The sequence below is a fragment of the Mesorhizobium sp. M0159 genome, assembly GCF_040322295.1.
Lineage (GTDB): Bacteria > Pseudomonadota > Alphaproteobacteria > Rhizobiales > Rhizobiaceae > Mesorhizobium.
Genome location: NZ_JAMYTF010000011.1, coordinates 1 through 56,057 on the forward strand (window position 1 = coordinate 1; position 56,057 = coordinate 56,057).

Consider the following 56,057-nt stretch of genomic DNA (forward strand, 5'->3'; position numbering starts at 1 on the left):
CGGGTTCCTTCCCTGGAGGCTTCCGGACGCCGGCCTCGAGCCACGCCATCTCAGTAGACGGCCGGCATCCGAAACCCATCACAAACTCGGTCGCTCGAGGTAATTGGGTTTTGACCTCAGCGATACTCGAAGATCGACCGGAAAATCCCGGGCGCTATCACCGATAGCGGATTGACCTCCAGGTTCGGCTTGTTGGCGTTGCCCTTGAGCCTGTAGGTGACGCCGATCAGGCCGCGGTCGCGGCCGTTGCCGAGCAGTGCGCCGATCAGCGGCAGTTCGCCGAAGATGCGGTTTACGCCGTAGGCCGGCATGAACGTGCCGGTCATGTCCATATTGTTGTTCTGGTCGTAGAGCGTGCCCTGGAAGGTGGTGCCGATGCGCGAGCCGCGCAGCACGCCGTTGCGCAGCTTCAGATAGCCGCTGCCCTTGTCGATTTCGCTGAAACCGCGCTCGAACTTCACCCTCGACGTGTCGAGATTGCCTTTGACCGCTTCGTTGAGGCTGCGGTTGTCGCCGGCCGGCGTCGTCGACACGATCGAGGCGAGCTTCGGCTCATTGACGATAAAGAAGTTCTTGGCGTCGACCTGGCCTTTCATCGGCCCGTCGCCGGCCCCGGTCAGCGCCAGCGTTATCGAGCCGCCTTCCATATGCTCGTAGATATTGAGGAAGCGCAGTATGGCGCCGGCGTCGGCCGACTTCATGTTGAGCGTGCGCAGGCCGCCGCCGGTCGTGTTGCTGATGGTGATGGCGGCTCCCGAACTTGCCGTGGCGCTCACCTTGAGCCCGTTCACCCGGGAGCCGGCGGCGCTGTAGTCGAGTTTCAGATTCGACAGCACCTCGTCGTGAAAGCCGGTCAGGGAACTGACGTCGGCGCTGACCGAGATCGCATCGACGCCGGTGGTCTTGGTGGCGGTATCGACATCGGACGTGAATTGCTTGATCAGCGAGCGTGCGTCCAGCGCGCTGCCGCTGACCTCGACCGCATAGGCCTTGCCCGACCGCTTCACCGAGACGGCGACGTCGTCGCCCCTGTTCAACGTGACCTTGCTGAACCGGGCCGAGGACAAGGCGCCGTTGACCAGCACGGCGCTGCCGTCGATGGAGAAGGTCTTGCCGTCGAGTTCGAAATTGGACAGCGTCGTGGTGTCGCCGGTCTTCGCCATGGCGAAGACGACCTTGGCGGGAATGCCGGGGCCCTTGCTCCAGCCGGCCCAGGGAATGTCCAGCCTGGCGTTGGTCAGGTCGGCCGACACGTTCTGGTTGCCGGTGCCACTCTTGTCGATCGCCACCTTGATGGTTCCGGAAAGCAGCGTCGACAGGCCAGGCATGGCGGTGGCGCGCGTCTTGTCGTCGAGCACCAGCGCCACTTTACGACTGCGCGGCGGGCCGCCATCCCTGAGCGGCTCGATCAGGTCGAGCTCGGCCGGAATGCCGTTGAGCAGCGCCTTCGCCGAGATCACCGCCCGGTCGGGCGCGACCGTGATCGAGCCGTCGGCATGGCTGACCGTCTGGCCCTCGAACGGCTTGCCCAGCGACAGGTCCTTGTAGTCGAGCGCCACCAGCCAATCGAGTTTGGAAGAGTCGACACCGGACTGCAGCGGAATATCGGCCTTGACGTGGCCGGTCACCGTGCCGGACAGGTCGTCCGGCAGCAGGCCGACATGGCGCATGGCGTTGATCGGGTCAAACGATGCCAGCTCGGCGATTGCCGGCGCCTCGCCGGCGACATCGATGTCGAGCGCGCCGATCACCGGCGGATGGTTCGCCGCCTTGACGGTGAGCGTGCCGTTGCTCGCCGCCACCGTGCGGCCGCTCGGCATATAGACGCTGCCCGACGACAGCGCGACGTCGACGTCATTGCCGTGGAACCCGACGACGCCAACGGCATCGCGGATCGGCGGAATGCGGCCGGCCGTGTCGAAGCGCGATCCTTCGACCTGGAATCGGCCGAACACTTCATCGGCGGAAAGCGGCACGCCGTTGCCGAGCCGTCCGGGCACGACCTGGAACTGCAGGCTGCCATCGACGACGCGGCCGCCGAACAGGTTCTTAAGCACCCACAGCCTGGCATTGCGCGCCGAAAACCATGGCCATAATTGCTTGACGTGCGAGACCGGCATGTCGTGGACATTGAGCGCCACCGATATGCCCGGCGCCTGGTTGGCGACGAATGAAACCGAAGCCGTGCCCAGCACTTCGCTGCCCGGTCCGGACCGGACGCCGATCTGCTCGGCGACCAGCTTTTGGCTCGTCGGCTGGTAGATGCCGGCGATACGGGCAATGAAGCTGAGTGCCGGCTCCGGCGAATCCGAAGGCGCCAGGGTCGAACCGTCGCTGGTCAGGTCGTAACGATAGGATGGTTCCTCGCCCGCTGTGCCGGTAGCCGGCTTCGGCCCGATCGAACCGGCGAAATCGAAGGTCGAGCGGCCGGTTTTCACCAGCAAACTGTCGACCTGGATCTTGTTCGACCCGGCGACGAGTGTTGCATCGAGATCGATGTCGGCCGGAAGCAGGCCGCGCGAACCGAGATCGAGCACCGATCCGGTCAGTGACAGGGCAGCGGTCAGCCGCGAACCGTTGTCGCCGGTCCCTTCCGACCCCGCCAGCTTCAAGGCGATCGCACCCAATTTGCCACCTGCCGCAGTGTCGGCGTCCGCTGCCTGGATGCTGGCGTCCAGCGTGGTGATGCGTCGCGTCGCCGGATCGCGGGTGGCGGAAGCGGCGATGGTAAGCGCCCTGCCGTCGACATCCGCGTCGGATGAAAACTCCATGCTTCCCGGTCCCGACTGCGAGACGGAGGCGTCGGCGATGGTGACTGACTTGACCGATCCGGTCTCGGGCAGTGCCAGCTCGACGTTGCGCAGATCGATCTGGCGCATCGAATCCTCGCGCACCGCATCGAGCGCGCGGTTGAGGTTGGCGAAGACGGCGGCGGAAAGTTTTTCCGGATCGATGAGGCCGTCCTGGTTGCGCAGCTCGGCCGTCCAGTCGCCGCCGGACGGCATTGCCGCCATGACGATGTGCGCGTCGGAAATCCGGGCGCTGGTCAGCCGTACCTCGCCCGAAAGCAACGGGATCAGCCGGATGCCGAAGCGGACCCGGCCTGCATCGGCCATTGGTTTTCCGTCGGCGGTCTTGAGGCTGACGTCGCTGACCTGCAGCGCAATGAAGCTCGACCCGTCAAGCGTCAGCCGTGCCGGCCCGACGGCAACGTCGACATCGAAGCCGGCCAATTTCTCGATTGCCGTTTCGGCTTCCGCGCGAAGCCGCTCCGAGCCGAAGCCGGACACGCCGATCGCATAGACGCCGGCGGCAGCCAGCAGCACAAGGGCGACAAGGCCGGCAAACAGCCGCGCCATCAAACGGACGCCGCGACCGATCGACGCCTGGCCGAGCGGCGGGACGCGGCACGCGGACGGAAAGGTTCCCAGGTCGGTGATCTCGTCACGCCTGAACCTGATCTTCTCGTGCTGCGGTAGCTCCTGATCCACGCAATCTTCCGTTGAAACGAATTCGATCGTGGACGAATCCCCGCTCGACATTATATCGATGCAGCCTGGCGCGTAACTTCAAACAAGGGCATCGGTATGGCTGACCTCGACGTGGGCGATGTTGCGCCGCAATTCGATCTTCCGCGCGACGGCGGCGGTTCACTCAGCCTCGCCGCATTGCTGGGAAAACCCATCGTACTCTATTTCTACCCCCAGGACGACACCACAGGCTGCACCAACGAGGCGATCGGCTTTTCGCAGTTGAAGCCGGAGTTCGAAAAGGCCGGCGCTGTCGTCATCGGGCTCTCGCCGGACAGCGTCAAGAAACACGACAAATTCAAGGCGAAATACGATCTGAGCGTCGACCTTGTCGCCGACGAAGAGCGCAAAGTGATCGAGGCTTATCGTTTGTGGGTGGAAAAGAAGCTCTACGGCCGCACCTATATGGGCGTCGAGCGGGCGACGTTCCTGATCGGCCGCGACGGACGCATCGCCAGGATCTGGCGCAACGTCCGCGTCAAGGGGCACGCCGAAGAAGTGCTGGAGGCGGTTCACGCCCTTTGAGAGCTGCGCCAGGCCGCTGCAATTCGATACCCGTTTTGCGCGAAGACCTTTGCCTGTCGTTCGATCCGGCAAAACTTTGTTAACCCTAATAATGTGTAATCAGGCTCGTCGTTGGTGTCGTAACGAAAGCTTGGTCCCGTGAACGTAGCCAGTCAGTCAGCGGTCTTCGGCAGACGCAAAGAGCCCCACACGGTCATCATCGCCCGGGGCGACCAGATAAGGCATTTCACCATACGCCCGTGGCTTGCGGCATTTTGCGGCTCGGCGCTGGCGGCGATCGTCATTGGCTACCTGCTGGCGACCTCCTATCTGGTGCTGCGCGACGATCTGATCGGTGCCACGACGGCGCGGCAGGCGCGCATGCAGCAGGCCTACGAAGACCGCATCTCGGCGCTGCGCAGCCAGGTCGACCGCATCACCAGCCGCCAGCTACTCGATCAGCAACTGATGGAAACCAAGGTCAGCGAGCTGCTGGAACGGCAGAGCCAGCTCAGCCTGCGTCACGGCCGCCTCGGCCCGATCCTCGAACGAGCCGAAAACGAGGTCGCAACGCCGCCCGTGCCGGCGGCAAAGCCGGACGAACATGCCGAGGCGACCGGGAGTATCCAGCCGACGGCGTATACTGTCGCCAGCCTTGCCGCTCCTGTGGGCGTTGACGACACCAGGCCGTTCTCGCTGTGGTCGACCCGCGCCGATCCGCTGCCGAGCGAAAGCGCGGCCGACCGGGCAGACAAGCTCTTCGTTTCGATCAACAACTCGCTGAAGGCCATCGAGAGCCAGCAGCTCACCCGCATCGCTACACTTGCCGACAATGCCTACAAAAGCGCCGACGCGATCTCGCAGGCGCTCGAGGCCGCCGGCCTGCCCGTCGATAGCGAATTCGAAAAGAGCGACGTTGGCGGCCCGCTGATACCACTCGACAGCTCGTTGGTCTTCGACAGCAAGGTCAAGGAGTTGGACGAGGCTCTTGACGCGCTGGATCATCTTAAAAAGGAAGCGCGCCGGCTGCCGCTCGCCAACCCCGCCCCCGGCCGCAGCGTTACCAGCCCGTTCGGCGTGCGCACCGACCCCATCCTCGGCACGGCCGCCTTGCATTCCGGCATGGATTTCAGGGCGCCGATCGGTATGCCAGCCAAGGTCACGGCAGCCGGCTTGGTCGTCAAGGCCGGCTGGAACGGCGGCTACGGCCGCATGATCGAGGTCGACCACGGCAACGGTTTTGTGACGCGTTACGGGCATCTCAGCGAAATCGACGTCGCCGTCGGCCAGAAGCTCGATGCCGGAGACATCATCGGCAAGACCGGCAACAGCGGCCGCTCAACCGGCCCGCATCTGCATTACGAGGTCCGCCACAACGGCGAGGCGATCGATCCGCTGCGGTTTTTGACCGTCGGCAAGAAGGTCGAGCGGTATCTGTAGAGCCGGCGATTCATTCGGCGTGAAGCCTGGCGCGCGGCCAACCGCCCGCCAGGCGATATCAAAGATAGATCGCTTTCAGCCCTCAGCAGCAGCCATGAACGCGCCGAGCCGCCGGTTGAACGGCTCACCGGTCTGCTGAACGCTGTGCCCCGCGCCGGCGATCACGGCACGATCGGCACCAAGCACGTTTTCGAGCACGTCGCAGACGGCGTCGAATGCTGCGCTGTGCCCGCCGGATACCACCAGTTTCGGGAACGGCGCATCGGCAAGTTGCCGAAGCGGAATTTCGGCCTCCCATGGCCCGCGTTCGACGACGAGCATGGCCGCGCCTTGCGCGAGCGGGGGCGGCAGCGGGTCTGGCAATTGTATCGCCGAGCCGACCAGATGGAGGAACTGGCGCAAGAAAAGCGCGGGATCGTCGCGGGGTCCGCTTTGCCAGTGGGTCTTCAGGCGCGTCACGAGTTCATTCACGGCAACATCCCCGCGCGCAAGGTCAAAGGCCGGCGGCTCGATCACCGTGAGCGAACGGATTGCTCGCGGGCGCATCGCTGCTGCAAGAAGAGAGATGACGCCGCCATAGGAATGCCCGACCAGATGGACGCGGCTTTCGTCCCAGAGGTCATGCGTCCGATCGAGGAATCCGGCGACCAGTCTGGCGTCGACGACGAAATCCTCGCGTTCGGCAGGGGAACTTGATCCGTATCCGGGCCGGTCGACCACAACCAGCTTCCAGCGCTCCGCAAGCGGTTGCTGGGCGGACCATGTCATCATGCCGTTCGTGACGCTGCCGTGGACGAACAGAACCGGCGGCCCGTCGCCCCGCACCTCATAGCCGAGATCAATCCCGTCGAGGGTCAGCTTCGGCATCGCATCTCCTCCCGCAGACCGGCGAGAGGAAGTATGCTCCCTGCAACGGAAAGGCGCAACGAACTCCGATCCCTGGCCGGCTCACAGCCGGGTTCCGAAATGGGCTTCAGGGCGCTGATCGGATTGCCGGCCAAGGTCATGCCTGGCTCCCGTCCAGCCGGTGGCGCTTCATACTGGAAAATTGCCAGAGTTGGCCCATCCGCCGGCGGGCGCGAATTCGCCGGCGTTAGAAGGACCTTGGCCACAGGCGAATTATTTTTGAATTCCATTTGACTGAATAAATCTTCAGTGCCAGTCTGGCCTCTCTCGAGGGCACAAGGCATGGCACTGCGGGGAACCAATCAGGAGTTCGGGCGGCCGTATAACCGGCGCATCGTGCTCGAATCCATCCGCCTTCACGGACCGATCGCCCGCGGCGAAATTGCCAGGCGGGTCGGGCTCACCGTGCAGACGGTGTCTACCATCGTTCGCGAGCTGGAAGAGCACGGTTACGTGTTGTCGCTGCGCGAAGAGCCCAAGGGACGCGGCCTGCCACCGGCAACGCTGCGCATCAATCCGGAAGGCGGCTATGCCGTCGGCATCCACGTCACCCCGCTGGGCATCAATGCCGCCCTGATCAACCTAAGCGGCGATGTTATCGAGAGCACCTACCGCGAAGCCCCAAATGCAACGCCCGACCACGCTTTCGAGCTGATCGGCGCCATGGTGCTCGAATTGACGGCATTGCGGCCCGGTGGCCGCGTTCTCGGCATTGGCATGGCGCTGCCCGGACCGTTCGGCGTGGAGTCCATGAGCTTTGTCGGGCCGACCACCATGACCGGCTGGAAGGATGTGGCGCTGCGCGAGCGGCTGGCCGCCTCGACCGGACTGCCGGCCTTTTTCGAAACCGATATGGCGGCGGCTGCTATCGGCGAGCGCCTCTACGGCCTCGGAACGGCATATTCCGAGTATTACTATCTTTATTTCGGCGTCGGTCTCGGCGGCGTCATGGTGCATGACGGGGCGGCATTGCGCGGCGCCTGGGGAAACGCCGGTGAAATCGGCCACATTCCCGCAGTGCCGGGCGGCGAGCCCTGCCCGTGCGGCAATCGTGGCTGCCTCGAACGGTATCTCTCGCTCGAAGCGCTGCGGCGCCGCAACATCGCCGACGCCGAGTGGGTGAGCGAGATTGCGCCGATCTTCCGCAACGCCGTCACCATCATCGAAAACCTGTTCGATCCCGAAACCATCATCCTCGGCGGGCTGGCGTCCACCGAGCTGCTCGAAAGGCTTGCCGGCGCGGCCGCGCACCTGCCCAATTCGGTCTCGGCGCGAAGCGACCGCGCGACCCCCCGCGTCCGCGTCGCGCGCGGCGGCCAGCATGCGGTGTTGCGCGGCGCCGCCGCGCTTGCCGTCTCAGGAGTGCTTTCGCCGCGCTTCGGCCAGATCTTCACCGCCGAGCGCGAACGCGGTCGGGATCTCTTGCATAACAAGGGGATCGCAGCATGAGCGAACCGCTGCTGGTGCTCGACAACGTAGCCAAGAATTACGGCGCCATCGAAGCGCTGAAAGGCATCAGCTTTTCGATCGACAAGGGCGAAGTGGTGGCGCTTCTGGGCGACAACGGCGCCGGCAAATCGACGCTGGTCAAGATCATTGCCGGCGGCCTGGAGCCGTCCTCCGGCCGCATGCTGTTCGAAGGCAAGGAATTCCTCGCCAAATCCCCCGCCGAGGCCAAGGCCGCGGGGATCGAGACGGTCTACCAGGACCTGTCGCTTTGCACCAATGTCGACGTGGTCGCCAATTTCTTCATGGGCCGTGAGATCACCAGGAAGGTTCTCGGCATTCCAGTGCTCGACGAGCGCGCCATGGAGCAGGTGGTGCAAAAAGCCTTGGCAAGCGCGGGCACCCGCATTCCCTCGCTTCGCACCAATGTCGAGCACCTCTCGGGCGGTCAGCGACAGGCCATCGAGCTCAACCGGTTCGTGCATTTCGGCGGCAAGCTGGTGCTTCTCGACGAGCCGTTCGCAGCGCTTGGCGTCGAGCAGACGCGGCGCGGCCTCGACATGATCCGCCAGGTGGCGAGCCAGGGCATCGGCGTCGTCATAATCACTCATATCATGCAACAGGCCTTCCAGGTCGCCGATCGGATCGTGGTGATCCGGCAAGGCGTCGTGGCGGGCGACGTCGCACGCAACAAAACAAGTCCCGACGCGGTGATCAACATGATCACCGGAGAGACGCTCGCCGGTGCCGGACCGACGAACTGAGGGACAAACGAGGGGTCCGGCGCAAGAGGAGCGAACGACATGAAGAAAATACTTCTTTCCGTCTTCGGTATCCTGGCACTGGCCTTTGCCACGCTCACGCCGGCATTCGCCCAGTCCAAGGGCACCGTCTACTACATGGTGCCGACATTGCTCGATGAGTTCCAGACCGGCTCGGTGAGCGCGCTGGAATTGTTCCTGAAGCAGGTCGGCTACGAGATGAAGACGCTGAACGCCGACAACAAGACCGACGCTCAGCAATCGCAGATGAACGACGTCATCGCGCTGAAGCCGTCGGCGATCATTCTTGCCGCCGTCGATTTCAATGCGCTGAAACCGTCGATCGAGGCCGCCCGCGCCGCCGGCATCCCGGTCGTCGAGTTCGACCGCCAGATCACCTCGACCCCGTCCGACTTCACCTCGGTGGCCGGAACCGTCGAGATCGGCTACGTCGCCGCCGACCAGGCGCAAAAGCTCCTGACCGCGAAAAACGGCTCGGTGAAGGGCAAGATCCTGCAGGTGCTCGGCGATCCGGGCGACCCCTACACGCTCGATATCCAGAAGGGTTTCGAGGAGAAGATGAAGGCGTTCCCGGACGTCAAGATCATCTCGCTGCCGGCCATGCAATGGGCGGCGGATGCAGCCGGGACCATCGTGAACGACCAGCTGCTCGCCAACCCCGACATCGACCTGATCTTCAGCCATGCAGCGCATCTTTCGGTCGCTGCCGTCGCCTCGCTCGAGGCCGCCGGCAAGAAACCGGGCGACGTCATGCTGATGAGCTCGAACGGCGCTCCGGTCGGCCTCGACCTGATCCGCAAGGGCTGGCTCAACGTCGAAGTCGAGCAGCCGCTCTATGCCCAGGCCGCGGCGGTCGCCATGTTCATGGACAAGGTGGTCAACAAGCAGGAGATCAAGCCCGGCGAATATGATGTGCTTGGCCTGAAATCGACCCTGACCAAAGAAGCGTGGGGGCCGAACATCAAGATCCCCGGCGCTGCGATCACCAAGGAAAATGTCGATAACCCTGCCTTCTGGGGCAACATGAAGCCGCCGACCGAAACCATAAAGCCGGTCGAATAGCAAACTCGCCAGAAGCTCCGGGCCATTGCCGGCCCGGAGCCCAGCCCTGCAGCCCCGGTGCGTTCAAACGGACGCGCACGGGGATGCTGCAGCAATTTTCAACCGCGCCTGATCTTTCCGAAGAACGAATGGTTTTCGGGGTCATGCGCCAACCGGATCCGCAGATGAACCCCCGCACGCGCCAAACCCTCGAGTTCATCCTCGACAATCTTGTCTGGTTCATGCTGGTCTTCGTGCTGGTGGTCTTTTCCATCCTCATCCCGAACTATTTTCAGCTCGGCATTTTTGCCAACATCATCGAGGCGTCGAGCGTGCTCGGCGTCATGTCGATCGGCTTGGCGCTGGTCATCATCGCCGGCCATATGGACCTGTCGGTCGAATCGGTGGCGGCGCTCAGCGCCATGGCGGTCGGCATCCTGTTCTGCTCATCGGGCATCGGCCTCGGCATCCAGTTGCAGCCGCAATGGCTGATGGTTCCAGTTTCGCTGCTCATCGCGCTTGCGGTCGGCGGCCTCATCGGCGCCTTCAACGGCTACCTGGTGGTCAGGGTCAAGATGAGCGCCTTCATCATCACCCTGGCGTCTTACATCTGGGTGCGCGGCCTGGTGCTGGTCATCTCCGGCGGCCGCTCGGCGCAGGACCTTGCGCCGGCGATCCGCTGGTTCGGCATCCAGCGCCTGGGTGGCCTGCCGCTGACAGCCTGGATCGCCATTGCGTGTTTCGTGGTGTTCTCGCTGATCATGGCCAAGACGCCCTTCGGCCGGCACCTGGTCATGATCGGCGGCAACGAGACGGCGACCTTCCGCGCCGGCATCCGCGTCAACCGCAACCTTGTCATAGCCTTTGTCCTTGCCGGCGCCATTGCCGGCCTTGCCGGCTGGGTGCTGGCGATCCGCACCTCCGGCGCGACAGCTAATCTCGGCGTCGGCCTGTTGTTCAATGCCTTCGCCGCGGTCGTCATCGGCGGCGTCAGCCTGAAGGGCGGCGTCGGCACCTTGCCCGGCGTCTATGCCGGCGTGCTGCTGCTCTCGGCCATCAACACGGCGATCAATTTGATGGGCCTGCCGGCCAACTTCACCCAGGTGATCCACGGCCTGCTGGTGCTCGCCGCCGTGCTGCTCGACGCGTTCAAGCAGACCATTCGCCAGAGGCTGGCATGACCGGCCGTCTGGAAGACAAAGTCGCGCTGATCGTCGGCAGCGCACGTGGCATCGGCAAGGGCATCGCACAGCGTTTTGCCGAAGAGGGCGCGAAGCTGGTCCTGGCCGACACCGAGGCCGAGGCGGGGCAAGCGACCGCGAACGAACTCGGCGCCGCCTTCATCCGCACCGACATCTCGCAGATGGCTGATGCCGAGGCTGCTGTTGCACTGGCGCTCGACCGTCACGGCCGGCTCGACATCATGGTGCAGAATGCCGGAATCTATCCCTGGCAATTGCTGGAAAACACCAGTCCCGACGATTGGGACCGGGTCATGGCGGTAAACTTGCGCGGCAGCTTCATCGCTGCTCGCGCCGCACTGGTGCCAATGAAGGCACAGCATTTTGGCCGCATGCTGTTCACCTCCTCGATCACCGGCCCGCATGTCACCAGCCCCGGCCACGGCCATTATTCAGCGACCAAGGCCGGCATCAATGGACTGATCCGTTCGGCTGCGCTCGAATTCTCGGGCTACGGCATTACAGTCAACGGCGTCGAGCCCGGCAACATCCTCACTGAAGGCATAGAGCAGCATCGCGGTGCGGCCTTCATCAAGAACATGGAAGACGCCATCCCGCTCGGCCGTCTCGGCAGCCCTCGCGATGTGGCCAATGCCTTCCTGTTCCTGGCCTCTGACGATGCCAGCTACATCACGGGCACGACCATCATCGTCGACGGCGGGCAGCTTTTGCCCGAGGGCAAGGATTTCCGGCTGCTGCCGCCATGATCCTCGATTTCGGCGGCGGTTTCTTCCTGCGCCGGGCGACCACCGCCGATCATGCAGCGCTTGCGATGATCTGTCTCAAGACCGGCGATGCCGGCAAGGACGCCAGCGGCCGCGAGGACGACCCGGAACTGCTCGGCCTCCTCTACACTATTCCCTACCAGGTGCTCGAACCCGAGCTGGCCTTCATTATCGATAGTCCCGCAGGTGCGGCGGGCTACCTGCTTGGCGCGGCCGATACGGGCGCTTTCAATGCCAGCCTGGCATCAGACTGGTATCCCGACCTTCAGCGGCGCGTGGCAGACCCGGGACCCGACAGCTCTCGCTGGCGCGGCAGCGACTGGGCGCGGCATCGGGTCCATCATCCCGATTTCGCTGTTCCGCCTGCGCTGACCGCCTATCCGTCGCATGGCCATATCGACCTGTTGCCGCAAGCGCGCGGGAAAGGCATCGGCAGGCGCGCGATGGCCTTCCTCGAGCAGGGGCTTGCCGCGAGCGGCTCTACCGGCATCCACCTCGAAGTCATGCCGGAGAACGATGGTGCGCTAAGGTTCTACAAGGCGATTGGATTTGAGGTGGTGCAGGACGCTGATTCATCGAAGCGTTGTGTTTATGTGGCGAAACGGATTGCTCACGCTCCGGCGATTGCAGGCTGATCTGCGACAAGCCAATCGCCCAAGTTGCAAAGAACCGGGAGGCCTATGGAAGTACAATGCTGCCGTTCTGCAGCAGCCAGTTGCCCGCGTGAACACCTTTGCCGCGGGAACGAAACCTTCGTCGCGTGCTCCACCGCAGACACGAAAGTCACCAGCATCAACACGGTGCGGGGCTAATTCAAGTGTTGGCGGAGCGTCTACTAGTTCAGTATGGGCGGCAGGGGAACATCCGCGACCGTTCCCCCGGCCACAATCGAGAGCACATAAAGCAGATAAATGGCTAATACCAACAGGGCGAGGAATGAACCGCTGGCAAAGACTCCTGCAACCGCGGCGTCGGGATAAGCTTCGACTTGTTCTTTCTTGAAGGTGTCTTCTTCGTTACGGGTTGTCTTCACAACCCGTTCGCCTGGAAGCCGGTTTTTTTCAGCTTCCTTCGATATCTTATCCGCGAGATCTCCTGCGATCACGGGATCGTCCGGAAGATGACTCGTAAGCCATCCAGGAATATTTTCGCGCCCGCCCATGCCCATACGCAATTGAGATACTGCAAGTTGTAGCTTTCGGCAATCGTTTCCCTCATGAGAGGCAAGCAGATCAGACTTAAGTCCCTGCGGAAAGACAGTTCGAATCAGACCAAAGTCCGAGTAGCACAGTGATCGGATGCGTCTCACCTGGGCGATCAGCTTGAGCGGTGTAGCCCAAACTGAACACATCGAGGAAAATGGTGGGCGATGACGGGCTCGAACCGCCGACATCTTCGGTGTAAACGAAGCGCTCTACCAACTGAGCTAATCGCCCGCTCCGGGCCGGACCTTTAAGCAGTTAGGACCGGCTTCGCAAGGCCAAATGAGCGGCGAGCGGCTTGGCCGGGAGCCGGTTTCGGCAACAAAGTTCGGCTTGTCAAAAAACCTTCTGCTGTTTGCCGTTATGCTGTCCGGGTCCGCTTGACACCCGGTGGCTTACCCCTTATCCACCGCCCCAACGACGAACACGGCTGACACGTGCTCGTCCATGCGCGGGTGTAGCTCAGTTGGTTAGAGTGCCGGCCTGTCACGCCGGAGGTCGCGGGTTCGAGCCCCGTCACTCGCGCCATTTCTCCTTCGGGCCACGGCCCCTGGTGTCGGAGAAATGTCGACGTTGATTTGTCAAAAACCGTCTTCGTTCATGATGTAATCCATACGGTCTCACCCCTCGGCGAGCAGCGCCTCGACCTCCTGCAGCGTCGGCATGGACGGCGCGGTGCCCGGGCGCGTCACCGAAATGCCTGCGACGGCGCAAGCGAAGCGCACCGCCTGCAGGGGTTCCATCCCCCTCGACAGCGCCGCAGCCAGGCCGCCATTGAAGGCGTCGCCCGCACCCGTGGTCTCGATGACCGGGCCGGCGGCGACCGCTGCGACATGCTCGGAACGGTCGGCCGTGTGCAGCAGCGCGCCCTTTTCGCCGAGCGTCACGATTACAGCGCCCACGCCCTTCTCGAGCAGGCTGTCGGCGGCACGGCGGGCATCGTCGATGGAGGATACCTTGATGCCGGTCAGTTCCTCGGCCTCAGTCTCGTTCGGCGTGACATAGTCGCAAAGCGTGTAGATACGGTCCGGAAGCCTGGCCGCCGGCGCCGGGTTGAGGATGGTGGTCACCCCTGCCCCGCGCGCGATCTCCAGCGCCCCCAGCGCCGCCTCGATCGGCTGTTCGAGCTGGGTGACGAAAACGCCGGCCGCGCGGATCAGGCCGGCATTTGCCTCGATATCGGCGGGCGAGATCAGCATCGCCGCACCAGGGCTGACGATGATCGCGTTGTTGCCGCTCGTCTCCTCGATGAAGATATAGGCGGCACCGGTGTAGCTTTCCGGCGTGTCGATGACGGCGCTCTTCACGCCGGCGTGCGACCAGGTCTGTCTCGCCATATCGGCAAAGGGATCGACGCCGAGGCGGGTAAGGAAGGTGATATCGGCGCCGAGCCGGCCGGCTGCCACCGCCTGGTTCGAGCCCTTGCCGCCGGGGCCGAGCGTGAAGGACGTGCCCAGGATCGTCTCGCCCATGCGCGGCTGGCGGGCGGCGCGGTAGGCCGTATCGGCGACGAAGACGCCCAATATGACAACCGGCTTCATGACGATCGGTTTCGCCGGCATGCCGCTACTCCGCATCCGGTGGCACGACGCCCTTGCGGAACGCAAAACAGCCATAGAAGCGGCGCTCGCCGGTCTGGATGACGCAATAGGCCTTCTTGGCGCGTTCGTAGAAGGCGTAGCGCTCGACCGAGATCATCGGCCAGGCCTTGCCCTCGGCGGCATCGATCTCTTTTTGCACTTCCTGCTGCACGGCGGGAATGTCGTCCGGCTTGCCGACGATCTCCATGCGCGCGGCCGCGTCGTCGACGAAGGTGTCCAGCGGATAGAGCGACAGTACCGCCTTGACCACGTCGGCCGCCGACGCATCGATGCGCAGCAGCCGGCCAAGCACGGTCTGGCGCGCCACCGAATCGGACGGGAAATTGGTGTCGGCGATAATCAGATCGTCACCGTGGCCCATCGCCCGCAGCGCCTGCAGCACATCGGCATTGAGCAGCGGATCGATTCCTTTGAGCATGGTATTCCTCGCGAAGTTTGCTGGGGCGAAATCAGAGACGCTTGCCGGTCTCTGCGTCGAAGAGATGCACCTGGTCGAGCCGCGGTTTCAGGTGCAGTGTGTCGCCCGGCTTGAAGTCGTGGCGCTCACGGAACAGCGCCACCATCTCGCCCTCGCCGAAGCGCAGGAACACCAAAGTCTCGGAACCGGTCGGCTCGACCACCGAAATCTTCGCCGGAACACCATCGGGATGGATTTCGAGATGCTCGGGCCGCACGCCGTAGACGACATTACGGCCATCCTCGACGGCACTGGTTGCCGCAATCGGGAACGGCGTCCCGGCGATCTCGACGACGGGCTTGTCGCCCTTGCGCACGACGCCCTTGAGCAGGTTCATCGAGGGCGAGCCGATGAAGCCGGCGACGAACAGGTTGGCCGGCCGGTCGAATAATTCCAGCGGCGCGCCGACCTGTTCGATGCGACCGTCGCGCATCACCACGATCTTGTCGGCCATGGTCATGGCCTCGATCTGGTCGTGGGTGACGTAGATGGTGGTGGTCTTCAGCCGCTGGTGCAGTTCCTTGATCTCGGTGCGCATCTGGACACGCAGCTTGGCGTCGAGATTGGAGAGCGGCTCGTCGAAGAGGAACACCTGCGGGTTGCGCACGATGGCGCGGCCCATGGCGACGCGCTGGCGCTGGCCGCCAGAGAGCTGGCGCGGATAGCGCTTGAGGTAGGGATTGAGGTCGAGGATGTCGGCGGCGCGCTTGACCCGCTCAGTGACCACCGCCGGGTCGGTTTTGCGCAGCTTGAGAGCAAAGGCCATGTTCTGCTCGACCGTCTTGTGCGGATAGAGCGCGTAGTTCTGGAACACCATGGCGATGTCGCGCTTGGCCGGCGGCAGATGGTTGACGACGCGCTCGCCGATGGCGATGGTGCCGCCGGAGACCGTTTCCAGCCCGGCCACCATCCTCAGCAGCGTGGACTTGCCGCAGCCGGAAGGCCCGACCAGCACCACGAACTGCCCGTCGGCGATGTCGACGCTGACATCGTGCAGAACCTTGACGGTTCCGAACGCCTTGGCCACATTGCGGATCGCGACTTGAGCCATCATTCCCCCTTCAGTTGCCGTGAAGCTAAACAACGCAAACGGCGAGGGCAAGTCAGTCTCTTATAGATAAAAAACCCATTCACGTTGACACCGCACTTCGTTGTGCGAATAGTGACAGTGTCCGGCTTATGACCCTGTTCCGGGCGCACCGGTACGCTTGTCCGGCACTGAATGCCAAGCGTCGCGGGAGGGAGAATTCGGGCCGCTATTTACGGGAGTCGCTGTCGTTGGGGAACATAATCGGCGCTCCACCATCTGAACCAATTCACAATTGACCTTCTGGGAGGAACGAAATGAAAGTCAGCCTTTATAACCAACTTGTCCGCGCCGGGGCCACCCGCCGCGACGTGCTGAAGGGAGCGGCCAGCATGGCCGCCCTCGCGGCGGCCTCAAGCGCCGGACTTGGTGCGCTGACGCGCACGGCTGCGGCCGCCGACGACCTGCGTGCGCAGATCCTGCAGATCCCGGGTGTCGGCAAGGGTCAGCCGACCGATGCCGACTTCCAGCAGGTCGGCGAGCTTTGCCTTGGCGCCACCAAGGCCAATGTCAAGGAAGGCGAATTCGCCGGTGTCGAACTCACCTTCATGGGCCTCAACAACCAGAACCTGCACAATGTGCTGTTTCGCGGCTTCCTGAAGCCGTGGGAGACCTATACCGGCGCCAAGATCAACTGGATCGACCTGGCGCAGGCTGACTACAACGCCCGCCTGCAGCAGTCGATCGCGACCGGCACCGTCGATTTCGACATCATCGAAATGGGGGCACCGTTCGAAGGCGACGTCTGCGGCAAGGGTCTCACCTCCGAGATGCCGGACTGGGTCAAGGACCAGATCGACATGAAGGATGTCGTGGCCTATCTGCAGCCGCCGGTGGGCACATGGGACGGCAAGCAATATCGCGTGACCGTTGACGGCGACGCGCATAACTTCAACTACCGCACCGACGTGTTTGCCGATGCCGACCTCGCCAAGGCCTGGAAGGACGGCGGCGGAGAAGGCGAATGGGGCGTGCCGAAGACCTGGCAGCAGGTGCAGGCGGTGACGAAATTCCTCAAGGGCAAGCAGGTGAAGGGCCAGGATGTCTTTGGCTATCTCGATGCGCCCAAGCCCTGGGGCGGTTTCGGCTTTTATTTCCTCGGCAGCCGCGCCAGCGCCTACGCCAAGCATCCCGACGACAAGGCCTGGCTGTTCGATGCCGACACGATGAAGCCGCGCGTCAACAATCCGGCATGGGTGCGGGCGATCCAGGACGTCATCGATGCCCTGCCCTCCGAACCTGCCGACCAGATCAACGCCGACCCGAACACCACCGCCTTCCAGCAATTCTTGGCAGGCACCGGTTCGATGGTTACCTGGTGGGGCGACGTCGGTTCGAACGTCAAGACCAACGATTCCTCGGTCGTCGGCGACATCACCGGCTTCTCGATCCTGCCGGGCTCGGACGATGTCTACAACTCCAAGACCGGCCAGTGGGACAAGCTCGCCAGCGGCCCGAACCATGCACCGAACTGCGCCTATCTCGGCTGGGGCGTTTATGTCATGGCCCGCGTCGACAGCGACGAAAAGAAGAAGAAGGCGGCATGGTCTGCCGCTGCCCATCTCGGCGGCAAGGACCTGTCGCTCTGGTGCGCGGCCTATCCGTCGGGTTTCCAGCCCTATCGCAACTCGCATTTCAACATTCCGGAATGGGTGGCGGCGGGCTACGACGAGGCGTTCATCACCTCGTATCTGAAGTCGGAAGCCGACAGCTACAACCATCCGAACGCGGCGATCGAGCCGCGCATCCCCGGCATCTTCCAGTACTACAGCGCCGCCGAGGACATTTTGGCCAACACCTTTGCCGGCAAGATGAAGGCGCAGGAAGGCGCCGACGCCATCGCAGCCGCCTGGGAGAAGCTGACCGACCAGATCGGCCGCGACAAACAGGTCAAGCTCTACAAGGCCTCGCTCGGCATGTAGGCTGAGATAGTGAAACTGGTTCGGCGGCGCACAGCCGCCGGACCTCACCTTGACCGACTTGGCCTCGACCGGCTCGGCCGGTCATCGAGCCTCCTGTGAACGGGCAAGAACGCGTGGCTGACCGGACCCTGGCTGACCAGACTTTGTCGACAAGTGAATGGCCGGCAGGCGCCGTGCCATCCGACCTGATACCGCGGAGCCGCAAACGGCTTGGCTGGGCTCTGATGGCTGCTGCGACGCTCGGCCTTCTGGCGGTGATCGCACTGCAAATCCTCTACAAGAGCGAGGTCGACACTATCGGCTTCGAGACCTGGCGGCCGGTGGTCTACGCCTACGTGCTGTGGGGTGTCGCGCTCGGCATCGGCCAGGTACTGACGCGCGGCGAGGACGGCCAGCGCGCGATGTTCCTGCTGCCGGCGCTGCTGTTTACCATTGCCATGGTGATCTTCCCGACGCTGTTCGGCTTCTATATCGCGCTGACCGACTGGAACCTCAGTTCCTTCAGCGGACGGCAGTTCAACGGGCTCGACAATTTCTGGCAGATGCTGAACGACGCCTATTATCGCAACGCGCTGTTCAACATGGTGCTCTACGTGCTGGCGGTGTTCGTCGAATATGTCATCGCCTTTGGCCTGGCGCTGCTGCTCAACGCGCAGATCCGGGCGCGAAAATTCTTCCGCGTCGTCTTTCTCATGCCCCTGATGCTGTCACCGGTGGCGGTGTCGTGGATGATCGGCAAGTCGCTGATGGAATACCGCTTCGGGCCGGCCGCGACACTGGCGCGCCATCTCGGCTGGGAAAACCCGGCCTTCTTCTCCAACCCGATCACCGCCCGCATCTCGATCATGGTGCTCGACGCGTGGACGTTCATCCCGTTCATGATGATCATGCTGCTCGCCGGCCTGCAGGCGATGTCGCGCGAGGTGCTCGAGGCAGCGCGTGTCGATGGCGCGACTGCCTGGCAGACCTTCTGGCAGGTCACCTTCCCGCTGATGCTGCCGGTGTCGGTGACAGCGGTCATCCTGCGCATCATCTTCAAGCTGAAGCTCGCCGACATCATCATCACCGTCACCTCCGGCGGGCCGGGCGGCGCGACCGATTCGGTGTCCAGTTTCATCTACCGCGAATATCGCGACCGCTCGAACGTCGGCTACGGCACGATGCTGGCGATGGCCTATTTGATCATCATCATCGTGTTCGTGACCTGGCTGCTGAAGTTCGCCAGCCGCTTCGTGCGCAACGTCAACTGATCGGGCCGGCAAGATGAGCGTTCAAACCACCGACTTTGCCGCCTCCGAAATCCGCTCGCCGGCGGCGTTCTTCGCCAACCGCGTCTTCATCTACGGCGCCCTCATCTTCTGGGCTTTCATCTGCCTGTTCCCGATCTATTGGACGATAACCACCTCGTTCAAGACCGCGGTCGACGTCACCCAGGGCCATCTGATCCCGTTTGTCGACTTCAAACCCGACTGGAAGGGCTGGCGTTCGCTCGGCCTGTCGCCGGACTCGATCTTTCGGACATCGACTGTGCGCGACGAATTCATCAAGCGTTTCATGAATTCGGTCATCACTTCGGTCGGCGCGTCGACCCTCGCCATCGTCATCGGCAGCCTCGCCGCCTACGGGCTGACCCGCTATCGTTACAAGTTCGCCTGGTTCAGGAACGAGGACATTTCCTTCTTCTTCCTGTCTCAGCTGATCCTGCCGCCGGTGGTTTTGGCCCTGCCCTTCCTCGTGCTTTACCGCGAGGTCGGCCTGCTCGACACGCGCGTCGGGCTGATCCTGCTCTACACGCTGATGGTGCTGCCGATCGTCATCTGGATCATGCGCGACCAGTTCAACTCCATCCCGGTGGAGTTGGAGGAGGCAGCACTCGTCGACGGCCTGTCGATCTGGGGCGCCTTCTTGCGCATCGTCATGCCGATCGCGCTGCCGGGCATGGTCGCCGCCTTCATCCTGGCGATGGTGCTGTGCTGGAACGAGTATTTCTTCGCCGCGCTTTTGACCTCGACCGACGCAAAGACCATTCCTGTCATGGTGGCCAGCCAGACCGGCTCACAAGGCATCAACTGGTGGTCGATGGCAGCGCTTGCCACCGCCGCCATCACACCGCTCGCCGTCATCGGCATCGCGCTCGAGCGTTACCTGATCATGGGCATGACAGCGGGCGCGGTGAAATAACTGCGCCGGCTCTCCCTTCTCCCCTTGTTGTGGGAGAAGGGAAAAGCGCGCTAACCCGAAAGTGTTGCCCGCAAATGCTCGAGGATCATGGCAACCCCTTTTTGCCCCAATTCCGCCGAGGCTTCGGGCGCACTTGCCGTGTACCAGCCGGTGTTGTCGGCGAAGCGGCCGGCATCGACCGCTTCCGGGCACAGCGCCAGCATCAGTGACGTCTCGCCGGTGCCGGCATGGTCGAACGGGTACCGGCTGTGCATTGAAGCCGGCATCAGCGGATGCACCTGCACCCAGTTGAAGAAATTGCTGCCCTCGGCGTGCTCGGCATAATAGTCGGCCATCGCCGGAGCGCCCCACCAGCCTTCGCCACGTTCTTTCTCCAGGAAGCGGAAGATCGCCTGCCGGCCGGCAGCCTTGAAGGCGAGATCGGTCGGCATGCCGGCGGCAAAATTTTCGGTCTGGTGGTGAATGATGGCGTGGATGTTGCGGAAGCCGATGCGCAGCAGGCTGTAGAACAGTTCTTCCGCAAATGGCGCCAGCACATTGCCGCCGACCTGCACCGAACCACTGCCTTCCGGTGCTGCAACAGCATAGCTCGCCGCGCCGTAATGGAAGGGTGGCAGAATGACGATCTCTGCTTCTTTTTCGAACAGTTCCAAGCTCTTGACCACCGCCAGCGTGTCCATTCCGACGGCCATGTGCTCGCCGTGATATTCGAGCACACCGAGCGGCAACACGACCGGCCGGTTCTCGGCGATCGCCTTGCGGATCTGGTGCGGCAGCATCAATTCGTAGCGCATGACACCTACTCCATATTGGTGTGGCGGGCGCGCATCGCTCCCGGCGAGACGCCGGTCAGATCCCTGAGCTTCAGCACCATCACTTCGAAGAGGACGAACAGCGCGCCTTCGAAAACCGAGCCCATCGGCAGGACGGATGTCTTTTCAGGGTCCTGGTCGTCGGCCATGGTCTGAGCCGGGATAAGCAGTGTGAAGTCGGCCAGCTTCGCGGCAGTGCTGTCGGCTTGCGCGGTGAGCAGCAGGACTGTGGCACCGGCCTCGCGCGCGACCTGCATCAAGGTCAGCACCGTCGACGTCTCACCCGGGCCGGAACTTGCGAGGAAGACATCGCCCTCGCCCAGCGGCGGCGTGGTCATGTCGCCGACGACCGACACCGGCAGACCGAGATGGTAGAGCCGCATGGCAAAACCCTTGACCTGCAGCGCCTCGCGGCCGCAGCCATAGGTGACGATCTTTTTCGCGCCAGCCAGGATGGCGCAAGCGGCGTCGATGCGGCTTGCGTCGATACGCTCCAGCACGGTGCCAAGCTCGTTCAGCGCAATCCCAAACAGGTTTTCGCCGACGTCCGTCATGACATTTGCACCAGCTTGCAGGTGCCGGAGAACCACTTGAATATGTCAGTCACATCTGCCCCGAACAGCTTGTTTTCACTCATGCTATCACCGCGAAAATCGGTGTCCAACGACACACAGAGCTTTTGATGCGCCACAGCCGTGATAGTGTCACGGCAAATCGCAAATGAGGAAACGACGGCCTATGGAGACACGGCATTTCGACCGCATCGGCAATGGCGGCATCACCTTCACCGAGCTCGGCTTCGGCACTGCGCCGCTCGGCAATCTTTATCGCGCCGTATCCGATGAGGATGCCAATGCTACGCTGGAGGCGGCATGGCGGGTCGGCTGCCGCTACTACGATACCGCGCCGCTCTATGGGCTGGGCCTTGCCGAAACGCGGCTCAATCCGTTCCTGCGTTCGAAGAAGCGTGACGACTACGTGCTGTCCAGCAAAGTCGGGCGCATCATGCGCGCCTGCCCGCCGGAACAGCGCACCGGCATCGGCAAATTCTTCGACACCCCATCGCGCCGCGAGGTCTACGATTACAGCTATGACGGCGTCATGCGCTCCTTCGAAGCCTCGCTGGAACGGCTCGGCGTTGACCGCATCGACATCCTCTTCGTGCACGATGTCGACATCTTCACCCATGGCAGCAAGGAAGCCTCGGACCAGCGCATCCAGGAATTCATGAGCTCCGGCTATTACGGATTGCTGGCATTGCGCGACCAGGGCGTGATCAAGGCGTTCGGCGGCGGCATCAACGAGTGGCCGGTTGCCCAGACGCTGGCCGAGCGCGGCGATTTCGATCTGTTCCTGCTTGCCGGGCGTTACACGCTGCTGGAGCAGGAAGCGCTGCAGTCTTTCCTGCCGCTATGCCAGCAACGCGGCATCGGCATCGTTCTCGGCGGGCCGTACAATTCCGGCATCCTGGCAACCGGGCCGAAGCCCGGCGCCTACTACAATTATTCGGAGGCGCCGCAGGACATCATCGACCGCGTCACCCGCATCGAGGCCGTCTGCAAGCGCCACGGCGTGCGCCTGATCGAGGCGGCGCTGCAGTTCCCGCTGCTGCATCCTTCCGTCGTCTCGGTAATCCCCGGCGGCCAGCGGCCGGGCGAAGTCGAAAGCAATCGCTCGCTGCTCGACGCGAAACCGCCACCGGCGCTGTGGGCCGATCTCAAGACAGAAGGCTTGATGCGCGCGGATGCGCCGACGGCATAGTGCCGCCTTTCCAACGACGCTGCGGGCACAGAAAAGAAAAACCGGATATACCGGCTTTTCTTTTCTCTGAAAGACTTAAGGAGGCGCTTAGTTGACCGCGTCCTTGAGGCCCTTGCCGGCCGAGAACTTCGGCACGGTGCGCGCCGGGATCTTCACTTCCGCACCGGTCTGCGGATTGCGGCCGGTCGACGCGGCGCGTTGTGACACGGTGAAATTTCCGAAGCCGACAAGCCGGACATCGCCGCCCTTTTTCAGTTCGCCGGTGATGACGGAAAACACCGCATCAACCGCCGACTGCGCGTCACCCTTCGAAATACTCGCGGCATCGGCGACAGCGGACACCAGTTCGTTCTTGTTCATAAAAATTCCCTTCCATGAGAAAACCGGAACGCTCGACTCATCCGGCAGGAAACGGACTTTAGAAAGAAGCGCTCCGGCAACCAAGTCGAAAAGCGCCACGAAAGTTGAAAAAAGCCCGGAAATCCGGGGTTCTTCACATGAAAAAGCCGGGCTCAAGGCCCGGCTCTCTCTTTGTGCATTGCAACTTTAGCAAGAGCTAATGCGCCAGCGATTTACCAGCTTCGTCCCCGACATCGACCACGGCCGGCGCATTGACGGGTTCAACCCACTGGATCGGTTCCGGCATGCGCACCAGCGCATGGCGCAACACTTCGCCAACCCGTGAGACCGGAATGATCTCCATGCCGCTCTTCACGTTCTCCGGAATCTCCGCCAGATCCTTGGCGTTCTCTTCCGGGATCAGCACCTTCTTGATGCCGCCGCGAAGTGCGGCAAGCAGCTTCTCCTTGAGGCCGCCGATCGGCAGCACCCTGCCGCGCAGCGTGATCTCGCCGGTCATCGCCACATCGGCCTTGACCGGGATTCCGGTCAGCACCGAGACGATCGCCGTCGCCATCGCCACGCCAGCCGACGGTCCGTCCTTGGGCGTTGCGCCTTCCGGCACGTGGACGTGGATATCGCGCTTGTCGAACAGCGGCGGCTCGACGCCGAAATCGATGGCCCGCGAGCGGACATAGGACGCCGCCGCCGAAATCGATTCCTTCATCACGTCGCGCAGATTGCCGGTCACGGTCATGCGGCCCTTGCCGGGCATCATGACACCTTCCACCGTCAACAGCTCGCCGCCGACTTCCGTCCAGGCGAGCCCGGTGACCACGCCGACCTGATCGTCGCTCTCGACCTGGCCGAAGCGGAAGCGCGGAACACCAAGGTAATCGGCAAGATTATCCGCCGTGATGTCGATCGTCTTCTTCTTCGTCTTCAGGATCTCGGTCACCGCCTTGCGCCCGAGCTTCATCAGCTCGCGCTCCAGGCTCCTGACGCCCGCTTCACGGGTGTAGGTCTGGATGATGCCGCGGATCGCGTCCTCGCCGACGGAGAATTCCTTCGGCTGCAACGCGTGGTCGCGGATCACCTTGGGCATCAGGTGACGCTTGGCGATCTCGATCTTCTCGTCCTCGGTGTAGCCGGCGATACGGATGATCTCCATGCGGTCCATCAAGGGCGCAGGGATGTTCAGCGTGTTCGCCGTCGTCACGAACATCACGCTCGACAGGTCGTATTCGACCTCGAGGTAATGGTCCATGAACGTCGAGTTCTGCTCGGGATCGAGCACCTCGAGCAAAGCCGATGACGGATCGCCGCGGAAATCCTGGCCCATCTTGTCGATCTCGTCGAGCAGGAAGAGCGGGTTGGATTTCTTCGCCTTCTTCATCGACTGAATGACCTTGCCGGGCATCGAGCCGATATAGGTGCGGCGGTGACCGCGGATCTCGGCCTCGTCGCGCACGCCGCCCAGCGCCATGCGGATGAACTCGCGGCCGGTCGCCTTGGCGATCGACTTGCCAAGCGAGGTCTTGCCGACGCCGGGAGGTCCGACGAGGCACAGGATCGGCCCCTTCAGCTTCTTCTGGCGGCTCTGCACGGCGAGGTATTCGACGATGCGGTCCTTGACCTTGTCGAGGCCGAAATGGTCGGTATCGAGCACGTTCTGGGCAAAGGCCAGATCCTGCTTGACCTTGGAGTTCCTGCCCCACGGGATCGACAGCAGCCAGTCGAGATAGTTGCGCACGACGGTCGATTCAGCCGACATCGGCGACATCGTCCGCAGCTTCTTCAGTTCGGCTTCCGCCTTTTCGCGGGCCTCCTTGGAGAGCTTGGTCTTCTTGATGCGCGCCTCGATCTCGGCGGCCTCGTCGCGGCCGTCCTCGCCCTCGCCGAGCTCCTTCTGGATCGCCTTCATCTGCTCGTTGAGGTAGTATTCGCGCTGCGTCTTCTCCATCTGGCGCTTGACGCGCGAGCGGATACGCTTCTCCACCTGCAGCACCGAGATTTCGGCTTCCATGAAGCCCATCGCCTTTTCCAGCCGTTCCTTGACGGACAGCGTGGCGAGCATCTCCTGCTTCTCGGGGATCTTGATGGCAAGATGCGAAGCGACCGTGTCGGCGAGCTTGGAATAGTCGTCGATCTGGCTGGCGGCACCCACCACTTCGGGCGAGATCTTCTTGTTCAGCTTGACGTAGTTCTCGAAGTCGGTGACGACGGAACGGGCCAGCGCCTCGACCTCGACCTCTTCCTCCTCCGGTTCGACCAGCGCCGCAGCACGGGCTTCATGGAAATCGGGACGGTCGGTGAACGCGACGATTTTCGCGCGCGAGGCACCTTCGACCAGGACCTTCACGGTGCCGTCCGGCAGTTTCAGCAATTGCAGCACGTTGGCGAGCGTACCGATGTCAAAGATGGCATCGGGCTCCGGATCGTCGTCGGCGGCATTCATCTGGGTCGCAAGCAGGATCTGCTTTTCCTGACCCATCACTTCTTCCAGCGCCTTGATCGATTTTTCACGCCCGACAAAGAGCGGAACGATCATGTGCGGGAACACCACGATGTCGCGCAGTGGGAGGACTGCGAAGACGCCGTCGCTGGGAGCCTTGGATAATTTGGCCATTGTCCAACCTTTCATGTCGCGGCCGCCAATCGGCCAACCGCGAATCTCATATTAACGACCGGGGATCGTTCCGCCTACCACCGTTTGTGACGGGAGTTTTACAGCACAGAATTCGGCACCACGGCCTTCTGCCATTAGTTGGAGGCACAGGGGGTAAAGATCAAGGGTCAACACGGTCCGTCCCTCCAATCCGCAGCCATTAGGCGGCGCCACATGCGGTGTGCGACAGCAAAACGGCGCCCTGCGGCGCCGTTTCGGAAAAAAAATCCATTGCCGGCTCACGTCAGGCGCTGACGTTGCCCTTCTTTTCCTTCTGCTCGGAATAGATGTAGAGCGGCCGGGCGTTGCCTGACACCACCTCTTCCGAAATAACCACTTCGCGCACGCCTTCCAGCGCCGGCAGCTCGAACATGGTGTCGAGCAGGATCGCTTCCATGATCGAACGAAGGCCGCGCGCGCCGGTCTTGCGTTCGATGGCGCGCTTGGCGATCGCCGAGAGCGCGTTCTCGTGGAAGGTCAGGTCGACATTCTCCATCTCGAACAGCCGCTGATACTGCTTGACCAGCGCGTTCTTCGGCTCGGTCAGGATCTGGATCAGCGCCGGCTCGTCGAGGTCCTCCAGCGTCGCCAGGACAGGCAGACGGCCGACGAACTCTGGAATGAGGCCGAACTTCAAGAGATCCTCAGGCTCGACCAGGCGGAAAACATCGCCGGTGCGGCGATCCTCGGGCGAAGCGACGATGGCGCCGAAACCGATCGAGGTCTTCCTGCCGCGATCCGAGATGATCTTGTCCAGGCCGGCGAAAGCGCCACCGCAGATGAACAGGATGTTGGCGGTGTCGACCTGCAGGAATTCCTGCTGCGGATGCTTCCTGCCGCCCTGCGGCGGCACGGAGGCGACAGTGCCTTCCATGATCTTCAAAAGTGCCTGCTGCACGCCCTCGCCCGAGACGTCGCGGGTGATCGAGGGATTGTCCGACTTGCGCGAGATCTTGTCGATCTCGTCGATATAGACGATGCCGCGCTGGGCGCGCTCGACATTGTAGTCGGCCGACTGCAACAGCTTCAGGATGATGTTCTCGACATCCTCGCCGACATAGCCGGCCTCGGTCAGCGTCGTCGCGTCGGCCATGGTGAAGGGGACGTCGATGATGCGGGCCAGCGTCTGCGCCAGCAGCGTCTTGCCGCAGCCGGTCGGGCCGATCAGCAGGATGTTCGACTTCGCCAGTTCGACGTCGTTGTTCTTGCCGGCATGGGCGAGGCGCTTGTAGTGGTTGTGGACGGCCACCGACAGCACGCGCTTGGCGTAGGGCTGGCCGATGACGTAGTCGTCGAGAACCTTGAGGATTTCCTGCGGGGTCGGCACGCCCTCGCGCGACTTCACCATCGAGGTCTTGTTCTCCTCGCGGATGATGTCCATGCACAGTTCGACGCATTCGTCGCAGATGAACACCGTCGGCCCGGCGATCAGCTTGCGCACTTCGTGCTGGCTTTTGCCGCAAAACGAGCAATAAAGCGTGTTCTTGGAATCACCGCTGTTGTTGCCGACCTTGCTCATTTTCCTGTCCTTTCATGGCCGCCCGCCGATGGTCTGGTTGAAAGGGCGCATATTCAATCTATCGCGGGAATCCGCTGCCGCCAGTGCCCCGGCTCCCGCAACGCATTCCGTACGAAACACAAATCGGAAAACGGGGCAATGATTCGAACAACCCCACGCAAAGCTAAGCCGTCGAAAATCAACATAGCCTTAACGTAGGCAATTGCACCCGTCGAGGGAACAGCCAATTGTGGCCGAAATGCCGCAAGCTGCGCCAAAAGCGCGTGATCCCGCCACTCATTGCCACCGCAGGGCCACCGCGGGCCTATAAGGCAATACCTTCGACCGGCTCACGTGACGAAATGACCTTGTCGATGAGGCCGAAATCCCTGGCCTCGTCGGCAGTCATGAAATGGTCACGGTCGAGCGTTTTTTCAATCTCATCGTAGCTCTTGCCGGTGTGCTTGACGTAAACCTCGTTGAGGCGACGCTTCAGCTTGATGATGTCCTGGGCATGGCGCTCGATGTCGGAAGCCTGGCCCTGGAAGCCGCCGGAAGGCTGGTGGACCATGATGCGGGCGTTCGGCGTGGCAAAGCGCATGTCCTTGTGGCCCGCCGTCAAGAGCAGCGAGCCCATCGAGGCGGCCTGACCGATGCAGAGCGTCGACACGGCAGGCTTGATGAACTGCATGGTGTCATAGATCGCCATGCCGGAGGTGACGACGCCGCCGGGCGAGTTGATATAGAGGTTGATTTCCTTCTTCGGATTCTCCGCCTCGAGGAACAGCAGCTGCGCGCAGACCAGCGTCGCCATGCCATCCTCGACCGGGCCGGTGATGAAAATGATGCGCTCCTTGAGGAGCCGCGAGAAAATGTCGTAGGCCCGCTCGCCGCGATTGGTCTGTTCGACCACCATCGGAACGAGGTTCATGTAGGTTTCGACGGGGTTCTTCATGGACTATCCCTTTTTGATGATGGGATTCCGGCGCCGGAGATTTGCAATCGGGCAGAATCGGTTCTGGATCGTTATTGTGTAAATAGGATGCCGGCTCACCCTAGCGCAAGGCCGCCTCTCCTAGCCATCCGGTTAAGTCGAATCAAGGTTTCCAAACCAGTTTCGCCTGTCGCCGTGCCGGCAGCCCCTCTCCTGCCGTGGGAAGGGGCGCTCATGCTTGGCCGTTGTTTAGCAGTTTCTTAACCGCATCGCTTAACGAAAAGTGGTGAAACCGCTTTTTCCGGCCACGGCTTACCCTACAATTCAACGTTGAACTCGCTTCACGCAGTTCAAACAGGGGGAGTGCGATGATCAAGAAAGTTGCTTCCTTGGCCCTTACCGGCATCAGCGTTCTCGGCATGGCGTCCGAAACGGCTGCCGGCGGACGCTCGGTCGAATGCTACGAGCAGGTTAACCGGCCGGCCGTCTACGACACCGTCTACGAGGATGTGCTCGTCAGCCCAGCCGGCCAGCAGGTGCAGTATGAAGCGCCGATCTACGGGACGCGTGAGCGCGTGGTGCAGATCGCGCCGGCGCGCGTTAGCTACGAGACCGTGCCCGCCATCACCCGCACCATCTACCGGTCCGTGAGGGTCAATGACGGCGGCTATTCCTGGGAATGGCGCATCATCAATGGCCGCAAGGTGCTGTGCAAGGTCAGGCACAAGGCGCGCTATGAACGCATGGCCGAGATCGTCGTGGTTGAGCCGGAACGCCGGCGGCGCGTTGTCCTCCCCGCCGAATACGAGAGCGTCGCCGAAGAGGTTCTCGTGCGGCCGGAGCAACGGCGCATCATCGACATTCCGGCGTCCTATCAGACAGTGGCCCGCCGCGTGGTGGTCAGGGAGGGCTCATCCAGCTGGCGCCGCGTGCATATTCCGAGGCATTGCCAGTATTAGCGCTCAGGCCACCTCCGCCCTGAGCCATTTCTTCAGGCCGTCGACATCGCCGTTGCCGACGTAGGCCGCAACCCTTCTGCCGACTGCCGCGCCGAACTTGTAGCCGTGGCCGGAGCAGGCCGAGACGACCAGGCATCTGCCTTTCTGGTGAGCCAGGAATTTCTCGTCGGCGGTGAAGGTGTAGGCGCAGGTGACCACCTCGGTGACCTTATACTCCTCGATATGGGCAATCGGCGGTGAAAACAGGTTGCGGATCGCCTCGCCCTCGCCCGGCACCGGCTGACGGTTCCAGTCTGCATCGCTGGTCGGCACCCTGTGCAGGCCCGAGCCGAATTTCATGCCGGCGCCGCCTGTCGGCGGGATGGCGTAGCCGTCGACAGTGCCGCCGATGTTGAGGACGACCGGTGCTGCCTGCCAGACCGCTTTCAGGTCCGCCGGCGGTTCGACATAGGCGAGCGCGGTGCGCCAGGTTTTCAGCTCGCCATCCAGCTCCGGGAACAGTTTTAGCACCCAGGCGCCGGCAGCGACGACGATCCGGTCGGCCTGCATCGTTTCGCCGCCCGCCAGCACGACATGCCCGGCCTCGGCGTCGATCTCGACCACCTTGCTGTTCTCATAGACATTGGCGCCGTTCGCGCGCAGCCACCTGGCGAGGCCGGCAGCGATCTTGCGGCAGTGCAGCGCGCCGCCGTCCGGCGAAAAATACGCATAGCGGAATGAACCAGGTTCTAGGAACGGCCAGCGTTCGACCGCGGCATCCGGCTCGAACAATTCGAACGGGTAGTTCCCGGCTTCCATGCCTTCTCGGTATTCCTCGGCCTCGTCTCCCGGCTGGCGCGAAATGCAGATGAAGCCGCGCGGATCGAGATGGCTTTCACCGAGATCGGCCCACATCTCATCCCAGGCTTCATAGGCTTCGGTGATCAGCCGGCCGTAGCCCGTTCCGGCCCGGTAGGCGCGGCGGATGATGCGATGATGGTCGCCGGAGGCGGCGAGCGGATTGGGGATCGGTCCCTGCTCGACGATCGAGACGAGGTGCCCGGCCTTGACCAGCGACCAGGCCGTGGAAAGCCCGGCAATGCCTGCACCGACCACGATCACATTCATGAAAACCGTCCTTCCGCAACCGCTTCGGCGGCTCACCTCACGGGAGGGCCAACATACGGTCTGGCACCAGACTGGCAAGCCGCGCTAATGATCTGGCATGACCGAATTGAAGCCGCCCTATCTTGCCTTTGATCCAGCCTCCCGCCGCCTGCGGCTCGATCCGCACGAACCGGCTTTTTTCCAGGACCCATATGAAGCCTACGCCTTCCTGCATGGCGCATCGAACGCCTTCTTCTGGGAAGAATTTGGTTTCTGGTGTTTTGGCGGCTTCGACGACGTCAACCGACTGCTGCGCGATCGCCGCTTCGGCCGCCAGAACCCGGCCGGCATTCCGGACAGCCGGGGCATCGGCCAGGACCGCACGCATCTCAGCGCCTTCGACGGTGTCGAGGCCAATTCGATGCTGGAGTTGGAGCCGCCCGTCCACACACGGCTCAGAACGCTGGTCAACCGCGCCTTCGTCTCGCGCCAGGTCGAGCGGCTCAGGCCGCGCGTCGAGACGTTGGCCAACGAACTGATCGACCGTTTCGAACCAGGGGAAGTCGACCTGCTGACGGCCTTCGCCGCTCCCTTGCCGATCACCATCATTGCCGAGATGCTAGGCGTGCCGGTCGAGATGGGGCCGCAGCTGCTCGACTGGTCGCATCGGATGGTCGCCATGTACATGCATGGCCGCACCCGCGAGACGGAGGACACGGCCAATCGCGCCGCGCGCGACTTTTCCGATTTTCTGCGCGGCTACGTCGCCGAGCGGCGAAAGAGGCCGGGCGAGGATCTTCTGTCGCTGCTGATTGGGGCACAGGAGGACGGTCAGAAACTGTCGGAGGACGAGCTGGTATCCTCGGCCATCCTTTTGCTCAATGCCGGCCATGAGGCAACTGTCCACCAGACCGGCAATGCGGTGCGCTCGATCCTTGCGCAAGGCGGCGACCCGCGCCGCTTCTTCGCCTCACCGGAAGCAACAGCCGCGACGGTCGAAGAGTGCCTGCGCTTCGACGCGCCGCTGCACATGTTCACGCGCTATGCCTATCAGGAGGTCGAGGCCGGGCCGGGGATCATCGTCCAGCCTGGCGAGACGATCGGGCTGTTGCTCGGCATGGCCAATCGCGACCCTACTGCGTTTGCCGAGCCCCTCGCCTTCAGGCCGGACCGTGCCGACCAGAAGAACGTATCGTTCGGCGCCGGCATCCATTTCTGCATCGGCGCGCCGCTCGCCCGGCTCGAACTGCGGGTGTCGCTGAAAACCTTGTTCGACCGGCTACCGCAGCTGCATCTTGCCGAACAGCCGCGCTTCCGCGACACCTATCATTTCCACGGCCTGGAAACGCTCGCCGTCAGAATCTGAGGACGGCTTCCGACGACAGGCTTCGAAAGCCTGCTCCGGCGAATTCCGGTCAAATAGGTAACATCTCAAGGTCGCGAGTGCCAAATAATCGCTGCTCGAACGATGAAGCTACCGGAAGCAGGACCTCACACTGACAATCCCGGATGCCGACAGAAATTCGCTCATGAAGCTTAAAGAGAGACCGGATTTGACTCTGTTAGAGTCGTCTCGCGGACGATATCGAGGAAGGCCTTCAGCACCGGCGAGGGTTGTTCATGCCGGTAGATGATTGAAGTGTCGATGGACAAGGTTCGTCCCTGGATGGGGCGATAAACGACGCCGTGCCGGCGCAAATTTTGCAGACAAGCGGGCAGCAACGAGACGCCCAGCCCGACGGATACAAGTCCGATGATTGTCTGCTTCGGCGTTGCTTCTCGAACGATCCTCGGGCTGAACCCGGATGAACGGCACAGCCCGACGATCTCGTCATAGAGGGATGGATTGATGCTGCGCGGGAACTGAATCAACGCTTCGGAGGCCAGGTCGGCCAGCGCGACCTCTGCTTCCGAGGCCAACCGATGCGTTTCCGGCAAGGCCACGATCAGGGGTTCGACCAGTATGCTTTCGACATTCAATGCGTTGTGAACGACGGGAGGATGAACAAAACCGATATCGAGCTGGCGTTCGGCCACAGCCCTGACTTGATTGGGAATGCGCAGGTCGGTCAGGCTCAACTCGACCTCGGGATAGCGCTTGGTGAAGCGTTGGACGACAGAAGGCACCACGCTGTAGATAGCCGCGTCGATGAATCCGACAGCAAGATGGCCGGTTTCGCCACGATCGGCTTTGCGAGCAAGCTCCACCGCCTGCTCTGTCTGCTGAAGCACGGCCCTAACCTCATCAAGGAACACACGCCCCGCCGCAGTCAGTTCGACTTTGCGCTTGGTGCGTTCCAGCAAGCGCACACCCATCGCCTGTTCCAGTTGCTGGATCTGCTTTGTCAGGGGCGGCTGTGAGATATGCAAGCGCGCTGCCGCGCGCCCGAAATGCAGCTCTTCGGCGACGGCCATGAAGGACTGCATCAGCTTGTGGTTCATCTTCAGCCTTCCATGGCTCAAACGATATTGGACGGAAAGTATCGGAATCTGCAAAATCCGGAAAGCTGCAAAATCCGGGAGACGCGCTTTGAAAAATTCCGAGATTTCACGCCGCCAGATGCTGAAAGTGCCACTCATCGGCGCGACAATCGCCGCGACATCTCAATCCGGTCTTGTCTGCGAGGCCCTTGGCCAACCCGTTCCAGCTTCGTCGCCAGCGCCCCCTGGCGCTTTCGCCCACAATGTCGAAGCAGTGGGCTATACCGATCTCGATCATCGCCCAGCCTTCAAAATGGCGATCAGGCAGGTTGGCGAACGTTGGTATCTCTACACTGGGCACTTCTGGCACTCCGGCTGGAGCATCGTGGACGTGACCGACCCGGCCAAGCCCGAGACGGTCAAGTTCGTGCCCTATCTCGGCACGAATACTTGGACTCTACAAATAGATTTGTCCGGCGACACGATGGTGACCGCCCTCGAAAAGCCCTTTGCTAATTTCGGCGGTGACCCCGACGCACCGTTCGGCGAAGGCGTTCTGATCTGGGATATCGCGGACCCCATCAATCCGAAACAACTCAGTCAGTACCGCACCGGCGGAAACGGCACGCATCGCAACCTCTATCCCGGTGGACGTTATGTCCACCTTGCCGCCGGCATGCCGGGCTACAGGGGCAACATCTACGTCATCCTCGATATTTCGGATCGCTCGAATCCGCGCGAAGCCGGACGCTGGTGGGTGCCGGGCCAGCACGAGGCCGGCGGCGAGAGCTTTGCGGCTGCGAAGTCCGCCGCCGACCAGGAGACCGCCGATCGCTACCGGTTGCGACTGAAGCCGCAATGCATGTGCGGCGCCTTCTGCGCCAGCACGGGCGAGGATGTCTCGCTGCACGGCCCGCCCTATGTCACTGGCGATCTTGTCTGTTTGCCTTATGGTGCGGCGGGAATCGTTGTGCTCGATATTAGCGACGTCTCCCAGCCGAGGCAGGTCGGCGGCCTGAGCTTCAGCCCTCCGTTTCATTCGCGCTTCGGTGTGCATAGCGTGCTGCCGATTCCAAAGCGCGGCATTGCCTTCGCCAATTCGGAGAACGTCACCTATGGACGTGGTCCGATGCATCACGCTTCGATCGTCGATATTTCCGATTCCAGTGAACCCTTTCTGCTGTCGCTGTTGCCCGAACCAGTGCCACCCGAAGGCGCTCCCTATTCGGATTTCACAACTCGTGGCGGCTGGCGCGGACCGCACAACATCAACCACCACCAGCATCATCCCGATGTCCAGAAACAAGGCGATCTGTTCTATATCGCGCACTTCAACGCTGGGCTCAGGGTCTATGACGTCTCGAATACTCGGCTTCCGCGCGAGGTCGGCTACTTCATCCCGCCGGAGCCAGTCCGACGCTACGGCCCTATGCCGGAAGACAAGCTGGTTGTTCAGACCGAGGACGTGGTCGTGGACCGGCGCGGCTTCATTTACATAACTGACAAGAACCAGGGGCTATGGATTCTCCGCTACACCGGCCCGCGGCCGGAAACGGATCGAACGTGACGGTCACATTCACCCTGAATGAGGCCTTTAGTCGGAGCGCGGAAGCGGAGGCAGTCATGATTTGCTGGGAAGTTTCATGGCACCGCGACATGATGAGCCGATACGGATTTTTCGACGCGGACATCGATCGCCTTTTGTAAAGTCCGGCGCTATGCGAGATCAAAGCTTGATCACATACTCCTTGCGGGTCGTTTCAAGCACTTCCCAGCTTCCCTTGAAGCCCGGCCTCAGCACGAAGCTGTCTCCGGCCCCGATGGTGCGCGCCTTCCCGCCGTCTTCGGCGATCACCGAAACCCCTGACAGGATGTGGCAGAACTCCCATTCGTCATATTCGATGCGCCATTTGCCCGGCGTTGCTTCCCAGACGCCGGCATAGAGGCCGCCGTCCTGTTCCTCGACATTCCAGGTGCGGAATTTCGGATCGCCCGACATCAGGCGATCCGGCGCTGGTGCGCCAAGTTCCGGTTCGACGGTGTCGACGCCGACGGAAAGAAATTTCGGCGTGGTCATGGCGATCAAACCTTGGCGAGGGCCTGTTCCAGATCGGCGACGATGTCGTTGACGTCCTCGATGCCGACCGAAAGCCTGACCGTGTCCGGCCCCGCCCCGGCGTTGATCTTCTGCTCGTCGGAAAGTTGGCGATGCGTGGTCGATGCAGGGTGGATGACCAGCGACTTGGTGTCGCCGACATTGGCCAGATGCGAGAACAGTTCGAGCGCCTCGACGAACTTGATGCCCGCCGCATAGCCGCCCTTCAGCCCGAATGTGAACACCGCGCCGGCGCCAAGCGGCGAGTACTTCTTCTGCAGCGCATTGTTCTTGTCGCTGGGCAGGCCGGGATAGGACACCCAGGCGACCTTGGGATGGTTGGAAAGCCATCCGGCGACCGCCGCCGCATTGTCGCAGTGGCGCTGCATCCTGAGCGGCAAGGTTTCCAGACCGGTCAGGATCAGGAATGCATTGAACGGCGAAATCGCCGCGCCGATGTCGCGCAGGCCGAGCACGCGGGCGGCAATGGCGAAAGCGAAATTGCCGAAGGTTTCGTGCAGTACGAGGCCGCCATATTCGGGGCGCGGCTCCGACAGCATCGGATATTTGCCCGACTTCGACCAGTCGAAGGTGCCGCCGTCGACAATGGCGCCGCCGATGGAATTGCCGTGGCCGCCGATGAACTTGGTCAGCGAATGCACGACGATGTCGGCGCCATGCTCGATCGGCCGCAGCAGGTAGGGCGAGGCCAGCGTGTTATCGACGATCAGCGGCAGGCCGTACTTGCGGGCGATGTCGCCGATCTTCTCGATATCGACGAAGACGCCGCCAGGGTTAGCCAGGCTCTCGATGAAGATCGCCTTGGTCCTGTCGTCGATCTGGCTCTCGAAGGTCGAGATATCGCTGGTGTCGGCCCAGCGCACCTGCCAGCCGAAATTCTTGAAGGCGTGGCCGAACTGGTTGATCGAGCCGCCGTAAAGCTTTGTCGCGGAAACGAAATTATCGCCGGGCTGCATCAGATTGTGGAAGACCAGCACCTGCGCGGCATGACCGGAGGCGACGGCAAGGCCTGCCGTGCCGCCTTCGAGTGCCGCGATGCGCTCTTCCAGCACCGCCTGCGTCGGGTTCATGATGCGGGTGTAGATATTGCCGAACGCCTTCAGCCCGAACAGCGAGGCGGCATGGTCGGCATCGTCGAAGACGAAGGAGGTGGTCTGGTAGATCGGCGTCGCGCGTGCGCCGGTCGCCGGATCCGGCTTGGCGCCGGCATGGACGGCGAGCGTATTGAAACCGGGCGTGCGGGCCATCGAAAACCTCCCTCAATGGTGAATGGTGAATGGTGAATGGTGAATGGTGAATGGCAAAGTCGGCCAGCGCCACCTTGATTGCAAGCGGCTCATATGCCGCCTTGCCCGCCTTCCAGAAAAATCCTTCTATTCACCATTCACTATTCACTACCTACTTCTGGCGAACGCCGAAACTCTGGAATCCCGGCCGCATCAGCGGCTTCTTCGACGACAGCACGCCGGAATTGACGCCGGTCCAGCCGATCTCGCCGGACAGCTTGCCATATTCGATCTTGGGGCAACGGTTCATCACCACCTTGATGCCGGCGGCTTCGGCGCGCGCGGCCGCCTCGTCATGGCGTATGCCAAGCTGCATCCAGATGACCTTCGGCAGCGGATCGAGCCGCAGCACCTCGTCGACAATGCCGGGCACGGCAGCGGAAGCGCGAAACACGTCGACCATATCGACAGGTCCTGGAACGTCGGCGAGTCTGGCATAGGTCATCTGGCCTAGAATCGCCTTGCCAGCCTGGCCGGGATTGATCGGGAACACCGAAAACCCCTTGCCGAGCAGATATTTCAGCACAAAGTAGCTCGGCCGCACGTCATTGGCCGACGCGCCGACCATGGCGATGGTCTTCACCGAATTGAGGATGCCGGCGATATAGGCGTTGTCGTAGGCGTCGTGGTTCATGCCTCGTCATACAGCGCTTCAGAGTGAGGTGCCAACAGCCGAGCAAGTGGCTTGCAATGGGCCAGGGAGAACGTCGTCAGCCCGGCAGCGAAATCGATCCGTCTTCCGCGATCGGAAAAGCCGGATTGTGCGCGACTTCCCAGACATGCCCGTCGGCATCGGCGAAATAGCCGTACCAGCCGCCCCAGAAGGCGCGCCCGGCCGGCTTGACGATCTTGCCGCCGGCCTTCTCAGCCGCCGCAAGCACTTCGTCGACCTCGGCGTCAGAGCGGGTGTTGTAGGCGAGGTAGACGGCCGACGGCGCCTTCGAGAAGCTGACGCCCGAATCCTCTTCGGCGCTTGGGCGCGGAAACAAGCCAAGAATAGCGCCGCCCATCTGGAAGAAGGCAACGCCGTCGGTGATCCCGGCATGGCGGGTCAGGCCCATCGCCTCATAGAAGCGCGTCGCACGGTCGAGATCGTCGGTGGCGATGGTGATGATGGAGATGCGCGGTTCCATATCCGCCTCCTATTCCTCCGGCCATTCCGGCTTGCGCTTTCCGATGAAGGCGCCGATGCCCTCTTCCGCGTCGCGCGCCAGCATGTTCTCGACCATGACGCGTCCGGTGTAATCATAGGCCTCGGCCAACCCCATTTCTGCCTGTTCGTAGAAGGCTTCCTTGCCGATCTTGACGACCAGGGAGGATTTGGACGCAATGGTTTGCGCGTATTTGGTGACAATCTGATTCAGATATTCGCGCGGCACGACGCGGTTGACCAAGCCGAATTCCTTGGCGGTTGCCGCATCGATCGTCTCGCCGGTCAAAAGCATCTCCATGGCGTGCTTGCGCGAGACGTTGCGCGACAGCGCCACCATCGGCGTCGAGCAGAACAGGCCGATGTTAACACCCGGCGTGCAGAAGGTCGCCTCGTGCGAGGCGATGGCGAGATCGCAGCTGGCGACCAACTGCAATCCAGCCGCCGTCGCCAGGCCGTCGACTTCGGCGATCACCGGCTTAGGATGGCGAACGATCGCCTGCATCAGTGAAGCGCAGGCGGAAAAGGTCTTTTCGAAGAAGCCCCTGCCGCGATCGGCATCGGCGCGGTGCGCGCTCAACTCCTTGAGGTCGTGTCCGGCGCAGAACACTTTGCCGGCCGCCCCGAGCACGATGACGCGGACGGATTTGTCGGCCTTGGCGCGGTCGAGTTCCGCCATCAGCGCCGCCATCACTGCAAGCGAAAGAGCATTAGCCGGCGGATTGGCGAGCGTCAGGCGGAGCACGCCCTTGTCCAGCCGGGCGGTGACCGGCCCTTCGGCAACGGCAGGCTTGATGGCGACGATTTCGGCCATAGGTCGTTCCTCCGCGATTCCGGATCGATGATGGACTAATCTAGTATGCCGTCTCGCTTCGTCCAACTCCCTCGTCCGCTTCTGCCATAATGAATGGCTGTTGCCAGAAACGGCATGCTGCGCTCAAACAGGCAGGCGCAAACGAGAGACCGCCATGCCTGCCCACAGCAATCTCAAGCCCGTGCTGACGGCTGCCGAAATCAACGCGCTGATGGCGACCGTTTTCCCGCAGCTCAACGACCAGTTCACCTTCTATGAGGCGTTGGAGGTGTTTCCAGGCGGCTGCATCGTGCGGCTCAATGCCGACGAGCGCCATTTGCGTCCCGGCGGCACCGTGTCGGGTTCGGCGCTGTTCACGCTGGCCGACATAGGCGGCTATGTCTGCGTGCTCTCGCATGCCGGACCGGATGCACTTTCGGTCACCACCAGTCTCAACATCAATTTCGTCCGCAAGGCCGAGAGTGGTCCTATCGACGGCCATTGCCGCATCCTCAAGCTCGGCAAGAGCCTGATGGTGTTCGATATCGACATCGTCGCCGGCCCGGAGGGACACACGGTAGCGCACGCAACGGGCACCTATTCGATCCCGCCAAAGCGGATTGATGATGTGGTAAAATAATACCTTTCATGCAAAGCATTGTTTTTGCTGGATTTTGATAGCTCTCCGACATTTCACGCGCCTTGACGCAGTCGCCGTCCTCTCCTATAAGCCCTCACGGAACAGCGGCCCGCAAAGGCCGCCGTTTTGTTATTGGCGGCGGGCAAGCGCCTTTCGCCAATCCAAGCAACAAGAAACGCCTTCTTTTGAAGGTCCGAACCGAAAGCAACAATCCATGGCAACCTTTTCGCAGAAGCCTGCGGATGTGGTGAAGAAGTGGGTGCTGATCGACGCCGAGGGTCTCGTCGTCGGCCGTCTCGCCACTGTCATCGCCAATCATCTTCGCGGCAAACACAAGCCCACCTTCACCCCGCACGTCGACGACGGCGACAACGTCATCGTCATCAATGCCGACAAAGTGGTGTTCACCGGCAAGAAGTTCACCGACAAGGTCTATTACTGGCACACCGGCCACCCCGGCGGCGTCAAGGAGCGCACCGCGCGCCAGCTGCTCGAGGGCCGCTTTCCCGAACGTGTCGTCGAGAAGGCCGTCGAACGCATGATCCCGCGTGGCCCACTCGGCCGTCGCCAGATGAAGAACCTCCGCGTCTATGCAGGCACGGAACATCCGCATGTCGCCCAGCAGCCCGTCGTCCTCGACGTGGCCAAGCTGAACGCCAAGAACAAGAAGGTTTCGTAAGATGGCTGAGCTTTCCTCGCTCGCAGAACTCGGAGCTGCCACCGGCAATACCAACACCCAGCCGGCCGCACCCGTCCACGTCCAGAAACTCGATAAGTCGGGCCGCGCCTACGCCACCGGCAAGCGCAAGAACGCCATCGCCCGCGTCTGGGTGAAGCCCGGCTCCGGCAAGATCGTCGTCAACGACAAGGTGTTCGCCGAATATTTCGCGCGTCCGGTGCTGCAGATGATCCTCAACCAGCCGATCATCGCCGCCAATCGCGCCGGCCAGTACGACATCGTTGCCACCGTCATCGGCGGCGGCCTTTCCGGCCAGGCGGGTGCCGTGCGCCACGGCATCTCCAAGGCGCTGACCTATTACGAGCCGGCGCTGCGCGCCGTGCTCAAGAAGGGTGGCTTCCTGACCCGCGACAGCCGCGTCGTCGAGCGCAAGAAGTACGGCAAGGCAAAGGCCCGCCGGAGCTTCCAGTTCTCCAAGCGTTAAGCGCTGCGCAATTACACGTTTTCGAAAGGCCGCCTCCGGGCGGCCTTTTCCACAAAAAGAGGCACCAATCACCCCATCGGGCGCGGCTCGCACGCATGGTGGCAGACTTCAGGCCTTGATGAAGTCAATGAACGCCCGCAACGGCGCCGGCACGAGGCGCCGGCCGGGATAGTAAAGGAACGGCCCGGAGAAGCTCTGCCACCAGGGTTCAAGCAGCGGTTCGAGCGCCCCGCTCTCGAAGTGAGGGCGTAGCCAATCCTCGAACAGGCTGATGATGCCGGTGCCGGCGATGGCTGCATCGACTTTGAGGTCAGTCGCCCCGCCCAGGGTCACGACAAGCGGCCCCGTCGGGTCGACCCGCACCACCTCGCCGTCGCGCTCGAATTCCCACGGCGGCATCGCACGGCTGGCAAAGCGGCCGCGCAGGCAGGCGTGGCCGAGCAGGTCGCGCGGGTGTTGCGGCCGGCCATGACGATCCAGGTAGGCCGGGCTGGCGGCGATGGCGAAGCGCTGCACGCGCGGTCCGATCGGCACAGCGATCATGTCCTGCTCCAGCCGCTCCTCATAGCGAATGCCGGCGTCGCACCCCGCCGCCAGCACATCGACGAAGCTCTCCTCCGAGATCACCTCCAACCGGATGCCCGGATAGGCGGCGAGAAAAGGCGGAACGATGCTGGGCAGTACCAGCCGCGCCGCGCTGACCGGCACATTGAGGCGCAACGTACCTGCCGGCCTGTCGCGAAAGCCGTTCACTACGTCGAGGGCCGATTCCACCTCGGTCAAGGCAGGACCGAGCCGCGCCAGCAGGCCTTCGCCAGCTTCCGTCAGGACGACGCTGCGGGTCGTCCGGTTGAGCAGCCTGACACCGAGCTGCGTCTCCAGGCGGCGTACCGCCTCGCTCAAGCCGGACGCACTGCCGCCGTTGGCGCGTGCCGCATCGCGAAAGCCTTTGGCGCGCGCTACGGCCACGAAGGCGTTCAGATCCCCGAGATCAATCTGCATTGTTCGTCATTCCGCACAGCCCGTGCGAATTGTACCCAATTATCATGAGATCGGACAGCGTCTATCTCTGCACCATCCCTGAAGGAGAAAGACCATGTCCAGCGTCGACCAGTCCGGCACATTCATCCTCGGCGACCGCAAGGTGAGACGGCTCGGCTACGGTGCCATGCAGCTCGCAGGGCCCGGCGTCTTCGGCCCACCAAAGGACCACGACGCGGCATTGGCCGTACTGCGCGAAGCCGTTGCACAAGGCGTCAACCACATCGACACCAGCGACTTCTATGGCCCGCACGTGACCAACCTGTTGATCCGCGAAGCGCTCGCACCCTATCCCGACGACCTCGTTATCGTCACCAAGATCGGTGCCCGACGCGGCACGGATGGCTCATGGCTGCCGGCCTTCTCGGCAGAAGAGCTGACACAGGCGGTGCACGACAATCTGCACAATCTCGGACTCGACGTGCTGGAGGTGGTCAACCTTCGGGTCATGTTCGACGCGCATGGCCCCGCCGAAGGGTCGATCGAGGCGCCGCTTGCGACGCTTGCCGAGCTCCAGCGACAGGGCCTCGTGCGCCACATCGGGCTGAGCAACGTCACCGCTGCACAGATCGCCGAAGGCCGCAGGATGTGCAGGATCGTCTGCGTGCAGAACCAGTACAATCTGGCGCATCGGGGCGATGATGCCTTGATCAACGATCTCGCCCACGACGGCACCGCCTATGTGCCGTTCTTCCCACTTGGCGGCTTCAACCCGTTGCAGTCGTCGACCTTGTCCAAGGTCGCCGCACGCCTCGGCGCCACGCCCATGCAGGTCGCGCTCGCCTGGCTGCTTCGCCGCGGACCCAACATTCTTCTGATCCCCGGCACGTCTGCCGTCGCGCATCTGCGGGAGAACCTCGCCGCTGCCGACCTCGAACTGTCGGACGATGTCATCAAGGAGCTGGATGGTGTGGCAATGGCGGCCTGCGGGTAGATTACCGAAGGCAGTGATGAGCCAATCTCCCCCAACTGGGTTCCCTTGCGGGGAAGATTGCCGGCACGACAGCTAAGGCGCGCGACCTTACAGGCGGGACAGCCGAGACGCTGAAGGATCGTCGCATTTTTCTGCCACTACGCCACATTTTGTTCTTGCTTTGTGCCGGCAGCTATGCTACTAATCTGGGTGTGGTGCTAATTGGCTCCAACGACCCGCCCACAGAGGCGGGTTTTCTGTTTCTGGGTTCCTTCGAAAGTTTGGCGCTGCCGGCCTGGGGTCGGCGGGACAGCGCCCTTCTGCCCTGCCGGGCATCGTCCCCACAAGAGGGAGATCCAGTTCTCGCCGCGCCGGTCTAGTTGATGCTGGCCGTGTTGGCCGGCTCGGCCGGGCGCTTCTCACCGGCATAGGGCACGCGAAAACCGTTCGCCGCCAGCCAACTGATGGCGGCCTTCGGTTCGTCGGTCTGGATGATGGTGGCGCCTCGCTCGACCCAGAAACCATAAGTCTCGCGCGGCAGGCTGGCCGCGACCGCCAGCTCGTCGCCGCGGCCGCCGGCGAGGAAGCCGCCCGGCTTGTTGACGATGGCATAGGTGTCGGCCCAGATGTGCCAGTCGCCCCTCACGGCGATCGCGCGCATGCGCGGGCTGAACAGCGGGCCGCCGGTCTCGGTCAGTGTCTCGGCGCCGGCCCGCCAATTGATCAGTTCGATCGCCCGCACCGGGAACGCCCGGCTGACTTTTTCGGCAAACATCGCGTCGTGAACCGCATCGTCGGCAATGATCGGCATGAACTGGAAGCCGCCCTCGATCGCGTCCATGGCGGCCGCAACCGTGGCGATCCTCTCCGCATCCCACAGGTTCTCCTTGACGACCACCTGTTCGGCCATGCCGAGGTCGCGCGCGACCGCGACCATGCCGGCCAGGCTTTCGGTATCGAGCTTGTTATCGAGATTGATGAGGATCCTGTCCCTAGTCGCCATCAACAGCTCGCGCAACGTCGAGACCGTCTCGCCGGTAACGGCGCCGGTGCCTTCGATCACCAACCGGCACGTCTTGAGTTCGGCCAATGTGTGCTTGTCGACCTCACCTTTGCAAGTCGTGGTGCGGTCGAGCCAACTGTCATGCATGACGACGAACTGTCCGTCCTTCGAGCGCCTGATATCGACCTCGACGATTTCGGCGCCCATTGCGATCGACGCCTCGACGGCGGCGATCGAATTTTCGGGATAGAGCGTCTTGCCGGATTGCATGCCGCCGGCGCGGTGCGCGGCCACTATCACATGGTCGCGCCATTGGTTGGCGTGCTCGAAGCGGTCGAGAATCTGCCTGGCGCGCGTTTCGCCTGCCGATGCCTGGCCAAGGGAGAGCGCCAGCGCCGCGGAAAGCAGAAGGCTCAGCCAAATCGTTCGCATGAGAATCGCTCCGTACCGGGATCGCACCCCGGTTAAGCGATGCCCGTGACAGGCAGGTGAACGAAGCCGGCTTGCAAAATGCCGGAAAATCAGGTCAGCGCCGGCCGAAGCAGTCGTCGGCGGCTACTTTCGGTTGCTTGCCAGGCAATCTCCTGGCGAGCCATGCCGGGTTCGCCTGGCGAGCAAGGATTTGTGACCGGATCGAATGGCCATGATCCTCCGCAGGGGTCGCAATTCTGAGAATTATGTCCAATAAGGTTGCGCGTCGACGCACAGGAGATCGCTTCATGCCGCCAAGGACCATCGATCACGCCTTCACCACCCGCTCCAGGACGGGTGCGTCGTTCGAGCCGACCTATGCCGGCGCCCTGTCGTTCATGCGGCGCAAATATTCGAAGGACGTGAAGGACGCCGATGCGGTGGTGTGGGGCATTCCCTTCGACGCTGCGGTCACCAATCGGCCGGGCGCCCGTTTCGGACCGCAGGCAATCCGCCGCGCCTCGGCCATCCTCGACAACGATCCGCAATATCCGTTTTCGCGCGATCTGTTCGAACAGCTTGCCGTGGTCGATTATGGCGACTGCCTGCTCGACAGCGGCAATCACCAGAAGACGCCTGCCACGATCGAACGCGAAGCGGCGAAGATCCTGAAATCCGGCGCCTTTCTGCTGTCACTCGGTGGCGATCACTTCGTCACCTGGCCGCTGCTCAAGGCGCATGCCGCCATCCATGGCCCGCTGGCTCTGGTGCAGTTCGACGCACACCAGGACACCTGGCCCGACGACGGCAAGCGCATCGATCACGGCTCCTTCGTCGGCCGTGCAGTCAAGGAGGGCATCATCGACCCCGACCGGTCGATCCAGATCGGCATCCGCACCCATGCGCCCGACACGTTCGGTATCAAGATCCTGTATGGCCATGAAGTGGAGGAAATGCGTGCGTCGGACATCGCGTATGCCATCGTCGACCGTACGGGCGGCAAGAAGACCTACGTCACTTTCGACATCGATTGCCTGGACCCGGCTTTTGCGCCCGGCACCGGAACGCCGGTCGCGGGAGGCCCGTCTTCGGCAAAGATCCTGTCGGTGCTGCGCCAGATCAACCAGCTCGATATCGTCGGCGCCGACGTCGTCGAGGTTGCGCCAGCCTATGATCACGCCGATATAACGGCAATTGCCGGGTCGATGGTGGCCATGCACTATCTCGGGCTGTTGGCGGAACGAAAGGCCCGGCTCGAGGAAATGACCCAGGGCAATCACGGCGTTGCCGGATTGAATCAGGCGAGCGGCATATAGCTTTGAGAAAACAGGAATTTTGGCAGGCAATGAAACCGAAAATCTTCATCGACGGCGAGCACGGCACCACCGGTCTGCAAATCAGGGCGCTGCTTGCCGAGCGCGGCGACCTGGAAATCATCTCCATCCCGACCGAGCGCCGCAAGGAAACGGCAGCGCGTGCCGAGTTCCTCAATGCCGCCGATGTCGCGATCCTCTGCCTACCGGACGCGGCCGCCAAGGAAAGCGTTTCGCTGATCGCCAATGACACCACCAAGGTGATCGACGCCTCGACGGCACATCGCGTCGCCGATGGGTGGGAATATGGTTTCGCCGAAATGGACAAGGACCAAGCGAAGAAGATCGCTTCGGCGAAGCGCGTCGCCAATCCGGGCTGCTGGCCGCAAGGACCAATCGCGACGCTGCGGCCGCTGGTTGCGGCGGGGCTGCTGCCGGCCGATTTTCCGGTCACCGTCAACGGCATTTCCGGCTATTCCGGCGGCGGCCGGCCAATGATCGAGGATTATGTCGGCAAGGGCGAGGATGCGCCGGAATTCCTGCCCTACGGGCTGACGCTGCAGCACAAGCACGTGCCTGAGCTCAGGACCTATGCCAAGCTTTCGCACGATCCGATCATGCAGCCGGCGGTTGGCAATTTCGCGCAAGGCATGATCACGGTGGTGCCGCTGCAACTCGGCGGCCTCGACCATGTGCCGACCGGCGCCGAGCTTCACGCGGCGATCGCCGATCATTTCGCTTCCCTCGATGGCGGCGCGGTCGAGGTGGCGCCGTATCTGCATCAGGAACGCATGCCTGACATCGATCCGGAGATCTATAATGGCACCAACCGGATGAAGCTCTATGTCTTCGCCAATGACGATCGAGCGCAGGCGCTGCTGCTTGCGGTCTATGACAATCTCGGCAAGGGCGCCTCGGGCGCCGCCGTGCAGAACATGGATCTGATGCTCGGCCTCTGAATGGATGTGCCGGCATTTCCAAAGCGCTGGAAGGTCGGCGCGCCCGAACTCATCGCCGAAACGTTCAGCAGCCGCATCTGGAAGGTCGCGCGCGAAGACGGCTCACCGGCAATCGTCAAGGATCTAAAGCCTTTCGACGATGTCGAGGACGAGTTGCGCGGCGAGCATTTCCTCGCCTGGCGACGCGGCGAAGGCGCGGTGCGGCTGCTGGGCCGCGATGGCCACCGCATGCTGCTCGAGTATGCCGGCGAAACCTCGCTGTCACAGATGATTGCGGATCAGGGCGACAATGTCGCCACCGCGATCGCGGCGGAGGTAATGGCCAAGCTGTTCTCGCCGTCGAAGCACCCTGCCCCGCCGGACCTTCAGCCGTTGCGGACCCGGTTTTCCAGCCTGTTCAAAAAGGCGAAGGCCGATCGCGCCGCCGGCGAAAAGAGCCTGTATGTCGAAGCTGCCGAAATCGCGGAACGGCTGTTGTCCAATCCGCACGACGTACGGCCGCTGCATGGCGACCTGCATCACGACAACATCATGCACGGTCCGCGCGGCTGGCTGGCGATCGATCCGAAGGGCGTTCTCGGCGACCCCGGCTTCGATGCCGCCAATGTGTTCTACAACCCACTCGACCGAGACGATCTTTGCCTCGATCCGCGGCGGATCGCGCATATGGCGCATGTCTTTGCCGCAACGCTCGGCCAGTCGCCGCCCGCGATACTGGACCACGCCATCGCCTATGGCTGCCTGTCGGCTGCATGGCACCATGAAGATCGGAATGCGGTCGACGAAAACCGCGAACTGGCGATTGCCGCGGCAATCCGGCGGGTGCGGCTCAGCCTCTGAGAGCGATCTCGTGGGGCAGCGGGTAAGCGCCCTTGGTACCGCGCCAATGCGCGGCGGCGAAGCCGAGCAGAAACAGCGCGAATGCTTGATGCGTCAGGGCCATGTGCAGTGGCACATGCATCAATAGCGTGCCGATGCCGATCGATGCCTGCACCACGACAATCAGGAACAGCAGCGTCGCGCGTCGGGCATGCGTCGTGCCCGGCAGGCGCCGGCGTGTCGCAATCATGTGCCAGAGCGCGGCCGCGAAGATCGTGTAGGCGCCGACCCGGTGGACGAATTGCACCGTCTTCGGGTTTTCGAAGAAATTGCGCCATGCCGGCTCCAGCAGCAGCAGGTCGCCGGGAACCAGCTTGCCGTCCATCAGCGGCCAGGTGTTGTAGCTCAAGCCGGCGTCTAGCCCTGCGACCAGCCCGCCGAGATAGATCTGGACCAGCGCCAGCAGCACCAGCAAGCCGGCCAGGCGTTGCGTTGAGCGGTCGGCGGCCGGTTCGGAGTGTGGGGCCAATCCGCGCGCGACCACCATGGTCGCCGTGAATATCAGCGCCGCCAGCGTCAGATGCGTCGCCAGCCGGTATTGGCTGACCGAAACCCGGTCGACCAACCCGGACGCCACCATCCACCAGCCTATCGCGCCCTGCAGGGCGCCGAGAAGGAGGATGCCCGACAATTTCGTTCCGAGCCCGCGCTCGATGCGGCGCGTCGCCCAGAAGAACAGCAGCGGCAGGGCGAAGACCACGCCGACACTACGCGCCAGGATGCGGTGCACCCATTCCCACCAGAAGATCGACTTGAACGCCTCGATGCTCATGCCGTTGTTGAGTTCGGCATATTGCGGGATCTGCTGGTAGCGCAGGAACTCCTCCTGCCACTCGGCATCATTGAGCGGCGGGATGACGCCGTGTATCGGCTGCCATTCGGTGATCGACAGGCCGGAATTGGTGAGCCTTGTAGCGCCGCCGACCAGTACCAGCGCAAACAGCACCAGGAGCACGACATAGAGCCAACCGCGCACCAGCGCGCGGTTGCGAAGGTCGCGATCGCGGGCGGCGAAAGGCGCGGCATCGGATATGGCAGCAGCCATGGATTTGTCCCGGCAGTTGAAGTCGCGGATTGGTGAACCATCGCAACCCGGCTTGCAAGACCGGACAGCGCGGCACGCCGTCGCGCCGTTTCTGGCGGGTTGCGCGTATTGGCTGTTCGGCCTAAGCGATAGCTTCAACGAGATCGCGCCATGCCCATTCGCCTGAAAAAGCTGATCGGAAGCTTCCTGCTGGTAGTGCTGGTCATAGTCTATGCGCTGGTCGCCTCGATCGTGGCGGTCGCCCAATTGTCGCAGTCCGGGCCGCTGGCGCACTTCATCTTCTTCCTGCTCAGCGGGCTTTTGTGGGTGCTGCCGGCGATGGGCATCATCAAATGGCTGATCCTGGAGCCGCGGCCGAAGGGGCGAGGCAACAGTTAGATCGTCACCACCGTCTTGCCGGCATTGGCCAGCGGCGTCGTCACGCCCGACAACATTGTTCGGATGTGGGCGACGCTCTGATAGCGGCCATTGACCGAAATGCGCGGCAGGGCGTGCAGGAAGCCGGCATGCTCGGCGCGGAGTATGCCGTGGCGGGTCGTCACCGCCGAGGCATAGCCGGCATCGCGGACTAGGCCTACTTCGCGGCGGCCGACGGCACTGGCATAACCGTAGGGATAGGCGAAATGGCGCGGCTCCTCGCCGAGTTTGGCCTGCAATATGCGCTTGACGTCGCCGATCTCATGTCGCGCATCGCTCTCGGAAAGCCGCTTCAGATTGCAGTGATTGACGCTATGTGCGCCGATCGTCACCAGCGGGTGCTCGGCCATGGTGCGGATCTCGTCCCAGTTCATCAGCGTGCTCGGGCGCGGAGCACCCAACTCGATGCCGTTCGAGCGCGCCAGATCCCGCAACACCGCACGCTGGTCCTGCTCGCGCACCTTCAGCGTCAGATGAGCGTGCAGGCGCGCATTGGCCTGGACCTTTTTTCCCGGACTCGAGCAGTCGATTGTCACCGGGCCATCCGGCGTCGTCAGCGTCAGGCGATCGCGCGCATTGACGATGTCCTCGACCACGTCCCACCACAAATCGGCAGCGCCGTCGATCAGTCCCGGCGCGACGTAGATGGTGATCGGCGCGCCGTGTTTCTCCAGCACCGGCAGCGCCTCGGTCATGTTGTCTCGATAGGCGTCGTCGGCGGTGATCGTCGCAAACTGGCCGTCCTTGTCGCCAGCCTTGATGCGCTCGATCGCCTCGTCAAGCGTGACGAAACTGTAGCCGTTCGCCTTCATGTCGGCGATCACGGTGTCGAGAAACCCAGGCGCGATGTTCAAGTGGCGGTTGACGCCGTTCGGCTTTTCCGGTGTCGCGGTTACCCGATGCAGCATCAGGATAGCGCCGAGACCGCCGATAAACGGCTTGGCCAGCGGAGCGAGACCGGAATAGCGGGCGAGATTGAGCGCCAGTTTGCGGATTGCCTCGCCCCCGTCGATCATTCATTCACCTTTTGCGCCTAAGCTCATCAAGCATGGAATGCGCCTGCGCGGACCCCCAATCGCGACGAATACGCCCTAAGGATTGAGGTATGGTTGACGCCACCGCGTCATTTGACGGCAATCAGCTGGCAAGCAGCGAGGCGTCGCCGTGTGCCTTGCCGGCCGGCAAAGCCGGCCTGTCAACCTCGGTCGCCGATAGTGCGGCGTTGGCGGCGTACGCAGAATTCTGCCATTCGGCGCTTTTTGCCCCTGCGCAAAGCGCAGGCTGGATCCTGAACTGGGCCGCACATACCGGCGCCGACGTTGTCGTTGCGACGCTGCGCGCCGAGGACAGGCCGGTTTTCTCACTGGCGCTGGAGGTCACTCGCAGTGGAGCGTTCCGCGTCGCCCGGTTCATGGGCGGCCGCCATGCAAACGGCAATTTTGCCGCCGCCGACCCGCAATGGCTGTCGAATGCCGATAGCGCGGCGATCCGCTCGATGCTGGCTGCGATTGCCAAGACGCGGCGCGACATCGATCTTGTTGCGCTGGAGCGGCTGCTGCCCGATCTCGACGGCGTTGCCAACCCGCTCTCCGCCTTGCCGCATTTTTCGAGCCCCAATCTGTCGCTGGCCGCCGGTCTTGTGGGAGGATTTGACGCACTGCTCACCCGCGTGAGCGGCAAGCGCAGGCGCAAGAAGCATCGCTCGCAGGCGCGCAAGTTCGAGGCCGTTGGCAGCTATCGTCGCATCGAGGCGAGGACTGCGGACGAGGTGCACATGCTGCTCGATGCCTTTTTCGAGATGAAGGAATTCCGCTTCCGCAAGATGGGCATCGCCAATGTTTTCGGTGAGGCGGACGTGCGCGCTTTTTTCCGCTCGCTGTTTGCCGACGCGCTTCAAGAGGAATATCCGTCCTTCGTCCTGCATGGGCTGGAAGTCGCCGGGAAACTTCGTGCAGTCACCGGATCGAGCCGCACGGGCAAGCGGCTGATCTGCGAATTCGGGGCGATCGCCGAGGACGACCTCGCACACACCAGCCCGGGCGACTTCCTGTTCTTCGAGAACATCCTGGAAGCCTGCGAGGCGGGTTTCGAAATCTATGATTTCTCGGTCGGCGACGAACCCTACAAGCGATTGTGGTGCGATGTCGAAACGCAGCATTTCGAGGTGCTGGTTCCGCTGACGCTGAAAGGTCGTGCGCTGGCGCTTGCGCTCAGGCACGGCGCAAGCCTGAAGGCATTCATCAAGCACAGCCCAATGGTCTGGAAGCTGACCAAGCTGCTGCGCCGCAAAGCCGTGGGGCGGACAGCACCGGCCGCAGGCGAAGACGACAGCTGATTTCGATTTGAGAGAAAACTGCCTCAGGCGGCCGAGCGCCGTCCCGGCATTGGGCCCGGCGCCACATGGCCGATGGGCGTGACCAGCGTCAGGTCGGGATAGCCACTCTCGATGAGCGCGACCGCGGCCTGCGTCACCTCGTCGTCCGGCTCAAGCATGGAGAGCAAGACCTCGGTCCCCTCGCCCACCAGGCGGCTGATGCCTTGCGCGTCGGCCGGTCCGCATTCGACCACGACCAAATCATAGGCGGTGGTCAGCGACTGCATGATGATCGGCAGCCGGTCGGCGGCGCGCATGGCGCGGACCGGATCGGCTGTGCCGACGGGAATAACGTGGCAGTCCGAATAGAGATCGGGGTGGATCACATCGCTGAACTGCGCTTGCGAGGCGAGCAGATCGGTGATGCCCGGAAACAGCCCGCTGTCCAGCATCGGCCGCGAGGCGGCACCCGAAGCGGTGAGATCAAGCAGCAGCACGCGTAGCCCGGCGTCGGAGACTGCGCGCGCCACCAACACCGCCGAGGCGGCCGCCTCGTCGCCTTCTGGCGACACGAATATGGCGCGGGCGGCACCGGTGGCGATCAGTTTTTCCGCGGCCTTGTCGATGTCGACCTCGCCGAGGATAGAACGTGCCGGTTCAATGTCTCCAGCGGCCATTTCAGAGTACTCCGGTTCGATTTTCTCGGCAGCCGCTTCCGCCACCGCGACGGGTTCCGGCTCCACTTTGCTTTCAATGATATTGTCGTCGTCGGCCTCATCGATCTCGACGACTGCCGGTTCGGACCGGCCAACCGACGGGTCGGGCTCGGCCATCACGCGTTCGGCCTGGACAGCCGGCATCGCAACCTGCTCGATGCGCTCGAAATGGGCACCGGCGGCCGGACGCATGGCGCGGCCGGAAAACAGTTCCTGCAGCAGCGTGACGATCGCCATGATGAGCAACGAGCCGACAAAGGCCGCACTGACAATCGGACCAATCTTGGGGAAATAAGGTTCGGCCGGCACCTGGGCCTCCGAAAATACGCGAGCGTCGACGGGCAGATAGTTGCGATCCTTGCGTGCGGCCGCCTGGAGATAGCTGGATGAATAGAGATCGAGCTGCTGACGCTTGGTCGCGGCATCACGCTGCAGCGCATCGAGTTCCACCTGCTCTTCGCCGGCGCGGGCGGACGCCGCCTTCAGCGTGTTGACGTCTGCCACGAGTTGAGCCTCTCGCGCCTTCGCCGTCTCGGCCTGCGCCATCAGACCTTTCATGATCTTTTCCGCTTCGTTGCGGATCTGGCGGTCGAGATCCGCGAGCTGCGACTTCAGCGCGCGGATGCGCGGATGGTTGTCGAGCAAGGTGGTGGAAAGGTCGGCGATGTTGTTCTTGAGTTCGACTTGCCGCTCGCGCAGGCGCTGGATCAGTTCGGAAGACAACACCTCCGGAACGGCATCCAGCGAGCCGCCATTGCGCAACGCCCTGCGCACGCTGTCAGCGGTCGCTTCCGCCGAAGCGCGATTGGCGCGCACGCGTGACAGTTCGCTCGACAATTCGGACAGCTGCTGGGTGGCAAGCACCGAATTGTTGCCGCCCATCAAAAGATCGGACTGCGCACGGAATGCGGCAACCTTGGCTTCCGCCTCCTTCACCCGGTTCTGCAGATCCGCGATTTCCGGCGCCAGAAAGTCGGTGGCGGCGGAATTCGATTCGAGCTTGGCATTGCCCTTGGAGGCGATATAGGCGTTTGCAATGGCGTTCGGGATCGCGGCGGCAAGCTTTGGATCCTCTGACGAGAACTCGATTGCGATCGCGCGGGTTTTTTCAACGCCATAGACGTTGAGCTTCTCATGCATTGCGTCCAGCACGCGCTCTTCCAGCGGAATCTCGAACGGATCGCTTTTCAAGCCAACAAGGACAAGGGCGCGGCTCAGCGCCGACATCTTCAGCGCCTCGTCGAATTCGGGCAATTTCGCCAGGTTGAGCTTCGCCGCCACCTGCTTGAGGATGTCGGGGGACGAGATGATCTGGACCTCGGTGGCCACAGCCTCTTCGTCGGGAATCGACCGCTCGTTGCCGTTGGCCCCGGCTGGCCGCGTGAACTCCGATTCTCGAGGCCCGATCTCCAGCTTGGCTGCCGCCTTGTATTCGGGCGTTGCAAGCCAGGCGAGCGCAAAGGCCAGGCCGGTTACAACCAGTGCGACGACAAGGATGCGCAACCAGTTTCGCGCCAGGCTGGCGAAAAGCTGCCTGAGATCGACGTCGACATCTGCGGCCGCGGATTGAACGGACATGCATCCCTGCTCCGGTACTGAGTCAGCATGCACCGTAAACAACTATGGTAACTCAGCCGTTAATATCGCGGTAAGAACCTGTTAGGCTCTACTAACAAGCCGCAAACAAGAGGCTGAAAACCATCTGCATTTGTCGATCCGGCCCGCATCGGCCGCGCGCCTTTACCGGCCATTAACCCTAACAGGATGATAACCGAGCTCGATCGTTAAGGTTTGCCGCAGAGTCGCCGGCTATTCAAAGGTACGTGTCCGCTCATGAAAAGCACTGCTCCCCTTTTCCGCGCGCTGCTTGCCGTATCGATGCTTTCGGGCTGCTCCAGCTACCGGCCGACGCCGGCCGCATTCCATGAAGTTCTCGACCAGCCCTATCGCCTCGGCGCCGGCGACCGCGTCCGCGTAACCGTGTTCGAGCAGGAAGGACTGACCAATACCTACAGCGTCGACCAGTCCGGCTATCTCTCGCTGCCGCTCGTCGGCAACGTGCCGGCGCGCGGCCACACCGCCCAACAGCTTGAAAGCGAGATCGCCGAGAAACTGCGCCAGGGTTATTTGCGGGATCCCGATGTTTCGGTCGAAATCGATCGCTACCGGCCGATCTTCGTCATGGGTGAAGTGGGTGCGGCGGGGCAGTATTCCTACGTTCCAGGCCTGACCGTGCAGAAAGCCGTCGCCATCGCCGGCGGGTTCACGCCACGCGCCAACCAGGAAAGCGTCGACATTACCCGCGACATCAACGGCAAGGTGATAACCGGACGCGTGGCGACCTCCGACCCGCTATTGCCCGGCGATACAGTCTATGTTCGCGAACGCCTGTTTTGATGTGCTGACAAAGTGGCGGACACACTCAGGATCGTCCACTGCTTTCGCTCACCGGTCGGAGGCATCTTCCGGCATGTGCGCGACCTGACCGAGGCTCAGGTCGCCGCCGGCCATGCCGTCGGCATCGTCTGCGATTCGACGACGGGCGGCGATTTCGAGGAACGGCTGTTCGAACAGATGAAAGGCAGCCTGGCGCTCGGCATTCACCGCACCCCGATGCAGCGGCATGTCGGGCCAGGCGATCTCGCCTCGGCCCGGTGCACCTATAGGATCATAAAAGAATTGCGGCCGGACGTGCTGCACGGGCATGGCGCCAAAGGTGGCGCCTATGCCCGTCTGTTCGGCTCATTGTTGCGGGTATCCAGGTCTCGCGTAGCCCGCCTTTATTCGCCGCATGGCGGCTCGCTTCACTATGACGAGACCACCGCCATGGGGAAGCTGTTCTTCGCGCTCGAGCGCTTCATGGCTCGCTTCACCGATTGCCTGCTGTTTGTTTCCGATTATGAGCGGCGGACTTATCGCAGGAAGGTCGGCGAACCGCCCATTCCGAACGCTCTCGTCCACAACGGCCTGCGCGCCGCCGAGTTCGAGCCGGTGCGGACCGAGCACAATGCGGTTGACCTCCTCTATATCGGCATGATGCGAGACCTCAAAGGCCCGGACATCTTCATCGATGCGCTGGGGCTAGCCGCGACACGGCTCGGCCGCCCATTGAAAGCGCTGATGGTCGGCGACGGCGACGACCTGCCGCGCTATCGCGCCCAGGTGAATCAGCTCGGCCTCGAGGTCAGCTTCCTGGCGCCGATGCCGGCCAGGCTCGCCTTCACGCTGGCCGAACTGGTGGTCGTTCCCTCGCGCGCGGAAGCCATGCCCTATATCGTTCTGGAAGCGCTCGCCGCCGGCAAGCCGATCATCGCGACGGCGGTCGGCGGCATACCGGAAATCTTCGACACCGGCTCGCCTGCCCTGATCCGGCCCGACCCGCGCGAACTTGGCGACAAGATAAGCGCCGCATTGGCCGATCTCGACACCTACAAAGGCCTGATGCCCGGCCTCACCGACCTCAAGGCACGCTTCGGCGCCGATGTAATGGCCGCCGAAATCGAAAATGCTTATTTCGCCGCGCTCAAAAAATAGAGCAACGGGTTTCCACCGGGCTGCTCCTGGTGAAAGCGTCTCCAAAGCCATCCGTTGTTTCAAGGGTTTCTTAGCTCTCTTTTGCTATTCACCTGAGGGAAACCTGCGGACGCCCCATGAACGAAATCGACCCAGCGCGCCGTTTTTCGCTAGACGCGGTGCGCAAATTCGACGCCCCTGCCGAGAACAATACGGCCGGCGGCATGAACGATGTTGCCCGCCAGGTCGCCTCGCAATACCGGCGCGATACGATGTCGCCGATCATGGTGAGCGGCGTCCTGCGCATGGTGGAATTCGCGCTGCTGTTGGTGTCAGGTCTTGCCGTCTATTTCTATTATGTCGGCTTTTTCAACTATCTTGCCTGGCAATACTCACTGACGATCGCCGCCACTTCGTTCCTCGCGGTCGTTCTGTTCGACGTCACCGACCGCTACCAGATCGTCGCGCTGATGCGGCCGATCGCCAATTTCGGTCGTCTCCTGCTGGTCTGGGCCGGAACATTCGCCTTGATGGCGCTCACCGCCTTCACCATGAAAATGTCGGAAGACTATTCGCGCCTGCTCTTCGGCACATGGTTCGTCGTCGGTTTCGTGTTGATCCTGGGTCTCCGCCTGGTGATGTCGAAGCTGATCCGGCGCTGGGCGCGCGACGGGCGGATGGAGCGCCGCGCCGTCATCGTCGGCGGCGGCAAGGCGGCGGAGGTATTGATCCGCTCGGTAGAAAGGCAGCCCTACAACGACATCCGCATCTGCGGCATCTTCGACGACCGCGGCGACAAGCGGTCGCCGCCGGTTGTCGCCGGTTATCCCAAGCTCGGTACAATTTCCGAACTCATCGAATTTGCCCGCATCGCGCGCATCGACATGCTGATCGTATCGCTGCCGCTGACCGCCGAATCGCGCGTGCTGCAGTTATTGAAGAAGCTGTGGGTGCTGCCGGTCGACATCCGGCTATCGGCGCATTCGAACGCGCTGCAGTTCAGGCCGCGCGCCTATTCCTACATCGGCTCGGTGCCGATGCTCGATATCTTCGACAAGCCGATCAACGACTGGGATTCGGTCGCCAAGCGCGCCTTCGACATTGTCTTTTCGATCATCGGCATCATCGTGTTCTCGCCGGTGATGCTGGCGACCGCAATCGCGATCAAACTCGACAGCAAGGGGCCGGTGCTGTTCCATCAGAAGCGGCACGGCTTCAACAACGAGATCATCGACGTCTACAAGTTCCGTTCGATGTATACCGACAAGGCGGACCCGACGGCGAAGCAGACCGTGACCAAGAACGATCCGCGCGTCACCCGCGTCGGCCGCTTCATCCGCAAGACCTCGATCGACGAACTGCCGCAGTTCTTCAATTCGCTGTTCGGTTCGCTGTCGCTGGTCGGGCCGCGCCCGCACGCCATTGCCGCGCAGTCGCACAACCTCCTCTACAATGAAGTGGTCGACGGCTATTTCGCCCGCCACAAGGTCAAACCCGGTGTGACCGGCTGGGCGCAGATCAATGGCTGGCGCGGCGAGATGGACACCAACGAGAAGATTCGCATGCGGACGGAATACGACCTCTATTACATCGAGAACTGGTCGCTCTTGTTCGACCTCAGAATCCTGTTCCTGACGCCGATCCGCCTGCTCAATACGGAAAACGCGTATTGATCGCGACGGCCTATGAATTGCCGGCTACGGCGGTCAACGCCAAGCTGATCGCACTGATTGCGTCGGGGGCGGTTTTCCTCGGCGTTTTCCTGTCCGGTTTCGTCATTGCCGAGCCCGCGCCGTACGATCTCTACATGATCGGGCTGATCGTGGTGTGGCCCTTGTTCGG

52 protein-coding genes and 2 tRNA genes (1 of these 54 running past the window's edge) are annotated in these 56,057 nt (G+C 62.6%); 29 read left to right on the top strand and 25 right to left on the bottom strand.

What is annotated here, in order from left to right; translation table 11 throughout:
• Positions 1–116: 116 nt before the first annotated feature.
• Positions 117–3,491: a hypothetical protein gene (locus NKJ32_RS13755; RefSeq protein ID WP_352827826.1), complete on the bottom strand. Its 3,375-nt coding sequence runs from the start codon at positions 3,489–3,491 to the stop codon at positions 117–119.
• A gap of 96 nt (positions 3,492–3,587) precedes the next feature.
• Between NKJ32_RS13755 and NKJ32_RS13760 the strand changes: the two genes are divergently transcribed.
• Together NKJ32_RS13760 and NKJ32_RS13765 are read left to right on the top strand one after the other, a co-directional pair.
• The gene (locus tag NKJ32_RS13760; protein WP_352622771.1) at positions 3,588–4,055 is read left to right on the top strand and encodes a peroxiredoxin; all 468 of its coding nucleotides are present in this window, start codon (positions 3,588–3,590) and stop codon (positions 4,053–4,055) included.
• A gap of 138 nt (positions 4,056–4,193) precedes the next feature.
• Complete coding sequence (locus NKJ32_RS13765) at positions 4,194–5,474, top strand: M23 family metallopeptidase (protein WP_352827829.1); 1,281 nt, start codon at positions 4,194–4,196, stop codon at positions 5,472–5,474.
• Positions 5,475–5,549: 75 nt separating this feature from the next.
• Here NKJ32_RS13765 and NKJ32_RS13770 read toward each other — a convergent pair whose 3' ends face one another.
• A complete protein-coding gene (locus tag NKJ32_RS13770; protein ID WP_352575968.1) occupies positions 5,550–6,341 on the bottom strand; it encodes an alpha/beta fold hydrolase in 792 nt (263 codons plus the stop codon).
• A 321-nt stretch (positions 6,342–6,662) separates the two neighbouring features.
• Here NKJ32_RS13770 and NKJ32_RS13775 point away from each other — a divergent pair, with 321 nt between their 5' ends.
• The 6 genes from NKJ32_RS13775 (at position 6,663) to NKJ32_RS13800 (ending at position 12,250) form a co-directional block, all read left to right on the top strand.
• A complete protein-coding gene (locus tag NKJ32_RS13775; protein ID WP_352827832.1) occupies positions 6,663–7,829 on the top strand; it encodes an ROK family transcriptional regulator in 1,167 nt (388 codons plus the stop codon).
• Positions 7,826–8,590, top strand: coding sequence for an ATP-binding cassette domain-containing protein (locus NKJ32_RS13780; RefSeq protein WP_352456627.1), 765 nt, complete (start codon positions 7,826–7,828; stop codon positions 8,588–8,590). Before NKJ32_RS13775 ends, NKJ32_RS13780 begins: the two co-directional genes overlap by 4 nt.
• 39 nt (positions 8,591–8,629) lie before the next feature.
• Complete coding sequence (locus NKJ32_RS13785) at positions 8,630–9,670, top strand: sugar ABC transporter substrate-binding protein (RefSeq protein WP_352571438.1); 1,041 nt, start codon at positions 8,630–8,632, stop codon at positions 9,668–9,670.
• 164 nt (positions 9,671–9,834) lie between these two features.
• On the top strand, positions 9,835–10,830 hold the full coding sequence (locus NKJ32_RS13790; RefSeq protein ID WP_352575964.1) for an ABC transporter permease: 996 nt from the start codon (positions 9,835–9,837) through the stop codon (positions 10,828–10,830).
• Positions 10,827–11,597: an SDR family oxidoreductase gene (locus NKJ32_RS13795; RefSeq protein ID WP_352575962.1), complete on the top strand. Its 771-nt coding sequence runs from the start codon at positions 10,827–10,829 to the stop codon at positions 11,595–11,597. Before NKJ32_RS13790 ends, NKJ32_RS13795 begins: the two co-directional genes overlap by 4 nt.
• On the top strand, positions 11,594–12,250 hold the full coding sequence (locus tag NKJ32_RS13800; protein WP_352824302.1) for a GNAT family N-acetyltransferase: 657 nt from the start codon (positions 11,594–11,596) through the stop codon (positions 12,248–12,250). Before NKJ32_RS13795 ends, NKJ32_RS13800 begins: the two co-directional genes overlap by 4 nt.
• Before the next feature lie 200 nt (positions 12,251–12,450).
• Here the strand turns inward: NKJ32_RS13800 and NKJ32_RS13805 are convergent, their stop codons facing one another.
• Positions 12,451–12,777: a hypothetical protein gene (locus NKJ32_RS13805; protein WP_352619169.1), complete on the bottom strand. Its 327-nt coding sequence runs from the start codon at positions 12,775–12,777 to the stop codon at positions 12,451–12,453.
• A 198-nt stretch (positions 12,778–12,975) separates the two neighbouring features.
• Positions 12,976–13,051: transfer RNA gene (locus NKJ32_RS13810), tRNA-Val, on the bottom strand.
• 217 nt (positions 13,052–13,268) lie between these two features.
• Between NKJ32_RS13810 and NKJ32_RS13815 the strand changes: the two genes are divergently transcribed.
• Positions 13,269–13,345: transfer RNA gene (locus tag NKJ32_RS13815), tRNA-Asp, on the top strand.
• A 92-nt stretch (positions 13,346–13,437) separates the two neighbouring features.
• Here the strand turns inward: NKJ32_RS13815 and rbsK are convergent.
• Genes rbsK through NKJ32_RS13830 form a run of 3 tightly spaced genes read right to left on the bottom strand, consistent with a single transcriptional unit; the run spans position 13,438 to position 15,926 of the window.
• Positions 13,438–14,379, bottom strand: coding sequence for a ribokinase (gene rbsK / locus NKJ32_RS13820; RefSeq protein ID WP_031211227.1), 942 nt, complete (start codon positions 14,377–14,379; stop codon positions 13,438–13,440).
• Positions 14,380–14,383: 4 nt separating this feature from the next.
• Positions 14,384–14,836 (bottom strand): RbsD/FucU family protein, encoded by a 453-nt coding sequence (locus NKJ32_RS13825; RefSeq protein WP_352571442.1) that lies wholly within the window; start codon positions 14,834–14,836, stop codon positions 14,384–14,386.
• A gap of 31 nt (positions 14,837–14,867) precedes the next feature.
• On the bottom strand, positions 14,868–15,926 hold the full coding sequence (locus tag NKJ32_RS13830) for an ABC transporter ATP-binding protein (RefSeq protein WP_352456634.1): 1,059 nt from the start codon (positions 15,924–15,926) through the stop codon (positions 14,868–14,870).
• A gap of 293 nt (positions 15,927–16,219) precedes the next feature.
• Between NKJ32_RS13830 and NKJ32_RS13835 the strand changes: the two genes are divergently transcribed.
• The 3 genes from NKJ32_RS13835 (at position 16,220) to NKJ32_RS13845 (ending at position 20,065) form a co-directional block, all read left to right on the top strand.
• Positions 16,220–17,884: an ABC transporter substrate-binding protein gene (locus NKJ32_RS13835; RefSeq protein WP_023674663.1), complete on the top strand. Its 1,665-nt coding sequence runs from the start codon at positions 16,220–16,222 to the stop codon at positions 17,882–17,884.
• A 128-nt stretch (positions 17,885–18,012) separates the two neighbouring features.
• A complete protein-coding gene (locus tag NKJ32_RS13840) occupies positions 18,013–19,134 on the top strand; it encodes a carbohydrate ABC transporter permease (RefSeq protein WP_352827921.1) in 1,122 nt (373 codons plus the stop codon).
• 13 nt (positions 19,135–19,147) lie between these two features.
• Positions 19,148–20,065 carry a carbohydrate ABC transporter permease gene (locus NKJ32_RS13845; RefSeq protein WP_352456619.1) on the top strand — a complete coding sequence of 306 codons (918 nt, stop codon included), beginning with the start codon at positions 19,148–19,150 and terminating at the stop codon, positions 20,063–20,065.
• A 50-nt stretch (positions 20,066–20,115) separates the two neighbouring features.
• On the opposite strand, the gene NKJ32_RS13850 is transcribed toward NKJ32_RS13845, so the two are convergent.
• Both NKJ32_RS13850 and hxlB read right to left on the bottom strand, forming a co-directional pair.
• Positions 20,116–20,859 (bottom strand): creatininase family protein, encoded by a 744-nt coding sequence (locus NKJ32_RS13850; RefSeq protein WP_352646520.1) that lies wholly within the window; start codon positions 20,857–20,859, stop codon positions 20,116–20,118.
• 5 nt (positions 20,860–20,864) lie between these two features.
• Positions 20,865–21,431: a 6-phospho-3-hexuloisomerase gene (gene hxlB / locus NKJ32_RS13855; protein WP_352827835.1), complete on the bottom strand. Its 567-nt coding sequence runs from the start codon at positions 21,429–21,431 to the stop codon at positions 20,865–20,867.
• A 184-nt stretch (positions 21,432–21,615) separates the two neighbouring features.
• Between hxlB and NKJ32_RS13860 the strand changes: the two genes are divergently transcribed.
• Entirely contained in the window at positions 21,616–22,638 is a 1,023-nt protein-coding gene (locus tag NKJ32_RS13860; RefSeq protein ID WP_352827838.1) for an aldo/keto reductase, read from the top strand.
• A gap of 87 nt (positions 22,639–22,725) precedes the next feature.
• Here the strand turns inward: NKJ32_RS13860 and NKJ32_RS13865 are convergent, their stop codons facing one another.
• The 4 genes from NKJ32_RS13865 to NKJ32_RS13880 all read right to left on the bottom strand — a co-directional run bounded on the left by NKJ32_RS13865 (position 22,726) and on the right by NKJ32_RS13880 (position 28,098).
• Entirely contained in the window at positions 22,726–22,998 is a 273-nt protein-coding gene (locus NKJ32_RS13865; protein ID WP_023674657.1) for an HU family DNA-binding protein, read from the bottom strand.
• Between the two features lie 196 nt (positions 22,999–23,194).
• Entirely contained in the window at positions 23,195–25,606 is a 2,412-nt protein-coding gene (gene lon / locus NKJ32_RS13870; RefSeq protein ID WP_352827841.1) for an endopeptidase La, read from the bottom strand.
• Between the two features lie 283 nt (positions 25,607–25,889).
• A complete protein-coding gene (gene clpX / locus NKJ32_RS13875) occupies positions 25,890–27,164 on the bottom strand; it encodes an ATP-dependent Clp protease ATP-binding subunit ClpX (RefSeq protein WP_006332719.1) in 1,275 nt (424 codons plus the stop codon).
• A gap of 304 nt (positions 27,165–27,468) precedes the next feature.
• Entirely contained in the window at positions 27,469–28,098 is a 630-nt protein-coding gene (locus NKJ32_RS13880) for an ATP-dependent Clp protease proteolytic subunit (protein WP_023674655.1), read from the bottom strand.
• A 347-nt stretch (positions 28,099–28,445) separates the two neighbouring features.
• Here NKJ32_RS13880 and NKJ32_RS13885 point away from each other — a divergent pair, with 347 nt between their 5' ends.
• On the top strand, positions 28,446–29,036 hold the full coding sequence (locus tag NKJ32_RS13885) for a hypothetical protein (RefSeq protein WP_023674654.1): 591 nt from the start codon (positions 28,446–28,448) through the stop codon (positions 29,034–29,036).
• A 3-nt stretch (positions 29,037–29,039) separates the two neighbouring features.
• Here NKJ32_RS13885 and NKJ32_RS13890 read toward each other — a convergent pair whose 3' ends face one another.
• The gene (locus NKJ32_RS13890; protein WP_352827844.1) at positions 29,040–30,143 is read right to left on the bottom strand and encodes an NAD(P)/FAD-dependent oxidoreductase; all 1,104 of its coding nucleotides are present in this window, start codon (positions 30,141–30,143) and stop codon (positions 29,040–29,042) included.
• Between the two features lie 97 nt (positions 30,144–30,240).
• Between NKJ32_RS13890 and NKJ32_RS13895 the strand changes: the two genes are divergently transcribed.
• Positions 30,241–31,488 carry a cytochrome P450 gene (locus tag NKJ32_RS13895; RefSeq protein ID WP_352827847.1) on the top strand — a complete coding sequence of 416 codons (1,248 nt, stop codon included), beginning with the start codon at positions 30,241–30,243 and terminating at the stop codon, positions 31,486–31,488.
• A 170-nt stretch (positions 31,489–31,658) separates the two neighbouring features.
• Here NKJ32_RS13895 and NKJ32_RS13900 read toward each other — a convergent pair whose 3' ends face one another.
• A complete protein-coding gene (locus NKJ32_RS13900; protein ID WP_352827849.1) occupies positions 31,659–32,564 on the bottom strand; it encodes a LysR family transcriptional regulator in 906 nt (301 codons plus the stop codon).
• Between the two features lie 88 nt (positions 32,565–32,652).
• Between NKJ32_RS13900 and NKJ32_RS13905 the strand changes: the two genes are divergently transcribed.
• A complete protein-coding gene (locus NKJ32_RS13905; RefSeq protein ID WP_352827852.1) occupies positions 32,653–34,110 on the top strand; it encodes an LVIVD repeat-containing protein in 1,458 nt (485 codons plus the stop codon).
• A gap of 159 nt (positions 34,111–34,269) precedes the next feature.
• Here NKJ32_RS13905 and NKJ32_RS13910 read toward each other — a convergent pair whose 3' ends face one another.
• The 5 genes from NKJ32_RS13910 to NKJ32_RS13930 all read right to left on the bottom strand — a co-directional run bounded on the left by NKJ32_RS13910 (position 34,270) and on the right by NKJ32_RS13930 (position 37,909).
• Complete coding sequence (locus NKJ32_RS13910; protein ID WP_352827855.1) at positions 34,270–34,620, bottom strand: cupin domain-containing protein; 351 nt, start codon at positions 34,618–34,620, stop codon at positions 34,270–34,272.
• Between the two features lie 5 nt (positions 34,621–34,625).
• Positions 34,626–35,906 (bottom strand): O-acetylhomoserine aminocarboxypropyltransferase, encoded by a 1,281-nt coding sequence (locus NKJ32_RS13915; RefSeq protein WP_352827858.1) that lies wholly within the window; start codon positions 35,904–35,906, stop codon positions 34,626–34,628.
• Between the two features lie 151 nt (positions 35,907–36,057).
• Complete coding sequence (locus tag NKJ32_RS13920; protein WP_352571446.1) at positions 36,058–36,579, bottom strand: CoA-binding protein; 522 nt, start codon at positions 36,577–36,579, stop codon at positions 36,058–36,060.
• A gap of 76 nt (positions 36,580–36,655) precedes the next feature.
• A complete protein-coding gene (locus NKJ32_RS13925) occupies positions 36,656–37,078 on the bottom strand; it encodes a VOC family protein (protein WP_352449340.1) in 423 nt (140 codons plus the stop codon).
• 9 nt (positions 37,079–37,087) lie between these two features.
• The gene (locus tag NKJ32_RS13930; protein WP_352571447.1) at positions 37,088–37,909 is read right to left on the bottom strand and encodes an enoyl-CoA hydratase; all 822 of its coding nucleotides are present in this window, start codon (positions 37,907–37,909) and stop codon (positions 37,088–37,090) included.
• Positions 37,910–38,063: 154 nt separating this feature from the next.
• Here NKJ32_RS13930 and NKJ32_RS13935 point away from each other — a divergent pair, with 154 nt between their 5' ends.
• From NKJ32_RS13935 to rpsI, 3 genes are all read left to right on the top strand, one after another.
• Positions 38,064–38,528 (top strand): PaaI family thioesterase, encoded by a 465-nt coding sequence (locus tag NKJ32_RS13935; protein ID WP_352571448.1) that lies wholly within the window; start codon positions 38,064–38,066, stop codon positions 38,526–38,528.
• 214 nt (positions 38,529–38,742) lie between these two features.
• Positions 38,743–39,207: a 50S ribosomal protein L13 gene (gene rplM / locus NKJ32_RS13940; protein WP_023674645.1), complete on the top strand. Its 465-nt coding sequence runs from the start codon at positions 38,743–38,745 to the stop codon at positions 39,205–39,207.
• 1 nt (position 39,208) lies between these two features.
• The gene (gene rpsI / locus NKJ32_RS13945; RefSeq protein ID WP_023674644.1) at positions 39,209–39,691 is read left to right on the top strand and encodes a 30S ribosomal protein S9; all 483 of its coding nucleotides are present in this window, start codon (positions 39,209–39,211) and stop codon (positions 39,689–39,691) included.
• Between the two features lie 108 nt (positions 39,692–39,799).
• On the opposite strand, the gene NKJ32_RS13950 is transcribed toward rpsI, so the two are convergent.
• Complete coding sequence (locus NKJ32_RS13950) at positions 39,800–40,693, bottom strand: LysR family transcriptional regulator (protein ID WP_352456606.1); 894 nt, start codon at positions 40,691–40,693, stop codon at positions 39,800–39,802.
• Between the two features lie 94 nt (positions 40,694–40,787).
• Here NKJ32_RS13950 and NKJ32_RS13955 point away from each other — a divergent pair, with 94 nt between their 5' ends.
• Complete coding sequence (locus NKJ32_RS13955) at positions 40,788–41,666, top strand: aldo/keto reductase family oxidoreductase (protein ID WP_352456605.1); 879 nt, start codon at positions 40,788–40,790, stop codon at positions 41,664–41,666.
• 355 nt (positions 41,667–42,021) lie between these two features.
• On the opposite strand, the gene NKJ32_RS13960 is transcribed toward NKJ32_RS13955, so the two are convergent.
• Positions 42,022–43,080, bottom strand: a complete 1,059-nt coding sequence (locus NKJ32_RS13960) for a glycerophosphodiester phosphodiesterase family protein (protein ID WP_352827862.1) — start codon at positions 43,078–43,080, stop codon at positions 42,022–42,024.
• Positions 43,081–43,367: 287 nt separating this feature from the next.
• On the opposite strand from NKJ32_RS13960, the gene speB reads away from it, so the two are divergent.
• The 3 genes from speB to NKJ32_RS13975 are packed head-to-tail and all read left to right on the top strand — an operon-like array spanning position 43,368 to position 46,171.
• Complete coding sequence (gene speB, locus NKJ32_RS13965; RefSeq protein WP_023674641.1) at positions 43,368–44,375, top strand: agmatinase; 1,008 nt, start codon at positions 43,368–43,370, stop codon at positions 44,373–44,375.
• A gap of 29 nt (positions 44,376–44,404) precedes the next feature.
• Positions 44,405–45,331, top strand: a complete 927-nt coding sequence (gene argC, locus NKJ32_RS13970) for an N-acetyl-gamma-glutamyl-phosphate reductase (protein WP_352827865.1) — start codon at positions 44,405–44,407, stop codon at positions 45,329–45,331.
• The gene (locus NKJ32_RS13975; RefSeq protein WP_352590579.1) at positions 45,332–46,171 is read left to right on the top strand and encodes an aminoglycoside phosphotransferase family protein; all 840 of its coding nucleotides are present in this window, start codon (positions 45,332–45,334) and stop codon (positions 46,169–46,171) included.
• On the opposite strand, the gene NKJ32_RS13980 is transcribed toward NKJ32_RS13975, so the two are convergent.
• Positions 46,161–47,255, bottom strand: coding sequence for a COX15/CtaA family protein (locus NKJ32_RS13980; protein ID WP_352456601.1), 1,095 nt, complete (start codon positions 47,253–47,255; stop codon positions 46,161–46,163). The genes NKJ32_RS13975 and NKJ32_RS13980 overlap by 11 nt on opposite strands.
• A gap of 150 nt (positions 47,256–47,405) precedes the next feature.
• Here NKJ32_RS13980 and NKJ32_RS13985 point away from each other — a divergent pair, with 150 nt between their 5' ends.
• Positions 47,406–47,633 (top strand): DUF2842 domain-containing protein, encoded by a 228-nt coding sequence (locus NKJ32_RS13985; RefSeq protein ID WP_023674629.1) that lies wholly within the window; start codon positions 47,406–47,408, stop codon positions 47,631–47,633.
• On the opposite strand, the gene NKJ32_RS13990 is transcribed toward NKJ32_RS13985, so the two are convergent.
• A complete protein-coding gene (locus NKJ32_RS13990) occupies positions 47,630–48,688 on the bottom strand; it encodes a polysaccharide deacetylase family protein (RefSeq protein ID WP_352456600.1) in 1,059 nt (352 codons plus the stop codon). The two genes, NKJ32_RS13985 and NKJ32_RS13990, sit on opposite strands and share 4 nt — an antisense overlap.
• 89 nt (positions 48,689–48,777) lie before the next feature.
• Here NKJ32_RS13990 and NKJ32_RS13995 point away from each other — a divergent pair, with 89 nt between their 5' ends.
• Positions 48,778–50,007 carry a GNAT family N-acetyltransferase gene (locus tag NKJ32_RS13995; RefSeq protein WP_352827867.1) on the top strand — a complete coding sequence of 410 codons (1,230 nt, stop codon included), beginning with the start codon at positions 48,778–48,780 and terminating at the stop codon, positions 50,005–50,007.
• A 23-nt stretch (positions 50,008–50,030) separates the two neighbouring features.
• Here NKJ32_RS13995 and NKJ32_RS14000 read toward each other — a convergent pair whose 3' ends face one another.
• Positions 50,031–52,280, bottom strand: coding sequence for a GumC family protein (locus tag NKJ32_RS14000; protein ID WP_023674626.1), 2,250 nt, complete (start codon positions 52,278–52,280; stop codon positions 50,031–50,033).
• A 255-nt stretch (positions 52,281–52,535) separates the two neighbouring features.
• Between NKJ32_RS14000 and NKJ32_RS14005 the strand changes: the two genes are divergently transcribed.
• The 4 genes from NKJ32_RS14005 to NKJ32_RS14020 all read left to right on the top strand — a co-directional run.
• On the top strand, positions 52,536–53,099 hold the full coding sequence (locus NKJ32_RS14005; RefSeq protein WP_352827869.1) for a polysaccharide biosynthesis/export family protein: 564 nt from the start codon (positions 52,536–52,538) through the stop codon (positions 53,097–53,099).
• A gap of 12 nt (positions 53,100–53,111) precedes the next feature.
• Positions 53,112–54,236 (top strand): glycosyltransferase family 4 protein, encoded by a 1,125-nt coding sequence (locus NKJ32_RS14010; RefSeq protein ID WP_352827871.1) that lies wholly within the window; start codon positions 53,112–53,114, stop codon positions 54,234–54,236.
• Positions 54,237–54,352: 116 nt separating this feature from the next.
• Entirely contained in the window at positions 54,353–55,888 is a 1,536-nt protein-coding gene (locus NKJ32_RS14015) for an undecaprenyl-phosphate glucose phosphotransferase (protein WP_352471993.1), read from the top strand.
• Positions 55,885–56,057 carry the 5' portion of an O-antigen ligase family protein gene (locus NKJ32_RS14020; protein ID WP_352827873.1) on the top strand. The gene runs 1,117 nt beyond the window's last position, so 173 of the gene's 1,290 nt are visible here — the first part of the coding sequence; the start codon lies at positions 55,885–55,887; the stop codon falls past the right edge of the window. The genes NKJ32_RS14015 and NKJ32_RS14020 overlap by 4 nt, the downstream gene beginning before the upstream one ends.

What these genes read in the sequence shown, in the direction of transcription:
- NKJ32_RS13975 (WP_352590579.1), top strand. Translation starts at nt 45,332, where the DNA reads ATGGATGTGCCGGCATTTCCAAAGCGCTGGAAGGTCGGCGCGCCCGAA.
- NKJ32_RS13925 (WP_352449340.1), bottom strand. Translation starts at nt 37,078, where the DNA reads ATGGAACCGCGCATCTCCATCATCACCATCGCCACCGACGATCTCGAC.
- NKJ32_RS13835 (WP_023674663.1), top strand. Translation starts at nt 16,220, where the DNA reads ATGAAAGTCAGCCTTTATAACCAACTTGTCCGCGCCGGGGCCACCCGC.
- NKJ32_RS13885 (WP_023674654.1), top strand. Translation starts at nt 28,446, where the DNA reads ATGATCAAGAAAGTTGCTTCCTTGGCCCTTACCGGCATCAGCGTTCTC.
- lon (WP_352827841.1), bottom strand. Translation starts at nt 25,606, where the DNA reads ATGGCCAAATTATCCAAGGCTCCCAGCGACGGCGTCTTCGCAGTCCTC.
- NKJ32_RS13800 (WP_352824302.1), top strand. Translation starts at nt 11,594, where the DNA reads ATGATCCTCGATTTCGGCGGCGGTTTCTTCCTGCGCCGGGCGACCACC.
- speB (WP_023674641.1), top strand. Translation starts at nt 43,368, where the DNA reads ATGCCGCCAAGGACCATCGATCACGCCTTCACCACCCGCTCCAGGACG.
- NKJ32_RS14015 (WP_352471993.1), top strand. Translation starts at nt 54,353, where the DNA reads ATGAACGAAATCGACCCAGCGCGCCGTTTTTCGCTAGACGCGGTGCGC.
- NKJ32_RS13910 (WP_352827855.1), bottom strand. Translation starts at nt 34,620, where the DNA reads ATGACCACGCCGAAATTTCTTTCCGTCGGCGTCGACACCGTCGAACCG.
- NKJ32_RS13845 (WP_352456619.1), top strand. Translation starts at nt 19,148, where the DNA reads ATGAGCGTTCAAACCACCGACTTTGCCGCCTCCGAAATCCGCTCGCCG.
- NKJ32_RS13950 (WP_352456606.1), bottom strand. Translation starts at nt 40,693, where the DNA reads ATGCAGATTGATCTCGGGGATCTGAACGCCTTCGTGGCCGTAGCGCGC.
- argC (WP_352827865.1), top strand. Translation starts at nt 44,405, where the DNA reads ATGAAACCGAAAATCTTCATCGACGGCGAGCACGGCACCACCGGTCTG.
- NKJ32_RS13780 (WP_352456627.1), top strand. Translation starts at nt 7,826, where the DNA reads ATGAGCGAACCGCTGCTGGTGCTCGACAACGTAGCCAAGAATTACGGC.
- NKJ32_RS13900 (WP_352827849.1), bottom strand. Translation starts at nt 32,564, where the DNA reads ATGAACCACAAGCTGATGCAGTCCTTCATGGCCGTCGCCGAAGAGCTG.
- NKJ32_RS13930 (WP_352571447.1), bottom strand. Translation starts at nt 37,909, where the DNA reads ATGGCCGAAATCGTCGCCATCAAGCCTGCCGTTGCCGAAGGGCCGGTC.
- NKJ32_RS13850 (WP_352646520.1), bottom strand. Translation starts at nt 20,859, where the DNA reads ATGCGCTACGAATTGATGCTGCCGCACCAGATCCGCAAGGCGATCGCC.
- rplM (WP_023674645.1), top strand. Translation starts at nt 38,743, where the DNA reads ATGGCAACCTTTTCGCAGAAGCCTGCGGATGTGGTGAAGAAGTGGGTG.
- NKJ32_RS13895 (WP_352827847.1), top strand. Translation starts at nt 30,241, where the DNA reads ATGACCGAATTGAAGCCGCCCTATCTTGCCTTTGATCCAGCCTCCCGC.
- NKJ32_RS13825 (WP_352571442.1), bottom strand. Translation starts at nt 14,836, where the DNA reads ATGCTCAAAGGAATCGATCCGCTGCTCAATGCCGATGTGCTGCAGGCG.
- NKJ32_RS13770 (WP_352575968.1), bottom strand. Translation starts at nt 6,341, where the DNA reads ATGCCGAAGCTGACCCTCGACGGGATTGATCTCGGCTATGAGGTGCGG.
- NKJ32_RS13785 (WP_352571438.1), top strand. Translation starts at nt 8,630, where the DNA reads ATGAAGAAAATACTTCTTTCCGTCTTCGGTATCCTGGCACTGGCCTTT.
- NKJ32_RS14000 (WP_023674626.1), bottom strand. Translation starts at nt 52,280, where the DNA reads ATGTCCGTTCAATCCGCGGCCGCAGATGTCGACGTCGATCTCAGGCAG.
- NKJ32_RS13795 (WP_352575962.1), top strand. Translation starts at nt 10,827, where the DNA reads ATGACCGGCCGTCTGGAAGACAAAGTCGCGCTGATCGTCGGCAGCGCA.
- NKJ32_RS13830 (WP_352456634.1), bottom strand. Translation starts at nt 15,926, where the DNA reads ATGGCTCAAGTCGCGATCCGCAATGTGGCCAAGGCGTTCGGAACCGTC.
- NKJ32_RS13915 (WP_352827858.1), bottom strand. Translation starts at nt 35,906, where the DNA reads ATGGCCCGCACGCCCGGTTTCAATACGCTCGCCGTCCATGCCGGCGCC.
- NKJ32_RS13935 (WP_352571448.1), top strand. Translation starts at nt 38,064, where the DNA reads ATGCCTGCCCACAGCAATCTCAAGCCCGTGCTGACGGCTGCCGAAATC.
- NKJ32_RS13860 (WP_352827838.1), top strand. Translation starts at nt 21,616, where the DNA reads ATGGAGACACGGCATTTCGACCGCATCGGCAATGGCGGCATCACCTTC.
- NKJ32_RS13760 (WP_352622771.1), top strand. Translation starts at nt 3,588, where the DNA reads ATGGCTGACCTCGACGTGGGCGATGTTGCGCCGCAATTCGATCTTCCG.
- NKJ32_RS13920 (WP_352571446.1), bottom strand. Translation starts at nt 36,579, where the DNA reads ATGAACCACGACGCCTACGACAACGCCTATATCGCCGGCATCCTCAAT.
- rbsK (WP_031211227.1), bottom strand. Translation starts at nt 14,379, where the DNA reads ATGCCGGCGAAACCGATCGTCATGAAGCCGGTTGTCATATTGGGCGTC.
- NKJ32_RS13790 (WP_352575964.1), top strand. Translation starts at nt 9,835, where the DNA reads ATGAACCCCCGCACGCGCCAAACCCTCGAGTTCATCCTCGACAATCTT.
- NKJ32_RS13990 (WP_352456600.1), bottom strand. Translation starts at nt 48,688, where the DNA reads ATGATCGACGGGGGCGAGGCAATCCGCAAACTGGCGCTCAATCTCGCC.
- NKJ32_RS13775 (WP_352827832.1), top strand. Translation starts at nt 6,663, where the DNA reads ATGGCACTGCGGGGAACCAATCAGGAGTTCGGGCGGCCGTATAACCGG.
- clpX (WP_006332719.1), bottom strand. Translation starts at nt 27,164, where the DNA reads ATGAGCAAGGTCGGCAACAACAGCGGTGATTCCAAGAACACGCTTTAT.
- NKJ32_RS13890 (WP_352827844.1), bottom strand. Translation starts at nt 30,143, where the DNA reads ATGAATGTGATCGTGGTCGGTGCAGGCATTGCCGGGCTTTCCACGGCC.
- NKJ32_RS13805 (WP_352619169.1), bottom strand. Translation starts at nt 12,777, where the DNA reads ATGGGCGGGCGCGAAAATATTCCTGGATGGCTTACGAGTCATCTTCCG.
- NKJ32_RS13955 (WP_352456605.1), top strand. Translation starts at nt 40,788, where the DNA reads ATGTCCAGCGTCGACCAGTCCGGCACATTCATCCTCGGCGACCGCAAG.
- NKJ32_RS13960 (WP_352827862.1), bottom strand. Translation starts at nt 43,080, where the DNA reads ATGCGAACGATTTGGCTGAGCCTTCTGCTTTCCGCGGCGCTGGCGCTC.
- NKJ32_RS13880 (WP_023674655.1), bottom strand. Translation starts at nt 28,098, where the DNA reads ATGAAGAACCCCGTCGAAACCTACATGAACCTCGTTCCGATGGTGGTC.
- NKJ32_RS13865 (WP_023674657.1), bottom strand. Translation starts at nt 22,998, where the DNA reads ATGAACAAGAACGAACTGGTGTCCGCTGTCGCCGATGCCGCGAGTATT.
- NKJ32_RS13995 (WP_352827867.1), top strand. Translation starts at nt 48,778, where the DNA reads ATGGTTGACGCCACCGCGTCATTTGACGGCAATCAGCTGGCAAGCAGC.
- rpsI (WP_023674644.1), top strand. Translation starts at nt 39,209, where the DNA reads ATGGCTGAGCTTTCCTCGCTCGCAGAACTCGGAGCTGCCACCGGCAAT.
- NKJ32_RS13985 (WP_023674629.1), top strand. Translation starts at nt 47,406, where the DNA reads ATGCCCATTCGCCTGAAAAAGCTGATCGGAAGCTTCCTGCTGGTAGTG.
- NKJ32_RS14005 (WP_352827869.1), top strand. Translation starts at nt 52,536, where the DNA reads ATGAAAAGCACTGCTCCCCTTTTCCGCGCGCTGCTTGCCGTATCGATG.
- hxlB (WP_352827835.1), bottom strand. Translation starts at nt 21,431, where the DNA reads ATGACGGACGTCGGCGAAAACCTGTTTGGGATTGCGCTGAACGAGCTT.
- NKJ32_RS13980 (WP_352456601.1), bottom strand. Translation starts at nt 47,255, where the DNA reads ATGGCTGCTGCCATATCCGATGCCGCGCCTTTCGCCGCCCGCGATCGC.